This window comes from Halogranum amylolyticum (genome assembly GCF_900110465.1).
Lineage (GTDB): Archaea > Halobacteriota > Halobacteria > Halobacteriales > Haloferacaceae > Halogranum > Halogranum amylolyticum.
The window spans coordinates 1-54185 of record NZ_FODV01000009.1; the positions used below are offsets into that span (position 1 = coordinate 1).

Here is a 54185-nt window from a genome sequence, read left to right on the forward strand (position 1 = left end):
ATCATTCGTGTCGGACACCGCTAACGCGGTGCCCTTGCCCTCTTCGATTCTAGAGCAACAGCTGAACTGTATCAACAATCTCCTACAGAAGAGCGTTTCCAGTAGTTATTTCCACGTGTTATCGGTTCTATCGCGTGATTCTCCGGGGGGATACGTTCTTTCGTACTAAAATCTCGTACCGGTGGAGAACAGACCGTTCTGTAACGGTCCGTGTTCTCGGTCTGTTCTCGACGATGATTCAGATTCAGATGTGACTGAGAAGTAGGCTACTTTGAGAAACAGTCTGCGTGAAAAATCAGTACCGCTTCAGACTGGGCAGTCGCCAAGGAGGTCGCACTGGAATTCGTCGTCGTGCTTGTCGCAGTCGTAGCCTTCGCGCAGCTCGGAGGCTGTCACAAACCCATCCGTGGATTGTTCTCGCGTGACAGTAGTTCGGTCAATGTGATTCTTTTCGCACTGTCGGCATTGTCCAATGCCTGCCATTTTGTCTCCGCACACGGGGCAGAGCTGAAGCTCACACGCGGAACAGAGTCCGTCGACGGGATCGTTAGGATGCGTGTCTGCGATGTTTTCGCAGTTCGGACCTGTGCAGACGGGTTTGATTTCAAGTTCGTGCTTGTTCTCGTTTTCGTGGTTGTTTGCGTTCATCGCAACTGGTGGTCAGGGACTTTGTTATAAAGCCCATCCCCATGTCTCAGTCCCCAAGTCGAGATTTGATTTGTATCAGAGAACGCCCAAGCCTAACCCGGGTTTAGTGGCATCTGAATCACACCCCCACGTTGCTATTGTATAGCCACACCCCATCTCTCCTGACGCTATTATTGTCGTTCCAGAGAATTAAAGGGATATATAATGCATATTTTTATCACTTTAGGGTTGCCGCTACCCCAAGCTTATAAAAATCAGATGGGAAACTGCATGGACGCGCCCCATAACAACCGCAAAACCTGGATATGACCAGTGAAAGTTGCGCTAACGCCGGTATTCGAATTATCATGAATAGATGTGTCAGCCATTACGATTAACTGGTATTGTGGTGCCAACTATTCCATGCTGACTCTGGAGAAAGACGGAGGCGGAACTTGGTACGCATCTATGGATTTTGCCGGGGATGTAGCCAAAATTCTATTCATCCCATGCCCCGAGGCTGCTAAAGTGACAATTCCTGCCGTTCTCTCTGCTGTGTCCGAGAATTGGATGTGTCGGTCATCAGCACCGCGCAAAGACGATATCGTATCATGGACAGCGCGTAGCGCACTTGACGCGCTGCAAACTTCTACCGATGTTTCCAATGACTACCTCGAACATTTTGAACGCGGATGCCAAGAAATCGTCTCGGATGTTGAGCAGGACCAACTGGATTATCACGACCTCGCCGAAGTCCAATCAGTCTCGTTAGACTATCTGTCGACACTTTTCGCGGAGGCTGAAGCTCAGTCTATATCTGATCAGAGTGAGTAACCGAGAGGCGACAGAGATTTTGGTGGAACTGTACGTTAGACTCTGTCGAAGTGCGCGTACACTCGCTCAGTCGTCTGAATTGTCGCGTGTCGGAGACGGCGCGTCACCGCGTAGATGTCTTTCTCTTCTACACTAATCATCCGGTAAGCGACACTGTGACGTAGGGTATGCGGACTTACGTCACTCGCGTCTCCGCGTCCACGTTCTACACTGAATGGTTCAATGTCAGCGGCCACTGCCGCGTCTTCGACGACGTTTCTCACTGATTGTTCGGTCATTCGATCCGATTGACGGGATGGCAGTAGCGCGTCAGGGTCTTTCCAACGCGAGTTGAGATATGATGTGAGAACGCGCACCGTTTCGGGCTTCAATCCAATTCGCGTATAGGTCGGTGAATTCTCGTTGGGATAGTCCTTCTGGATGTTCGCTGGGAGTCCGAGTGTTCCTTCATCGAGGTCGAACATCGCGACGTCGAGTTGAACGAGCTCGCCGACACGCAGACCGGAGTCATAGAGGAGTGCGAGAATCGCGTCGTTTCTCGCGGAGAGGTAGGATGCGGATTCGCGCACCGTTGCGTTTCTCATTTTCTCGATCTGGTTCGGTTTGAGCCATACCTTCGCTTTCGTTTCTCGCTGAGTTTTGGAATTTGTTGAAGTGCTCATGATTGGATAGACTGAGTATCTCAGTCTACCGAATTTTGACAATAGAGATTGAAAAGGCTTGGCGAGTTTTGGAATCTATTAACAGAATCCAAAACTCGTCTGAAGCTCTGACATGCAGCTTTTTTCTCTTTCTAAACTCAGTGGAGTTCGTTTTTAACGTAATCTGAGAAGTAACGATACTCTGTGAACTGAGGGTTCCCAATAAGATCAGTTAGTCTCTCTTTCACATCTAATGTACTCTCACCCACAGCTAAGGTGACATCAATATTACTTGACACGCCATCTTCGATTATCGAACACAACTTATCATCTTGGCTCCTCACTGACGATCCAATAACTACCAGCTCTGAGGCGTGTTCTAGCATAGAGCTAGCAAAGTTCCAGGCATTTTTATAGTCACTATTCTTATTATATATCTTATATGAGGATATGGGGGGTACGAGAGCGGGTTCATACAGCTCATCCCGTGCTTTCGCTAACTCTCTGTAAGGAATCTCTTGTAACTCAGACGGAGGCTTGACCCTGAGACTTTGTCGTTCCCCATCAGAAAAGTTGTTTGTGACAATCGTCCCATGTACAGACCGTATTACATCTATGAAGTCTCCACTTTTGCCAAACGCAATATTCTTCGTGAGATAATTAAACCAATTAATGGAACCATGAACTTTCGCAATAGGAACGTTACGGCCATCATTAGTCATCCGTTTGAATCCGTAATTACATCCCAACCCTTCTGCTAACATCGAATTTTCTAGTAAGTTATCATAATTAAGCGAAATTATTGAATAGCGATTGCGTTTGAATTCTTTCGCTAATTCTTGATAGAAGTCGCGTTCTAATTCTGGATAATGGAATGAACTACAAGTTCGCAAGAGTTCGTAGATAAAATAGTACGATTGGCTTAGTGCCGCTTGTGCTTTCTTATCTCTTTTTGACTCATGTCTCTCTGCTAAATCTCCTAAGAAGTTTTCTATTTCAATTTCTAACGCTGATTCCGATAAAGACTCAATTGGTTGGTTAGTTCCGATATGTTTCTGAATTGCGTTGCAGAGATCTGGAAAGTCGTCAGATGGAAGTATCTGATATTTTCTCCCTTTTGTAAAGAACTCATAAGAACTAGGCGGACTCAAGTTGTCAGGTTTGCTTGGGTTGTTTCCAAGTGACGCACCTGCCCCCAGTAAATAGCACTTAGTCACACATCCATGCTCTGGTTCTATAACATTAAAAACGCGTGAATGTCTTGGATATAGTACGTTCTATTAACGTGTTAGGAACAGGTGTGTTTTTCCCTATTCTGAATCAGGGGATGGACGCGCCTCGAACAACCGCAAAATCAGAATTGTGACTGAACGCGGCCAAACACAGATTTAGCACCAAGCCGTGCAAAACCGATAAATCCCAATACCAAACACACAACGCCCAACCAAAACACAGCTCCCATCAACGGATGTCCTGCCGACGGGATGACATAGTCCACGATCAGTGGGATGCTAATCGATATCAGTCCAAGACCCACGCATCCGATAGCTTGCTCTTTCGGAGTTTTTGCCCGTGATTTATTAATCCGGGTCCGGTCATCATCGTCGTTAATTCTATCTTTGATATAGTTCAATTCTCTGTTCGTTAGTTGGTCCTGCAATTCATCTGTCATTTTTTGCGTCATAATCAACGGTCTGCTCGCGATACTTATAACATCTGTCCGCATGTCGATTCCCGATTCAGAATCTGATATTGACCAGGGTGGACGCGCCTCGAACACGCAAAATCAGTGATGAAAAATGACTGCTGACGTGTCACGCAACTGCACGCAGTGGTCGCCAGACAGTGATGCTTCATTTTTCGCGTCGCGTCCATGACCTTGTAGTTCAGTTGTTGATTCCGCCGGATTATCGCATACCGGACACGTCACACCCATACGACACCCAATCCCACAATCACCATCAGTGTTAGGACCCCCATTCCGAACCCAAACCCCCACAGTTTTTCCTCCCAGGTCATACTTCAGTCACCCATGTCTGACAGTTTTCCACGCCACGACCCGGTGTAATACCGCGCCATAATGCGGTCAGCGACTAATGCTCCGAGGATCACACTGATGAATGACACACCGTCTATCATCGTTCACCGTTAATCCGCATCTGTAGTTGTTCGACTTTGCGCCGCAAATCCTGATTCTCACGCTGGACTCGTTCAAGTTCGATTTCTAATTCGCGCACTAATTCTCGTGACTGATTCATGTTAGGTCACAGTTGAACGCGGACAAGTGTCGCTTATAAGGCTTCTACCGCGTCCATGTTCCAGGTGGGTGGCGCGGTGTAAGCCTTAAACCAAATCACTGTCAACATCCGAATGCCCAACGACGAATTGGGTTACGCGGCTTCACAGTGTGTGTACGGCGACGATGGCGGTTGCTGCCGATGTCGAGCATGTTTGCGTTGTGTTCATCTCGCTCGCGGTATGGCGTCATTTTGACGCTACCCGCACTGTTTTTCAGTACACTAACCGTTCAGAAACATCCAAAAAATCCGGCCACCCCCCACCCCCCACCCCACAACCCCCGTGCCAATGGCGCGCGTGCCAGCTCGCGCGACGCGCACACGCGAACCTTCGCCCTACGCTTGGTCGCGATGATACTGACAATACCCAGTATCATGTTCGGTCAGCGACCCGCAGCGAGTCCCGTCAGACTTGGTTCCGTGACACTTCACACGATCCGCATCGCCGCCGCTGTCGTCGCTGTCGGAATCGTCCTGGTCCGCGTCCATGTCGAAATCGAATGTGCCTTTGTCGTCGATAGACTCGTAGTGTAGCCGGGTTTCCGGAATATTCTTCATTTTCAGCAGTGTTCTGTCGATCTGCATATCCCCGTTCTGTTCGTCTAATCCGACACCGATCGTCGCTTTCTTCTTGCTTTCTTTCCGGCACAGGAGCACCATGCGGCGGATGTCTTTCGGGATGTCCTTACCCGTGTGCGACACGACAATTAGGTGGCACTGGTACTTTCGCAGTAGTTTGATTAGTTTTGACAGTGCTTTCCCGGCGCGCATATCCGCGAATTGTAACACCTGCGCCGCCTCGTCGAGCAAAAACGCCTTAGTTCCCTGAGTCGACTCAAGCCACTCGTTTAGCTCAGACCACGACTGAATGTCTTTAAAGTCGTCTGATGTGTTGTTCGACGCGATAGTTAGTCCCGGATAAGCACGCGTCCCCGCACTAAGCACCGAATACGCGAAATCCGTCTTACCGACGCCTGTCGGTCCTTCAGGCGGTAACGGCGCGTACAGCATCAGATTCAGCATGTCGTCGTTATCCTCCGGCGACCACAAGTCAACGAGGTCGTCAATAGCCTGCCACGACGACATATCCACGCGCTCACGCGGCGCACCTGTCGCGTGTGCCATAACCGACACATTACCGTTACTAACCGCCGTATTCATCTTTCTGCTGACTGCGTTCCCAACCAGTTCATCCCACCGATCAGTTTCCGTCGCATTCGGCACACTGCGCTTGAACGACAGTAAATATTCTAAGTCGTCACGACTAACATACCCTGCTTGCTCTAATCCCTCCAAATTCTCCGCTTTCAACGCTTCTTGAAGGTCTGCGCTAACCCACCGATTTTGTTCACTCATCTGAATTCACCGCCGTTTCCTGCGTGTTCTCATTGTTCAACGCCTCCAATATCTCGTCCTCGATCACATCCTCCATCGGCTTATTCTCGTCCAGGTCACGGAATTCAGGGACGCGATTCCCGATAGCATCCTTCACGCTATCGCCGCCGTCGAACAGCGTCATTTCCATCGACCTGTTCTGAAGCTCGTGATGATGTTGGTCTTCAACGTCCTGCGCGATTTGTTCCTTCAAGATGTACAACTTTCTACCGACAATCGACCACAAGTTATTCCGACGCCGATTAGCCCGAATATTCTCACGCTCAGACAGAATTTCGCTGTCATCCGCTTCATCGAGCCACGACCCTGTAGCGACGTATCCTTCTGCGTCGTCAGGGACGTGTTTCGCGATTTCGTCGCTTTCGCTAATATCGTCAACGTGCTCGAACTCGTCGACCAATTTAACAGTATATCCGCGCATCTGGAACTCGTAAGGTCCCCCCGAAACCATGGTTACATCCTGCCACATATCCGGAGATGCGTACCACATGTTTACGACAGATTTGATGGACGCATCCACCTTCACAACAAACGTCTTTTTCGGGTCCCACATTTGCAGCGTAATCCAAGCGCTCGCGGGGAATAGCAAGAATCCGACGCCTATCACGGACCCGATGAATACTTTTTGCGAGTCTGTGATGATGATTTTGTTCCCCATGAATGTCCACACACCCACGCCAATAAGCCCGACAATCAGCAGATTAGTCAGAGATAGTTCAAGGCTCAAATCAAGATTCTTAACGCTATCAGCCTTGTTCTGCGCTTTCCGTTTCGCGTCACGCTTCAGTCGTTTTTTAGTTGACTTGTTCATCTTAGAGTTCCTCGAATACGTTGTTCCAACCCGAATTCAGTTTCCACTTCAGAGACCGGTACACCGCGATAATCCCCACGAGAACACCGATACCACCACCCACAGCACCAATTGACACAAGATAATCCGTCCACGACCCCCGCAAATTCAGCAAATTACCGGGTTTGTCAACCGGCAAATAGTATCCGTCAGACTGCTGGTACTGTGTCGACAAAATCACGCCTGACACGCCATTAGTCTCGGTTACAGGAATTGTGATTTGGTGAGTTCCAGACGGTACTGTGACGGTTTTCTTATTCTGATTAATCGCCCCGGATGATGACGCGTCAATCCCCGACCACGCGTCAATCACCGTGATTCTGTTCGGAGACTCTGTCCGAATCTTAATCGTGATCGACCCTTGGTCAGGATGCGTCTGCATACCAATAATCTGCGTCTGTGGACCGACCTGATGCAGAATCGTCGTCGTGTTCTCGTTAGAAGATTCTGAATCAGAATTGTTCAGTGGGTTTTCCACTGTCACGTTCACATTCGAACTAACGTTCCATTGAGGCGCGTTCACCCCCGTATTCGTGGACGTATTGTTTGTTGGCGTTACTGTCGAACTCGTGGTGGTATTGTTCGAGGCGATAACCGGCGTGCTGCCAATCATCAAAACCGCTGAAACCACTGTGATTAGCACTGCTACCCGTCGTTTCTGCATACTGGTGCTTGACAAAAACCCGTTAAAAGACTTACACCGAAAGATAAGGGAGAGCTGTCGACAAAATCTGTAGACCGAACCCTACCACCAACAATCGAACACCCCATCTGGTGAACCACCGCTCAACGTAGCGATTAGCGAGATTTTCAACCGTATCCATTCGCATATTCGCACTCTCATCCATGTTCACATTCGGTTCCGTGTCAGCCCTCACGAACACGAACCGGGCTTTCCCGTGTTTCTCAGTTGGAGCTTCGATTCGATTACGCTCCCAGGTCTGTGCAGGGACTGGAGCGATTGTTGGCTCAATAGAGAGCACTTCAAATAGGTCATCGAAACCCTCGTCACCCGGTTCAGCGTCCTCGTAGGGGAAGTTACCTAGTTGGTCGATAATACTGTCAAGACGTTTGAAACGTGGTTTCAGTGTCTTACCGAATTTCAGGGTTACACGCCAGTCAATGCCAATCAGCAGAATCGCACCGAACATGTCGAAAACTAACCCAACGACGGTTAACACATCAGCCCACATTAGTAAAAATAGGCGGCGACGACAGAAAAGCAGGATGATTCCGTTAGTCGAACCGCAGGATAATCGCGCCACCAACACCCACAACCAACAGTGCCACAGTCTGTGCGATTGTCAGCGTGATAATGTCTCCGAGGATGTTCAGCGTCGCACCACTGCCGGATGCGCCGCCGACACTAACCGACACACCATCACTGGTGAACACACCACGATCCGCAATATCCGCATCACCTTCGGTGCTAATCCGGTATTCGTCGTATCCTGGCGGTACATCCACCGTCGTCAATTCGTTATCTGTTACCGACACAGACCGCGACTCGACCAGTGTTTCCGAACTGTTGTTGATGGCGGACACGGACACGTCAAACGACCCGTTAGACGCCTCGACATACGCGCTATCCGGCGTTCCGCTAAGGTTAGACGCGTTAATCGTGATACTGTTCGGACTGGTGTTTGGGAAAGTGTCCGCGTAGTCATACGTCCCGTCTTCATCCGTGTCAGTCTGCGTGACCATAATCGCGTCCACATGCCACGATTCAGACGTCGAACTACCACCGTTAGTCGACAGTTTTAGCGCGTCAGGCACATCAGACGCCGTCGACGACACAGTACTGAACGTGCCTTTATCTTCACCGTCAACAAACACCGTTGCAGTGTCGTTGTCCGGATGCGGGTCAATCGTAATGTGGTACGTCTGACCCGCTGTCAGATTCCCATTATCAATCAGACTTGGCCCTCCCTCTCGTTCACCTTCAGCGGACCAGTGAAGACCGTGTGACCCGCCAGGATTCCCGTACAATCCGTACATATCCACGCCAGAATCGTCCTGCATCACGAACTCACGAACACCCCCATCTGACGAATAATTGACTGCCACGGAAATGTTACCCTTGCCGGAATATCCTGTGCTAATGTCCTTTGTAATTTCCTTGTCAGACCCGTCAGTACTACCGACAATCGAATAGTCTGACCCGGACACAAGCCCGTCACCAATCGTGTAACTGCCGGTGTGCCCCGACCATTCCGCCAAATCTCCGTCCTCATCATCTCCGATGTCAACCGTGTTCGTTACTGTCGCTGCGACGCCGCCGGTTACGACCATAATCGCGACCAACAGCGCGGTAACTGTTCCACCACCGCTAACCAAGTTTTTAATTCTCATTTTGAAAAACCGTCAGAATGTTGCGCGTTAGGCGCGCTACTCCTTACTCAGAACAAGCAGTGCGCCGCCAGCAAGCACAATCAACACCAGTACCGTTTCCTCGGTGGTCAGATTCAGACTGATTTCGTCAGTAGACCCGCCAACAACCGTCTTATCCCCGTCAGAGTCGAATGTACCGACGTTAACGCTGGACGCGTTACCTTCGTAATGCACACTGTACGTGACATTAGAATCGGAACTCACATTGAACTCCGTCAGTTCAAGCGAGTCACCGAAAGTGTAGGTCGTCTGATTCAGCTGCGTGCCGTTTTCGTCGTCGACGACGATGTCAAGCGTCCCGTTTTCAGCCTCGACAAAAATCGAGGAGGTCTCATTCGTGACGTTAACATCGACAGTGTTGTTGACCGGATGCTCGACATTCACCGTGATGCTATCCGTCGCAACAACGTCACCAGAGCTGTTCAAGCCCTTGAGTTCGACAGTGTAGTCTCCTACGGTGTCGAATTCATGGGAGGTGTTGGTGGAATTGTCTATCTGACTGCCGTTAGCGTACCATTCGACGCTACTCACGTTTTCGTTATCGCTGGTGAAGTTGACCGATTCAAACGGAGCGACAGTCGTTCCGTTGGCCGGGTCAGTAATGGTCACGTTGTGTGTGGAACCATCTGTTGCAGCGACGTCTCCGACACCTCCAAACGCCAGTGCCGGAATCAGAATACTTGCTACAAGCGCAAGGAGCAGTGCTCCTCGCGTCGGATTTGTACTACCGCGAATCGAATCTGCGAATTTTGTAAACATTGTTGTGAAGTGAATTGACCTCTAACGTTAGGGGGTGTAGAGGTCGAGAAGTTGTTTGAGAACCAATATACCGACCAGACCGACGATAGCAAACCCAACGACGGCGGATTTGCCATACTCGTTAATCAAGTCATCAAGAAGACCACCAGATGACCCACCAGTCGTGGTATCCGGTTCACGCTCCTCGATCTCCTGACGGAGTTCCGCCATTTCGTCCAGAAGCGACGTGTATTCCGATGTATCTGCGATTTGGTAGTCGTACTGTGTCGTGTCAACAGACGCGATTTGCTCGCCGTCTGTGTTCGTCATCGACACAATCTCGAATTCTCCGTTCAGCGCCACCTCTTTACCATCAGACGATGCGACGTACACGGGACCGCTGATGTTAGACGCGTTGTAGGTTTTCCCGACGCGCCACTGATCGTCAGGCGCGTTGTGAGCCATCAGCATCCCGGTTGTCTCCTGGCCGTTATGCGACACGGTCATCATCCCAGTACCGTTGAGATTAGGCGTATCCACGCCCATCGCGGACAGTGCCGCCACGGAATCGTACATGGACGCATTCGATGCGCGTCCATCCGTCCCGTATTCCATCATCCGGGTGTTTTTCGAAAGCACGTCCTGACTTTCGATTTCACCGTTCTGATACGCGTCGTAAGTGCTTGTCGCGAATGGACCGAGTTCGTTCTTCAGGTCCGCGTTGGACTGGTTGATGCGGTCCCATGATTTTTCGTAATCCGCGAATTCGACAAACTTCAGTTTGTCATAGGATGAATCCGGCGGACTAACACGGATACCCCACACCACGTGATTCGTCGTATCTGCTGACGTGGACCACGATTCAGTCTGAACGTCCCCGTCATGGACAATCGGTCCGTTAGGACCGATAACAATATCCGACGTGGTCTGCGTGTCTGTGGTTTTAACCGCTTTAACATCCGCAGACGTGCCGTTAGCCAATGTCACAGACCGCGTGACAACCGACCAATTTTCGGCAGTGTACGTTTGCGAATCGTAAGAATACCGGATGGACACATAGTCATCCGATATGTTTTCCATGTCAGACGTGTTTTCGGCAGTGTCAGCCGCGCTAATCGTCGCGTTCCACTGCTTAATCTGATTCATTTCTTGGACGCTGTAATAGTCCTCAACAGCCGTCTTAGCATCAGATTCCGCGACGGATTCAGTCGACCCGTTATCGTAGGCTTCAGCAAGCGCGATTTCGGCTTTACTCCACGCAACTGTTTTACTCGAATTGATGTAATTGTCGGAAACAGTCGCGCCAACCTCCGACGCCGCCTTCTGACTGGATGCAGCGGCGTAGATATCGGTTTTCGTCTGCTCTTGGTCTGACTCCTTCATATCCGTGATTGCGCTGTTAACCTGATACTGCTTGGAACACGGATTGTCAGCGTCAGCGAGCCAATTCCCGTAAGTCCAAGCGTCATAGATTAACGCGTCCATGTCAGAACACTGACTGTCATAATCCGACGATGCAGCGCTCACGGGAGCGATTAAACCCTGACTGACGACAAGCAGCGCTAACACGACGCTGAACGCACTTTTCAGACTATTCCCAGACATAGTAATTACTTGTACGCAGCGTACCCTGCAAGTGCCGCCATCGGGATGATGTAGACGACTTTGCCGATGATACCGCCAGTAATCGCGCTATGGAGTTGCGGAACCCAGTGCATCAGCACCGTCAGAGAGAGCCCGAGGACGAACATCGACTGCCCAACGACGTTAACATCTCGTGGGTCAAATTCATTCGTGACTCCGATATAACCGAATGAGACGACACTAAGCAGCAGCGCGAGTGTAACGTCAAACCCAACCACCGAGATAATCGAATCGGTGAAGTTAATATTGAGATCGGGAGAGTTCATCGTGACGAGTTCCGACGTCACGAAAGTCATTAGTGTGTATACTGTACCTGCCACCGCATCCAATTCATCGAGGATTCGTTGAATATCTACCATTGTTGTTACTTTTCCTGAACCGTTTGGATGTGACTACTCGCGAAAATTTGCGAGTGAGGCGCTGAAACACATGTTTCGGCGTTCTGCGTCACTATCAAAATCGGTTCACTGGGGGTGGACAAGTGTCGTTTAAAAGACTTACATCGGGGGGTGGACGCGACCCAAACCTCACACAAAAAACGAAAGAAAAAGAAGCGAAAGAACGTTCAGTCGAGCTGCGACGCCGCCACAAAACCATCCGTCTGACCGCCAACATCCAACTCCGGCGCCGGATTAAAACCCGGGTCAGACAGACGCTGAGTCGGGGACTGGAGGTCATCAACATCGACCACGTAATTAATCCGTTTTTTCGGATACTTTCGCGCATCCTGATTAGCGACGGTTTCACGCGAACACTGCCCCACAAGGAAAACCACGCCATACCGCATGTCCACAGCCGTCGACAGGAACACGTCAGCCGGATTGTCGCGCTTGTGAATGCAATCTGTATCAACCAACATATCATCCGCGAATTTCGGTCTACACGACTTCACATCCACCGTCAAACCATTCACGCGAAGGTCGACACCGTCATCACCCGACGACATCAAATCCATATCAAGTTCAGATCCGAGATACCACGCGACAGCCATTTCAGCGACTAATCCGCGTTCATGCGCGGCTTGTGAGTCGCCGTCAACTTTCCCGGACCCGTTATGCTGACTGTTCCGCTTTCGTCCCTGACGTTTCGCCGCTTGGAACACGTTATTCGGAACATCAATCACTACCACGCGACCCGCGTCAGCAACGCCGTCGAGTCGGTCTGTGTGATGTTTCGCAGACGCCAATAGTTCGAAGTCGGAATCGTCAATATTCATGCTTCTACCTCCGAATTTTCGGTGTTCTGAGTCGCGTCCACCCCGGACTGCGCATCCAAAATCATCTGGTCGCGCTTTTCCGGGTCAGCACACGCTCCCTTACGAATCGAATCCCGATAATTAACGGGTAGATCGTCGGTTAGACACGATTTGCACGCCCATGCAATATCCGAATTATCCCCGAATACCTTTCGGAATTTTTGGCCGACATGACTGCCACAATACCGGCAGTTAGCGGGGTCTCGCGTGCTATTCTCGCGCTTTTCGTTGTCTTTTCCGAAGTGCCATGTTTGCGTCATGACTCAGCGACAGTGACAGGTCTGCATTTAAAGGACTTCCACACATCTCAGGATTCGATTCAGAAATCAACACGCGAGCGAAAGGACCATTACCAAGATATGACTGTCGGACAGTATGTGTCCCGAAACAAACGGTCAAACACCAGATTCTGACGGAGAGACCGAACCGAGCCCAGACCCGGAACCCAAACCGGGAGATGTCGTTTCAGTCGAAGAGGCACAGAGAGTCATCGACAAACAGTTCGAGGCGCATTACCGAATTCAAACGAATCTCTACCAGCTAGTTCGCGCGATGATCGCGGCAGTAGCCGCGTCAGTCGCAGTCATCTCATTTCTCTACACATCAGACCTGAACGTCTCAATTCCCGGAATCAACACCAACTTTCAAACCGCATCAAACGATATCTCATCCACCATCTCCATCGGCGATTTCACGATTCTTACCCTCTCAGAATCCTTCCCTGAATTTCTGATTGCCTTCTCATTTGTAATTTTCTTCATAACTTCTTTCTGTGCAGGTATGATTTGCGCCGCCGCGATAGTCGAAGCATTGGGCACTCTTCTGCGGAATTTCTCGGCACCTCAGTTGATGCCCTTACACAGGACTACGAACATCGAGAGAATTGCAGAAAACCAAGCGAGTCAATCAGATGTCAGCGACACATACCTTGATTGGATCGAACACAACCAAGACGATGTCATTGACGCAAGTTCGAATCTCAACCATATCTACAATCAAATGTTCAGGGCGGTGTTGCTGTTCGTAATAGCTGGTGCATTCGGAGTGTACACGTACTTTGTCATGGTACAAATAGGTCTGCTATCTCTGTTCATACTGATTCTGCTGTCCATATTCGCGTATTTTCACGAAGAAAACGAGGACAAGATTCCACGTCAGAACATGATTTTGGTAGTCGGTCTCTCTGCCGTAATCGCCTTTTTGTCACTGTTCGTGTTGCTGATTTGAGCGACCAACCTGACAAATGAATTAACTTCTGTTCCAGAGGTACATACATCCAGAGATGTCTCAACGACCTGAGCTACCTCGAGAACATCAACTATATCAACCATGACATGCAGACACCGGCGTTTCCGGTGCGAACTACACGAATCACGCCCACGCGGTAACTTCACCTAAGAACTCACGTGAGTACATCACACACCCAAGACACCTAACCCGCCTAAGGTGACTCACCCAACCCACCTCAGGAACATCAGAAAACTCAGTCAGCGTAATCAGCCGGGAGTTTGGATTCGTCGACAACTACATTCATATTCTCGGCTGACTCTGAACCGTCTTGTTCGTCGTTAACTGCATCATCAACGATAGCCTCGATCTAAGCTCGTGAGAATCAACTGGTGCTCGCCCCCAGTGTAAACGCGTATGCTTGTAATAATAAACCAACTAATAAAATAATCGATCCTATAATTCTAAACCTTCGATCGAGTTTATTCAACCCCGTCGTTGTTAATTCAGAGACCATGGTTGTAATCCGACTTACAGGAACTTCCTCTGAATTGTCCCTATCCTCATATATTATCTGAACCTCATTTTTTACCTTTATCCGATTAATTTTTATAGGTTTGCCGTGATCGTCCAGACAGGCCATAATTTCGTCACATAGAGAGTCAAACCCATCGTCACACGGTAGAACGTGACCTTCTGAAAATAGCTTATCTCTTGCTGCTTTAATAGAATCTGCATTATCTAGATGAGTCCTATACAGTTCCCCGACAATTGGAATGTCATCCCGATAGGACCCTAACTCTGGGACGGCTAAAAGAAAAACTCCACTCAAATCCAATATGAGTCCAGCTATTCCGTATACCCAGTGACTTTGAACTTCTATCCCAAAAATAGCTGGAGACATATTTCAATCAACTTCTATAGAACTGACCTCATCGGGAGATAATTCCAGCTTCTGTGGCTCGCCAAGGTCCAGTTCACTTGAAATTGTACTAAGTTCTTCATATGTTTCAACAATCGTGTTTTTTATATCCATTTCCAACTCTTCTTCCCCCAGCGTGATTGAAGGAATATCGGAGATGTGTGTCCAGCGACGATAGACAGAGCCCTCGCGTTTCTCGTCTTTCCAACTATTCCCTTCAAACGAGATGTGATCTTCCTCAGGAACAATCTCAGAGAGGATATTTTTTGATAGCCCGTTCTCATCTTTCCAAGATAACCTGGCTCCCAATAACCCAAACGGCCTCGTAACTATCAGTCCATTTTTAAGATTTCTATTTTCAATTAGCTCTTCAAATTCCCCACTAATTATAAGAAGCTCCTCGCGATAATCTGTATTTGAAGTCATATGTCTTCCCAAGCTTTGTTGTTGTAATCCCAAATACCAAAGAGCCAGATTGGTTTATCGACTACGACCTCGGTAGCGTGTCCACCAATTGATCCTTTGTTTGGTTGGACGGGATTGGGGCCATCCACGAAGGTAGGCATCATTGACGTGTGAACCGGGCCAAGTCGAAAATCAGGAACGTGGCCGAGTAGGTTATTGATATCTTTTGAGCTTCTAGACCCATACGAAATATATGTGGTTTTATTATTATTCGCAGCAGTAGTCATCAGCTTTTTCTCAGTAGTCAACTGGTTCTTTTCTTGAGGGTCGCCTGTGTATCTGAAATACCATTGTGACATCGTGCCATGACACCTTTTCCCTATGTGTTACAACAGGCTAACATATGACTTTAGTGGTGGATTTGGAACACCAACCTAACTTCGTGAGTATCAACTGGAACAACAACTCCGTCCGCGAGAACCGCGAGGTCGCGGTGGTTCTCGAGGGGGAGGACCCGGCGAGTTACTACCGCGAGGTGTTCGTGGCCGACTGGCGCGGTGGAGGTGGCGGTGGACGGCTGCCGGTGGGCGTCGTCGCCGTCGCGGCATTCGCGGTGCTCCTCGGGGTGGCTGTCGCACGGCGGAGAATCGAGTTCGCGGACGGGACGTCAGTCGGTGGCGAGGTGTTCGAGACCGATTAGTCGTTGATCGTCGGCGTGCTCGAGAGATCCTCGTCGAGGTCGGCGTCGGCCATCTTCTCGACGAGGCTGTCGATGACCTCCTCGCGCATCCCCTTGACGAACTTGATGGAGCCGACGACGAGGTGACCGCCGCCGTTGACGCCGCCGCCGACGACCTCCTCGTTCAGTTCGGCGACCATCTGTGGGATGTCGAGACGGACGCCGTCGGAACGGAGGACGGCGAAGTCCGGCCCGTAGCCGATGGTGATGACGGGTTCGCCCGTCTCGGTCACCTTCTCGTCGTGGAGTTTCCCCGTGGTCTTCCCCGGTGCAGGGTAGGTGAAGCGGTGGGCGAAACTGTCGAGGTCGATGCGGTAGAGGTGGGCACCGCTCTCGAGGCGTTCGTGGTCGACGTGGGACTCGACGGCGTCGAGCTGTCGCTGGACGTCGCGCTCGGCGCGCGTCGAGAGGAACTCGACGAGTTCGCGGTGGCGCCCCTCGTCGTCGCAACCGACGTTGAGCACGTCGTTGACGAACGACTCGCCGTCGGAGTAGCGCAGCCAGTGGGCGGCGTAGTCGAGCGCTTCGCCCATGTCGAGCAGTTTCTCGCGGTCGTACCCCTCGGCCTCGGCGAGGTCGACGAACTCGCTCATGGTCTCGGCCTTCGAGCGGTCTGAGAGACCGGCGACCGCCGGGACGTGGCGGAGTTCGTCCGTCACCGTCGGGTCGATCATGCGCGCGAGTTCGACACACATCATCCCGGTGGTGATGCGGTAGTCCTCGTCGTAGAGGTAGGGGTTGACGTGGGCGTCGAGCAGGTGACCGACTGCCTCCGGATCGGGGTGGTGGTGGTCGACGACCGCGATGGGCATGTCGTAGTGTGCGAGGTTCTGGTACGCCGGGACGTCCTCCTCGGTCGACCCGTTGTCGAGCATGAGGAGGAAGGGGAGCTTCTGTCCGTGGCGAGCCTGTCCCTCCAGTGCGAAGTTGAGGTCGCGGGTGACGTCCTCCATCTCGTAGAACGGGGCCTTCGAAGGGAGGCGCTTGAACAGGTGTCGCGGTGCGTCGGGGTCGGTGTGGACCTCGGCGATGTAGTTCTCGAGGGCCAACTGGACCGGCAGCGACGCACACATACCGTCGCCGTCGGCGTGGTGACGGACGCGGATGGGACGTCCCTCGAGGACGGTCCGTCGGAGGAGACGCGCGACCTCGCGGAGGTCGTCGCGGAGTTTGTCGAAAGCGGGCCACTCGACGAGTTTCTCGATCTCGTGAGGTTCGGCGCGTTCGGCGAGCTCGGCGTCGCGACGCTCCCGAGCCGACTCGGCCTGTTCGTCGGTCAGACGGGTCATCGTGCCGACCTCGATCTGTATCGCGCCCTCGTGTTCCTCGACGCTCCCGCCGATACGAACGAGGTCGTCGAGTTCGACGTCTGGGTGTGCGCGGACGCCGGCCTCCTCGAAGGCGGCGCAGGCGACGATGCCGCTCTCGTCGCTGACGTGGAAGATTGTCGGCCCACCGGTCTGTTTGATCTGGACGACCGCCCCCTCGACGTGGACGTCCTCGCCCGTGCGGAGGTTCTCGATGCTGGTCCGTTCGGGGTCGTGGTCGACCGTCTCCGTCTGGTAGTCGTCGAGATCGGCGGCGACGAACGCGAGGTCACCGTTCTCGCGAACGTCGGAGAGTTCGACGACGAGACGGTCACCGACGTCGTAGGAGTCGTTCAGGTTCGATTCGTGGACCAGTCCAGAGACGTTGTCGGAGACGTCGACGAAGACGCCGTAGTCGACGACGCCGTTGACGACGGCGTGATAGCGGCGTCCGACTTCGACGTCGTCGCCCGTACAATCTGGTGCGAGGTCGTAGACGACGGGTCGCGAATCTGACCCAGTGCCGGAATCCCCGGCGTTCTCGCTGCTCATAGGCGTGATAGAATGTGGGTCGGGGTTAACCTTTCTATGCTGTCCCGACCCCTTCCGCAACCCTTAGATGGCGACGAACCGGACGTTTACCCATGCGACTGTTCCGGTCGGGCGAGATCATCGGCATCGCCGCCGACACCCTCGACTTCGCGCTCGAAGCCTCCGAGGAGACCCACCCCGACGAGTACATGGGACTGCTCCGCGGCGAAGACGCCCGCAACCTCGGGCTCGACCGGGAGGGGACCGTCGTCACCGACGTGCTCATCGTCCCCGGGACGGAGTCGAACCCCGTGAGCGCGACCGTCCAGACGAGCATGATCCCCAACGACATGCGATCGGTCGGCTCGATCCACTCCCACCCGAACGGCGTGCTCGAGCCCAGCGACGCCGACCTCGCGACGTTCGGCAACGGCGACGTCCACATCATCGTCGGTTTCCCCTACCGCAAGAGCGACTGGCGGGCGTTCGACCGCGAGGGCAACGAGCGCCAGCTCGACGTGCTCACCGTCGACCTCGCGGACCCCGAATCGTTCTTCGACTTCACCCAGGAAGACATCGACAGTGAGCTCTCCGAGAAATGACGACCGTCATCGCCCAGGGGACTTTCGATCTCCTCCACCCCGGCCACGTCCACTATCTGACCGACGCCGCCGCCCGCGGCGACGAACTACACGTCATCGTCGCCCGCCGCGAGAACGTGACGCACAAGGCGAAACCCGTCCTCCCGGACCGCCAACGCCGCGACATGGTGGCCGCACTCGACGTCGTCGACGAGGCGCATCTCGGCCACCCCGAGGACATCTTCGTCCCCATCGAGCGCATCCAACCCGACGTCATCGTCCTCGGCTACGACCAGCACCACGACGACGACGGTATCCGCGCGGCGCTCTCGGACCGCGGCATCGACTGCGCCGTCGAACGTGCCTCGGCCCGCGAGCCGCGGTACGAGGGCGAACTGCTGTCGACGGGGCGTATCATCGAACGGATCGTCCACGAGCGCGTGGAGTAACGCGACAGTGCCGATCGCTCTCACGGACACCAACGCTTAGGAGCGACCGCACCGCTTCCTCAGTCGATGGACTCCGAGACGCTCACGGACCGCCTGGACGCTCCCGTCGAAGTTCACGGCAGCATCCCGAACACCACCGACGAACTCAGACGACTCGCCCACGACGGCGCCCCGCACGGGACGACGGTCGTCGCCGACGAACTCACCGCCGCCCGCGGTCGAACCGGGTCGGCGTGGAGCGCCCCCTCGGGCGGCCTCTGGACGAGCACGCTCGTCCGCCCGTCGTTCGACGCCGACCACGTCGGCCGACTCACGTTCGCCGCGGGCGTCGCCGTCGCCGACGCAGTCTCTTCGCTCGGCGTCGACGCGCGACTGAAGTGGCCGAACGACGTTCTCGTGAGTAACGCGAACGAGAGCCAGTCAGCGCGAAGCGCTGACGACGTCCTCGTCGCCGAGAAGAAACTCGCCGGGGTTCTCACCGAGTCCGTCCACGACGGCGTCCCGGTCGCGGGCAAGCCGGTCGACGAGGTGTTTCCGGACGGGGACGCACCCCTCGACTACGTGATACTCGGAATCGGCGTCAACGCTAACGTCGACCCGACGGCCGTCGAAGCAGACCGTCCGGTGACGTCGCTGCGCGCGGCGACCGGTGACGACGTCGACCGAACCGAGTTGGCAGTTCGCCTCCACGAGAACCTGCTGCGTCGCTGTCGGCAGGCCGAGTCGGACGACGGGTTCGCGGCAGTGCTCGACGACTACCGAGCGGCGAGCGAGACGCTCGGTCGGACGGTTCGAATCGAGCGCCGCGGTCGAGCGTCAGTCGAAGGAATCGCACGCGACGTCACCGAGACAGGTGCGCTCGTCGTCGAGACGGGGGAGGAAACGGTCGTCGTCACCGAGGGCGAGTGTCGGCGACTGCGGGGACAGTAGCTCCGCACGGAGCAGGCGAGAGAAGGGAAAGTCGAAGAAGGTGAGAGACGATCAGTCTCAGTTCGCGGGCGCGAGGAGGCTGGCGGAGGCGTTACCGCCCGACTCGTTGCCAGAGGCGGTCGCGTTAGATGCCGACTCGTTGCCGGAGGCGGACTCGTTACCCGACCCGTTGCCGGAGGCCTGCTGCTCTTGGACCCACTGGTCGTACTGGTCCTGCGGCAGCACCTCGACCGTGAAGTACATCTGTGAGTGAGCGACGCCACAGTACTCCGTACAGTAGCCCTGGTAGGTGCCCGGCTCGGTCGCCACCGTCTTGATGACGTTCTCCTGTCCGGGCATCGCGTCCTGCTTCAGCCCGAGTTCGGGTACGGCGAAGCCGTGTATGACGTCCTGTGAGGTGACCACGATGTAGACGTCCTGGTCCGCTGGCAGGACGATCTCGGTACCGGTGTTGATACCTTCCTCAGGGTAGCTCATGTTCCAGCCCCACTGGAACGCCTCGGCGTGGACGACGACGTCGTCGTCGTCGGGAGCGACCTCTTGGTCGGCCATGTGTGTGACGTTCGGGTTCGCGAGCACGCCGTAGGAGGCGACGCCGACGAACAGCAGAATGATGGCCGTCGCGATGGTCCACGTAATCTCGAGCCGCCGGTTCTCACGAGTCGGCTTCGGTGAGTCGTTGTTCCTGAACTTCAGAACGGTGTAGATGAGGATGACCTCGACGAGGATCGTGATGGGCACCCCGATCAACAGCAGCCGCTCGTTGAGACCGTCGATGAGATCGATGGTCGTCGACTGCGCCGCGACCGGCTCGACGGCGAAGGCGAGGAGCGCCGCCGAGAGCACCGAAACGAGCGCGAAACGCTTGCCTTTCATGCTGTTCGGGGGTTAGGACAACACGCGTAAATAGCTACTGACTCAGGGTTGTGCACGCGGGGGAGCGCCCACGTTCACGCGAGAAGCGCGTCGACTAAGTACCGCGATTCCTAACCATCGTGTAAGTGACTTAGCCGTGTCAGACACAGAGACACCCGACCGGTTCACCGGCCTGCTCGCTGCCACGGCGATGGGCGTCTATCTCCTCCTCGCCGTCGGCGCGACGACGGCCATCACCGACGCCACCGCCGCCTGTACCGCCTGGCCCGTCTGCGGCGACGGCTGGACCCTCCCCACAACCACCGACGGCTACGTTGCCGTCGGTCACCGCCTCGTCGCCTTCGTCGTCGGCGTGCTCGTCGTCGCCACCGCCGTCGTCGGCTGGCGACGCGGCGAGTCGCGACGCGTCCGCGCCGCCCTCGGCGTCTCGGTGCTGCTCTATCCCGTCCAGTCCGCACTCGGTGCCGTCGTCGCCACGACGGGCGGGACGATCGCGCTCTCGGCGCTCCACCTCGTCGTCGCGATGGTCATCTTCGCCGGCCTCGTCGCGGCGCTCGCGTGGACGCTCGAAGCACGGACCGGCGACCCGGACGACGTCCCCGACTCGACCGCGACGCTCGAACCCGACCTGCCGCCCGCAGACGACCGCCAGCCGAACGTCCCCACCGACCCCGTCGCTCGGGCGAAGGCGACCGCAGCCGCCTACTTCCGACTGACGAAGCCGCGACTGATGTGGCTGCTCTGTCTCGTCGCCTCCGCGGCGATGGCGCTCGCGGGCGGCCCCGGTCTCGACCCGCAGACCGTCCTCGCGACGCTCGGCGGCGGAGCGCTCTCTATCGGTGCCTCCGGTACGTTCAACCACGTCCTCGAACGGGACATCGACCGTCGGATGAACCGGACGAGCGACCGTCCGCTGGCGACCGACCTCGTCCCCGTCCGCAACGCAATCGCCTTCGGCGTCCTGTTGGCAGCCGTCTCGCTGGCGCTGTTCGCGACGGTCAACCTGCTGGCGGCGGCGCTCGGCCTCGCGGCCATCCTCTTCTACAGCGTCGTCTACACGCTCATCCTGAAGCCGAACACGGTCCAGAACACGGTTATCGGCGGCGCCGCGGGGGCGCTCCCGGCGCTCATCGGCTGGGCGGCCGTCACCGGCGAGATCGGCCTCGGCGGACTGGCACTCGCGACGCTCATCTTCCTGTGGACGCCCGCGCACTTCTACAACCTCGCGCTGGCGTACAAAGACGACTACGAGCGCGGCGGCTTCCCGATGATGCCCGTCGTCCGCGGCGAGACGACGACCCGGCGACACATCCTCTGGTATCTCGGTGCGACGTTCGTCGCCGCCGGCGCGCTGGCCGCCTCCGAGGCGCTCGGCTGGGTGTACGTCCTCTCGGGCGTCGCCGTCAGCGCGGTGTTCCTCTGGGCGGTCGTCCGCCTCCACTACGAACAGACCGAGTCCGCTGCGTTCCGTGCGTTCCACGCCTCGAACGCCTACCTCGGCGTCACCTTGCTTGCCATCGTCGTCGACACGCTTGCGATCTGACTCCACCCATGTCCTTCGGAACCCCCTCGACACCCAACTGGCGCCCCACGCGACAGGAACTGCTCGTCGGTGCGGCGGTGGTGAACGCGGAACTGCTCGTCGTCCTGCTTTATCTCGCGTTCATCCCCGTCCGCATCCAGTCGTGGCGGTTCATCGCCTACGGCTTCCTCTGGATCAACGTCGGCCTCTACGCCGTCGCGAAGACCGACCCCGCACCGACCGACCCGCGGACGCGGCGTATCGCACTGCTCGTCGCCGGCGGCTACTTCCTGCTTCTCGCCGTCGCCGGCGGCATCCTCGGACCGAGTCACTCGAGCCCGCTCGCCGCGCTCATCACCGACGGTCACACGCACAGTCACACCGCGAACGCGGCCGGCGCGAGCTTCGACGTCCGACTGCTGGTGCCGGGGTGGGGGCCGTCGTTCGTCTATCAGGGTGGCTGGTTCTTGGTCATCCTGATGCCGTACAAGGTGGTCGGCTACGTCGCGCTGGCGTATCTGATCTACGCGACGGTCATCGACGCCGTCACCGCCAGCCTCTCGGGGGCGCTCGGCCTGCTCTCCTGTATCAGCTGTGCGTGGCCCGTCCTCGGGTCACTCGTGACGAGCGTCTTCGGCAGCGGGTCGGCGGTCGCCGTCGCCGCGACGACGTGGCCCTACGACATCTCGACCGTCGCCTTCCTCGGGGCGGTCGGGCTGTTGATGTGGCGACCGGTCGTCGGCGACGACTGAGTCGGGACCCGGGGCCCGGACTTTTGCTCCGCCGGCACCAACGCCCACACATGACTACCGTCGACATCGAGTACTGCGTCCCCTGTGGCTTCCTGAACCGCGCCGAAGACATCCAGCACGCGCTGTTGAGCCAGTTCGGCGACGAACTCGACGCGGTCGCGCTCGTGACCGGCGACCACGGCGTCCTCCGAGTCGACGTCGACGGCGAACCCGTCTGGGACAAAAGCGAGGACGACTACGACGTCGACGAGATCACGCGGCGAGTGCGCGCCGAACTCTAGGCGACCTGTGCCAGCACGAGCGGGAACTTCGCGTCGTCGTTGCCGTCGTCGAGGTCGTCGTCGACGATCCACGCATCTTCGACGCTGAATCCGACTGCTCCGAGCAGTTCCTGCGTCTCGTCTAACCCGCGGATATCCCACTCCATGGCGACGCCGCTCTCCAACCAGTCCGGATTCTGTCCCTCCCAAGTACTGCATCCTGTGGTGAACAGGAGCCAGCCGTCCGACCGGAGCACTCGTCTGAACTCCTTCAGGACGGTCTCGTGCTCCTCGTCCGGAACGTGGATGAATGAGTTGAACGCACAGACCGCGTCGAAGCTGTCGACCTCGAAGGGAAGCGCGGTCATATCGCCCTGCGTGAGCCACCCTGTGGAGAGTCGCTCGCGCGCCAACTCCAACTGCGCCCGCGAGAAGTCGAGGCTCGCGACGTCGTCGTCGCCGAACCAGGTGGACGCCGGTCGACCGTCGCCACAACCGGCGTCGAGGACGCGAGGGTTCGCCGGCAGTCGCTCGGCGAGGTCGGCGAGCAGTTCCTCGTCGTGGGTGTCGTCACCTCGCGCTCGTTGATAGTCCTCGGCGAGCGCGTCGTAACCGCGGCGGACGGCGTTGCGGTCGGTCATCGGTTGTTTCTCCGACAGCTGACACAAATGTTTTCGGGTGGTGTGTGAACCGGTCGCTAGTCGCGGTGACCCCACCGTTTCCCATCTTCGGCGTAGCGGGCCTCCGAGATGCGCTCGAACTGGTCGGTGCTGAGGTCGATGTCGGCCGCGCCGACGTTCTCGTCCAACTGCTCTGTCGTCCGCGCGCCGACGATGGGGATGCAGGTGAACGCCTCCTGGTCCATCAGCCAGCGGAGGGCGACCTGTGCGGGCGTCGCATCGTTCTCGTCGGCGACTGCGCGGATCGCGTCGAGCACCTCCCAGCCGCGGGCCGAGAGGTAGAAGTTCGAGAACCGCTCGTCGAAGCTCCCCCGCGACCCGTCGGGGGCCTTCACCTGCTTCGGGTCGTCGGGGTCGGCACGTTCGTACTTGCCGGTGAGGAACCCGCCGGCCAGCGGCGAGTAGGGACAGACCGCGAGGTCCTGGTCGGCACACACGTCGAGGTAGTCGGCGACGTCGTCACGGTAGGCCGCGTGAAACAGCGGTTGTGTCACCTCGAACCGTTCGAGTCCCTCGACGTCGGACGTCCAGAGTGCCTTCGTCAACTGCCAGGCGGCCATCGTCGACGCGCCGAGATAGTTCACCTTCCCCTCCTCGACGAGACCGGTCAGCGTCGACAGCGTCTCCTCGATGGGCGTCTCCTCGTCCCAACGATGGATGTAGTAGACGTCGAGGTAGTCCGTCCCGAGGCGGTCTAGTGTGCCCTCTATCTGTGCGCGGATGTGTTTCCGGCCGAGCCCCGAGTCGTTGGGTCCGGGCTCACCCCAGCCGTCGAACGGGAAGTAGACCTTCGAGGCGAGCACGAACTCCTCGCGGTCACGCTGGGCCAACCAGTCGCCGACGTACTCCTCGCTCGTCCCGTTGGGGTTGCCGTAGACGTTGGCCGTATCGATGAAGTTCCCGCCGCGTTCCTCGAACGTGTCCAGGAGGTCGTGCGCCTGCTCGCGGTCGGTCTCGAGCACGCCGCCCGTCTCCCGCCCGAAGCGCCACGTGCCGAAGCAGAGTTCCGAGACCGTCGTCCCCGTCGAACCGAGTCGTCGATAGTCCATACTCGGACGTCGTCGGCAGGTCCAAAAAAACTGTGAGTCGCGGAACTCGGTGTTACGCGTCGGCCTCGGCGTCGTTGCGCGCCGCCGCGATGCGCTCGAACTGATCGACGGAGAGCGAGAGCTCCGTCGCGCCGAGGTTGTCCTCGAGTTGGTCGGTCGTCCGCGCGCCGACGATAGGAATACAGGCGAACTCGGCCTGGTCCATCAGCCAGCGGAGCGCGACCTGCGCGGGCGTCGCGTCGAGTTCGTCGGCGACGGTCTCGATGGCGTCGAGCACGCGCCAACTCGTCTCCGAGACGTAGGCGTCCTGGAAGTAGTCGACGAGGTCCGCACGCGACCCGTCGGGGCCGACCGCGCTCCCGTCGTCCGCGCGCTCGTACTTGCCGGTGAGGAAGCCACCCGCCAGCGGCGAGTACGGACAGACCGCGAGGTCCTGGTCGGCACACACGTCGAGGTAGTCGTCGACCTCCTCGTAGGCGGCGTGGTACATCGGCTGGGTCACCTCGAACCGCTCGAGTCCCTCGACGTCGGACGTCCAGAGTGCCTTCGTCAACTGCCAGGCGGCCATCGTCGACGCGCCGAGATAGTTCACTTTCCCCTCCTCGACGAGGCCGGTGAGGGTGGAGAGCGTCTCCTCGATGGGCGTCTCCTCGTCCCAACGATGGATGTAGTAGACGTCGAGGTAGTCCGTCCCGAGACGGTCAAGTGTGCCCTCTATCTGCGCACGGATGTGTTTCCGGCCGAGTCCCGAGTCGTTCGGACCGGGCTCACCCCAGCCGTCGAACGGGAAGTAGACTTTCGAGGCGAGCACGAAGTCCTCGCGGTCACGCTCTGCCAGCCAGTCACCGATGTACTCCTCGCTCGTCCCGTTGGGGTTGCCGTAGACGTTGGCCGTATCGATGAAGTTCCCACCACCGGCCTCGAACGTGTCCAGCAGGTCGTGTGCTTCGCTCCGTCCCGTCTCGACGACGTCGCCGGACTCCATCCCGAAGCGCCACGTGCCGAAACAGAGTTCCGAGACTGTCGTCCCCGTCGATCCGAGTCGTCTGTAGTTCATGCTTCCACTCTCTGCGGGCGAACACAAAAGTGCTCGCGCCGTTTGCGTTCGTCGTCGGACTCGCAGTAGGCCGTCTCCGGACCTCCAGCAGACTTTTGTCCGCACCCGACACGGATTCGACATGCTCAGAGTCGCAGGAATCGGTGTCGGTGACCTCGGTCGGCTGGAGCTCCGTCTGCTCGCGAACCTCGAGGACGTCGAACTCGTCGCCGGTGCGGACCCCTCACACGACGCCCGCGCGGCGTTCGCCCACGAACTCAGCGTCCCGACGTACGAGGACTACGAGGAGCTGCTCGACGAGGAAGACGTCGACGCCGCCTGTATCGTCACCCCGCACACGCTGCACTACGAGCAGGCGAAGGCCTGTCTCGAACGCGACGTCCACGTCCACTTGGAGAAGCCGATGGTGACGGACGTCGACCACGCCCACGAGCTAATCGATCTCGCCGACGAGCGCGGCCTCGTGCTCGCGGTCGGCTACCAACGCCACTTCGACCCGCGGTTCTCGGAGATCCGACGCCTCGTCGACTCGGGCCGCATCGGCGAGGTCCACATGGCGACCTGCCATCTCGAACAGGTGTGGATCCGCTGGACGAAAGACCAGTGGCGCGGGAATCCCGACCTCTCCGGCGGCGGCCAACTGTACGACTCCGGGTCGCATCTGCTCGACGCGCTCCTCTGGTCGACGCGGAGCACGCCCGTCTCCGTCGCCGCGACAGTGGACGACCGCGGTCACGACGTCGACGTCAACAGCGCGCTCGCGGCGACGCTCGAACGCGACGACGGCGAGGGCCAGATCACCGCGAGCATCGGCATCTCCGGCGAGGGTCAGAGCACACCATCACCCGGCGAGATGCTCACGCTCCTCGGAACCGAAGGCACCATCAGTTTCGACGGCGAGACCGTCACCGTCATCGAGGGGGGCGTGACGTACACTGCGACACCCGAAGACCCAGGATTCGACGCCGTCACGCGCCGCAAACTGGAGAACTTCGTCGACGCTATCCGCGGCGACGTCGAGTTGGAGATTCCGGCCGAGGACGCGCTGAAGGTGACCGCGCTGACCGAAGGTGCCTACGAGGCGTCGGCGACGGGTCGGACCGTCGACGTCGGCGACCGACTCGACCGACCGTAGCCGTCGGCGAATCGAGAACTCGTCTCCCGTTCTACGCTAGTCGTTAACTCGTCTCAGACCAACTAGTAGACGCCATGCAGGCAGCCACCTATCACGGCCAGCGAGACATCCGTATCGAAGACGTCGACGAGAGAGACGTCGGCCCGGAAGACGTTCGGGTCGAAGTCGACTCCTGTGGTATCTGCGGGTCGGATCTCCACGAGTACGCCGCCGGACCGATCTTCATCCCCGAGGGCGAACCGCACCCGGTCTCTGGCGAGGTCGCACCCGTCACGATGGGCCACGAGTTCAGCGGCACGGTGACCGAACTCGGGGCCGACGTGACGGCGCTCGAGGTCGGCGACCCCGTCGCCATCAACCCCATCCTCTACTGTGGCGAGTGTCGACAGTGCAGGGAGGGCAACTACCACATCTGCGACTCCATCGGCTTCACCGGCCTCTCCGGCGGCGGCGGCGGGTTCGCCGAGAACATCGTCGTGAAGGCCGAACAGGCCGTTCCGCTCGTCGAGGGAGTGCCGCTGGAGTACGGCGCGCTGGTCGAACCGCTGGCCGTCGGCCTCCACGCAGTCCGGCGGTCGGGAGTACAGGCGGGCGACAGCGTCGCCGTCTTCGGCAGCGGCCCCATCGGCCTCTCGGTCATCCAGTGTCTCCGCGCGGCGGGCGCGGGCCACATCTACGTCTCCGAGCCCCGTGCGGCGCGGAGAGACCGTGCGCTCGACTGCGGTGCGGACGAGACTATCGACCCGACGGAGACCGACGCCGTCGAGTTCGTCACCGGCGAGACGGACGGCGGCGTCGACGTCGCCTTCGAGGTCGCGGGTATCGAGGCGACCTACAACGCGGCGCTCCAGAGTACACGCCCGAGTGGGACGATGACCGTCGTGAGCATCTGGGAGGAGGAGGTCAGTTCACACCCGAACAGTATCGTGCTCGGCGAGCGGACGGTGACGGGGACGCTCGCGTACCTCGGCGGGCCGCGTTCCGGCGAGGAGTACGGGATGGTCATCGACATGCTCGCGGACGGGACGCTCGACCCGGAGCCACTCGTCACGGACCGTATCGGCCTCGACCACATCGTCGACGACGGGTTCGAGTCACTCCTCGACCCCGACAGCGACCAGGTGAAGATTCTGGTGAAGCCCTGAGGGAGGAGCCGGATCGAACTCTCCCCGACGAAAGGGAAGCCTTACCTCCGAAACGCCGTCAGCATGAGATATGGATGCGGCACTCGTCGCCGACGACGTCCGCCGGACGTACGGCGACACGGTTGCGCTCGACGGCGTCTCGCTCTCCGTCGACGAAGGCGAGGTGTTCGGACTCATCGGTCCGAACGGCGCGGGCAAGACCACGCTGGTTCGCGCACTGACGGGAACGACCGACGCCGAGGGGACGGTCCGCGTACTCGGCGAGGAGCCGACGAAAGTGGACACCCAGCGCGTCGGACTGCTCCCGCAGTCGTTCACGCCGCCCGAGCGGCTGACGGCCCGTGAACTCGTCGACTACTACGCCGGGCTCTACGAGGAGGCACGTGACTCCGACGGCGTCCTCGCCGACGTCGGTCTCGGCGACGCGGGCGACACATGGTACGAGAACCTCTCCGGCGGCCAGCAACGGCGGGTCTGCGTCGCCACGGCACTCGTCAACGACCCCGACGTGCTCTTCCTCGACGAACCGACCACCGGCATCGACCCGGCCGGTCGGCGGGCGCTGTGGGCGCTCCTCGAGGACCTCGCCGACACCGGGACCACCGTCTTCCTCACCAGCCACTCGATGGACGAGGTCGAACGGCTCGCAGACCGCGTCGGACTGCTGAACGACGGGCGACTCGTCGCCGTCGGTTCGCCGGGCGACCTGGTGGCCGAACACGGCGGCGAGACGCGACTCGTCGTCCGCACCGACGCCGGGACCGACGCCCTCGTCGACGCGGGGTTCGTCGTCGAAGCCGACGCGGAGACGCTCACCTTCCACGACGTCGACCCGAGAGACATCGGCCGCGCGGTCGAGGCGCTGGAACGGGCCGGCGTCGACTACGACTCGCTCACGTGGAAACAGCCCGGACTCGAGGAGGTATATCTCCGACTGACGGGCGAGACGTTCGAGGGGATGCGACCGGCTGAGACGCCTGCCGCGACGCCGGAGGCGAGCAGATGAGTCGGCTGAAGCGGGTCACGGCCGCCACCCGCGCGGGCTGGCACTCCTTCCTCCGCCGCCGGACGGCGGTCTTCTTCACGTTCTTCTTCCCCGTCATCATCGTCGCCATCTTCGCGGGTCTCGTCCAGACTCAACCCACCGGCGGCGGCATCTTTGCCGAACCGCCGGCGTACTACATTCCGGGCTATCTCGCCGTCGTCGTCCTCTTCACGCCGCTCTCGCGGGTCGGCAGCGAGATCGCCCGCCACCGCGACGGCAACCAGTTCGAGAAACTGGCGACCACGCCTCTCGAACGCTGGGAGTGGCTGCTCGCGCAGACGCTCGTCAACGTCGTCGTCATCGGTCTGGCGGGGCTACTGCTACTGGGGCTGACCGTCCTCGTCACCGGCGTGTCGATTCCGGTCACGCCCGCGACGCTCCTCTTGATCCCGTTCGTCGCCGTCGGCGTCGCGCTCTTCTGCGGTATCGGCGCGCTGCTCGGCAACTTCTCGGACTCACAGGACGGCGTCGTCGCCGCCAGCAACGCCATCGCGCTGCCGCTACTCTTCCTCTCGGAGACGTTCGTCACGCCGGATCTCCTCCCCGCGTGGTTCCGACCGGCGGTGGGGCTGTCGCCGTTGACGTACTTCTCGCGGGGCGTGCGCGCGCTGACGTACAGCGGCGAGACGCTGTCGGCCGTGACGACGAACCTCGCCGTCCTCTGCGTGCTCGCGCTTTTCTTCTTCGCGGCGGGGGCGGTGACGATCCCGCGGACGGACTAACCGTCGAGACCCAGCGTCTTCTTCCCGACGCCGACGACGAGCAACAGCCCGAACAGAACGAACGCAGGCGCGCCGAAGCGCAAGAGGTCGACGTACTGCGGCGACGTCAGGAATCGAAGCACCCCGACCACCGTGAACTCGGGCGCGAGGAGTAACGCACCGACGAGCGGGAGGAGTACGAGTGCCAGCAGTCCGCCGGCGACGTGTCTTCCGAAGCGAACGACGAACACCGTCAGGACAGAATCGGGGAGGTGGGTTCGAGCGAACAACGCCGTCGCTTCGATTCCAGCGACGACGACCAGTGAGACGACGGCGACGACGACAGCCGTGGCGACTGCTCTGAGCTGAATGCCGGTGAGCATAGCTCGGGGTGGTCGCGTTCTCCGCGAAAAACGTTCGGCCGTCGTTCGCTCAGTTGATGGGGATGCGTCCACCACCGTCGTCTCGGTCGCGTCGTCCGCGTCGGCCACGACGACCCCGTCGGGGACCGTCGCGTCGCGTCGGCTGCGGACGCTCTCCGAGGACCAGCCGCAGCGTCGTCGGGTCACCGTCCCGGAGTACGTCGATGTCGACCGGTTCGCCGGGACTCGTCTCAGTGATGAGGATACGCATCAGCTCCTCGTGGGTGTGGACCTCGTTGCCGTCGATACCAACGATGATATCACCACCGACGGGGATCTCTCTGCCCCGAACCGTCCGTGTGTAGCGCGATCCACGCAGATCGTCGCCCTCGATACCGTCGCCGACGTCGACGACGAGCACCCCACGCGGCCGGTCGAGTTCGTTCGCCTCGGCGACAGTGGGAGTCACGTCGAGCGTCCGCGTCCGGAGGTAGGAGTGGCGGTACTCGCCGTCTTCGACGAGCGCCGGAACGACCCGATTGACGATCGCGGGCGAGACGGCGAAGCCGATACCGTCGCCCTGCCGGGCACGGTTGACGCCGACGACTTCGTACCTCGTCTCGCCGCTCTCGTTTTCGCCCCCAGTTCCGGTCACGACGCCCACCAACGGCCCCCCACTGTTGCCGGGGTTGATGGCGGCGTCGGTCTGAACCACGTCGGGGATCGCAAAGCCGTTGGAGGTCGCCATCGAGCGACTCGCACCCGAGACGATACCCGTAGTGATAGAGCCGTCGAGGCCGAGTGGGTTGCCGAGGGCCGCGACCGGCCGACCCGGTTGGGGGTTCTCTGTGGCGATGGTGAGTGCTGCCGCGGACTCCGGGAGGTTCGAGACGTGAATCACCGCGAGGTCGGTGTAGACGTCGGTGCCGACGACGCGGCCGGTTCGCCAACTGCCGTCACTGAAGCGAAGCTCCACGTCGTCGATAGCGCCGACGACGTGCTGGTTCGTGACGACGTAGCTTCCCTCGGTGACGAAGCCCGAACCGGCACCCATCCCGGGGCCGTTGCGACTCACGTAGATGGAGACGACGGAGGGGATCACGTCGCGATACAGTCGTTCGAGATCGATGTGTGCTGTCATAGCGTCGGTGGCACGGAGGACACTGCTCCGGCCACGCTCACCCGAGGTAAGCGCCGTGCAGTATATTACCCTGTCGAGTGCTGTCACGGGAGCGAATCGCACGGGAGTCGAGGGAATCCACAGCGAACGCTGGTGACGTCGCCGGTGTTTATGTGCGTCCACCGACGACGCTCACCCGAATGACGACACTCGACAAACACACGGACATGCAGCGACTCGTAGACAGCGGCGTCGTCGCCGTCATGCGCGGCGCGGACGCGGACACCGTCATCGAAGTCGCCGACGCGCTCTACGAGGGCGGCGTCACGGCCATCGAACTGACTGCCGACACGCCCGGCGTGATGGAGATGATCTCGGAGGTCTCGGCCTCCTTCGACGACTCCGAGACGATCATCGGCGCGGGGACCGTCCTCGACGCCGAGACGGCCCGCTCGGCGCTTCTGGCGGGTGCGGAGTTCGTCGTCTCCCCGACGCTGGAGGAGGACGTCATCGACGTCGCCAACCGCTACGGCAAACTCGTCGCTCCCGGCGTCATGACGCCGACCGAGGCGCTCCGCGGCTACGAGCGCGGCGCGGACTTCGTGAAGGTGTTCCCGGCCTCCTCGCTCGGTCCCGGTCACGTCAGCAGCATCAAGGGACCGCTCGGGCAGATCCCCATCATGCCGACCGGCGGCGTCGACGTCGACAACGCCACCGACTTCATCGAGGCGGGCGCAGTCGTCGTCGGTGCGGGGAGTGCCCTCGTCGACGATGAGGCCGTCGAGGCCGGCGACTTCGAGGCCATCACCGAGCAGGCCCGGAAATTCTCCGAGGTCATCGACGACGCCCGCGACGAGTAACGGTCGTCGGTCGCCGCAGTTCTTCTTCGGTCTTTTCGTACCCACTGCACCCTCTCCACGTCGGAAGCCAGAGCGAGACGGTGCTCCAGTGCGGTGTCCCGTCCCCACGAAACGGTCGACTCGTCCGGCGACGGCTCCTATCGGATGACGAACCGGATGCTCTCTCGGACGCCGTTTCTGACCGTCTTCGTCGGCGAGCATCTCGTGCGGTGATGTCACAACACCTATATATCGAAGGAGTGCCGGTCCTCCTCGGAACCGGTCTCTTCGCCGTAGTCGTCTCGTCTCTCCTCGTGGGCGTCACGCACCGACGTCTCCGCCGCGCATTCGCCGAACCGATTAACTGGCCGGCGTGCGACCGTCGGTTCGTGTCCGGTATCGTCTTCTTCGCGACGGAGCGCCACGATGCGGTCGTCGACTTCTACACGTCGATCGTCGACGCCGAGATCTGGCTGGAACAACCCGACTGTACGATCCTCCAGTACGACGACTTCCGGTTCGGGTTCTGCGCCCGCGACCGAACCGACAACTGCGGGACGCTGACGTTCGTCTACGACTCGCGGGAGGCGGTCGACGCGATGCACGACCGCGTCGGCGACGCGGCCCGCGAAGAGCCACACGCCAACCCGACGTACGATATCTACCAGTTCTTCGCCGACGACCCCGACAGTCGGAACGTCGAGTTCCAGACGTTCGAACACGAATAGTCGTCTAGAGGCGTCGCCGTCCGGCGTTCACGCACCGCTCGGGTTCGAGTCCTCGCGCGCGTCGCTCCGTTCGTCGGGCGTGGTGTCGTCGGTCGGGTCCGACCCCTCGTTCGGGGGCGAGTCGTCGCCACCCGGTTCGACCGGACCGACGAGCGGTCGTCGGGAGCGTCGTCGCCGCGACCGTCGGTCGGCGACCGCGGAGACGAGTCGGTCCTCCAACTCCGCGCGGACACGTTCGGCGTCGGCGGCTTCGATGTCGACGGCGGCGGCGTCCTGTGCGGCCAAGGAAAGCGAGCCGGCGGTGTCGACGGTGACCGTGGCGACGCGCCAGCGACGCTGGAAGATCGTCCGCGAGTCGATGACCGTCTGGATGCGGTAGTAGGGGACGACCTTCGTCTGGCGCTTCCAGAAGCCGTTTCGGGTGACGACGTGGTTCTCCCCGAGCCAGTAGCCGCGGTGTTTCCACTTGTAGTGAGCGGCGACCGGGATGACGGGGAGGACTGCGAGCGTCCCGTACCAGGGGACGGTGGCGTCGAGCGCCGTCACGACGGCGAACAGCGCGCCCGTGACGACGCCGAGGATGATGAGGTAACGCGCGGTGTATCGGCGGCGGATGCGCTTCGGTGGCCGAGTGAACGTTGGCGTCCCGAACGCCTCGATGTCGTTGGCGAGCGAGACGACGCGCTGTCGGGTGGCGAGCGGGACCGCCGCTTCCGACCCGCGTTCGCTGCCCTGTCCCGGCGCGTAGCCGGCCGTCTCGATCGCCAGCGTCGCGTAACCGAACCGTCGTTTCAAGGGGTTGTCCTCGATGGTGAGCGTCTGGATCTTGTCGAAGGGGATCGACCCGTCGTACCGCTGGAGCAGCCCGCGCTCGTACAGCAGTTCGTCGTCGGTCCGCGAGAGCCGAAAGCCGTAGTAGTTGACGACGGCGATGACGAACCCGGCGAGCCACGAGACGAAGAGGATGGCGACGAGGACGACGAGGCCGCCGAGCGCCAACACGAGCGTCTCGCCCCCGAACGAGAAGAACGACGAGACGACCGGGATCGACCCCGAGAGGAGGAAAAACAGGATGCCCAGGCCGCGCGGGTCGAACGAGAGCGCGCCGACGATGGCGAGTTCGCGGTCCGAGAGCGCGAACAGTTCGTCGGACTCGACTTCGGGTGCGTCCGCGGCGTCGCCGCGCTTCAGCCGCGCGATCTCGTTCTGCAGGCGCTTGGCCTCCTCGAAGGTGACGTAGCGGATGGCCGCTTCGGTCCCGCTGCCGCCGGCCGTCTCGAAGTTGAGCGCCGCGATGCCGAGCACCCGCTGGACGACGTTGCGGCTGATGTCGACGTTCTGGATGCGACGGAGCGGAATCTCGCGGTTGCGTCGGGAGACGACGCCCGACCGGATGTCGAACGTGTCGGCGGTCAGTTCGTACTCGTAGCGCCGGTAGTAGAGCACCTCGTAGGCGACGAGCAGGACGACGATCCCGCCGAGGAGGCCGACGGTGACGAGCGGTCCGCCGAGACCGCCGAGCACGGCCGAGGCCCCCGAGAAGAGGACGAACGCGAGCGTGAAGACGATGCTCGCGCCCTTCTGGACCGCCTTGTACGGCACCGAGAGCGGCGAGAGCTTCATACCGCGTCGTCACCCTCGGCCCGGATGGCCAGTCCCTTCAGACGGTCCTGTAGCTCGTCGGACCCCTCGGGCGTGAGCCCCGGAATCTGTACGTCGGCCCCGCGCGACCCGGCGGTGTAGACCACCGTACTCGCGAGTCCGAGCAGTCGCTCGACCGGGCCGCGGGCGGAGTCGACGTGTTGGATGCGGACGAACGGGACGACCGTCCGGACGCGCGTGAGGACGCCGCGTTCGAGGTACAGCGAGTCCTCGCGGACCTCGTACCCCCATAGCCGATAGCGGAGTATCGCGAAGCCGACGCCGACGACGAGAAAGACCACGAAGACCCCGACGGGGACGTACACGGGGAGTTCGAGCGTCACTCGGTTGAGAACGTAGGCGACGGCGCCGACGACGCCCGCGACGACAACGGCACGGAGCATCCACACCAACCGGACACGGGGATGCAGTCGGTTCATGCCCGGTCGTTCTGTCGGCGGCGGTATAAGTACCCCGTACGTCGGTCCGTGGTCCGGGTCGGTCCGCGGTCTCCGGTCACGGCCGCGGCCGACGCGTCGGTGCCGACCGAGAGTCGATCCGGATCGCCGTCGACGCCGTCACTGGTCGACGCCGCTGCCGTCATTGGTCGCCGCCGCCGTCACCGGTCGACGTGTTCCGTGACGGAGCCCAGCGCAGTCTCTCGGTGGATGCGGATCTCTCCGGTCTCCGAGTCGAGCTCGATCCGTATCGGGGCGGTCGGTTCCCGCAGGCTCTCGAAGTGAGTGGTCTCGTCCATCAGTGGGACGAACGGGCGGCGACGGGATAATAATGATGGAAATATTATATATCCTGTTCCGGAGCGATCTGTCGTCTCCTGTGAGTGACGGACACACGGACGCGACCGACGGCGCTCTCAGCGCACTCGCCGAATCCGGTCGGCAGTCACGTGCAGTTCGTCGGCGTAGTGGACGAGCGGTTCGCCGTCCGGACGGTCGAACCCGTTCGCCTCGAACAACGTGTTCGCGCGGACGTCGACGGTCGCCTCCTGCAGGGGCCACGGGTCGTGGCGGATGTCGCCGTGGTAGAGTCGTCGCCCCCGCGTGTAGAAGCGGTAGTTCTCGACGAGGAACTCCTCCAGCGACCCGGTCTCGGCCCGGAAGACGTCGCCCGCCGGTCGGTAGACGGCGTCGAAGTGGGCGGGCGTCGCTCCGGGGTGTCGTCGCTGGTGGGTGAACTGTACCTCCTCGCCGTGTCGTGAGACGTGCATCTCGGCGCGGTAGTAGGGGAGTGCGAAGAACAGGCGGGCGATAGAGACCCCGATCGGGTCGCGTGCGTCGAGGTTGAAGAAGTAGACGCCGCGCCGACCGCCGCCTTCGGGTTCGACGTAGGTGCGGAGGTTGAGCTCCGGGAAGCCGAGACCGACGGGGAACCCGCGGGGACGGATGTCGGTCATCTCGAAGGCGACGATGCCCAGCCACGCCTCGCCGTCGTACGTCGCCACCTCGAGTCCGGCGGGCAGTCGCTCGTCGACGACAGCGGGGTCGACCGGCCAGTGGACGAACAGGCCGTCGACCCACGTCATCGCCACCAGATCTCGCTTCATACGTCCAGTTGGCAGGGAGGACACTTGCGCTTGACGGGCCGACCGGCCGACTGGGTGGCGGTCTTCGGTGAACACGACGGGCCGCCGGGCCACCGCCTCGTCGAACGCCGCTGCCGGCACACACGGTTGGTGAAACGGCTCTTTGACTCTTGGCAACGATTAACGACCGACGTCTCGTCTCTCTGACCATGCGACGACGACCACGACTCTTCGTGACCGTGCTTCTGGCCCTCCTCGTCGTCTTGGCGGGGTGTTCGGGTGCCGGAGACAGCGCGGCGGGCGGGAACGACGCCGGCGGCGAGGCGACGAACCTCGACCAGTCGACCCCTGCCGCGTCGAGCGGTGGCGACGGCGGGAGCGCCGACGAAGCGGCACAGTCCGGCGACGCCGAGAGCGCCAGTTCCACGCAGTTCGCCGCCCGACGGGAACTGATCAGGACGGGTGAGGTCCGACTGCTGGTCGACGACTTCGCGTCCGCCGAGCGGAACCTGACGGCGGCCGTCGAGGCGCGCGGCGGCTACGTCAGCGACACGTCACAGCAGGTCCGCGGTCGGGAGAACGAGACGTGGACGACCGGGACGGTCGTCCTCCGCGTGCCGAAGGAGAACTTCAGCGCCCTCCTCGACGACGTGAGAGCCGAGGGCGAGGTCCAGCAGTCGAAGACGGCGACCGAGGACGTGACCGAACAGGTGGTCGACCTCGAGGCGCGCCTGGAGAACCTGAGAGCCGAACGCGACCGCCTCCGGACGCTCTACGAGAGCGCCAACGAGACCGAGGACGTGCTCCGGGTCGGCCAGGAACTCTCGGAAACCCAAGAGGAGATCGAACGGACCGAGGCGCGACTGCGTGCGCTCGAAGGCCGCATCGCCTACTCGACGCTCACGGTCGAACTCTCGGAGCCGCGACCCGAGTACGAGCAGATCCGTCGCGCGGCGTGGTACGACACGAGCGCCGTCACGGCCTTCCTCGACTCCGTCGACGGCGTGATCGTCGTCCTCCGAGCGGCGTTCGTCGGGGCCGCCTACGCCGCGCCCTACGTCCTCGTCTTCGGGCTACCGCTCGTGGGAGCGGCGCTGTTCGTCCGTCGCCGGCGGTGGCTCCGACGGCTGCGCTAGCTCAGACGCCGTCGACGACGGCGAGCAGTTCGTCGCGGGTCTCGGCGTCGCCGGCGCCGACGTACAGTCCCTCGCGGGAGGCCGAGACGACGCCCGCCTCCCGTGCGAGCAGTTCGCCGGCGTGCTGTTCGTACACGTCGGGGTGGAAACAGACGATACCCTCCAGCGAGCCGCGGGCGACGAGTCCCCAGTCGACACACGGCGACCACGTGTTCAGCACGCGCTTGCACCGTCCGTCGAGGGCGGTCTCGATGGTGTCCGCTCGTGCGGCCAGCGCCTCGTCGCGGACGGCGGGGAGGCCGACGACGAACGAGACGGTGCCGTTGCCGAGAGCGACGTCGCTTCCGGTCGCCAACGGTCGGCCGTCGACCGTCGCGCCCGCCCCGTCGCGGGCGACGTAGAGCGTGTCCGGGAGCGGTTCGTAGATGGCCGAGACGACGGGGTCGCCGTCGCGGAGGACGGCGACGGCGGTGGCGAAGGAGGGGAGACCGCTGGCGAAGTTGTTGGTACCGTCGAGTGGGTCGACAACCCACTCGTAGCGACTCTCTCCCACTCGTCCCGACTCCTCGCCGTGGAGGGCGTGCTCGGGATACGCCTCGCGGATCACGGCCAGCACCCGCGACTCGGCTTCGTGGTCGGCGACCGCCTTCACGTCGTCGCTGCCGTACTCGCCGTCGACGCGGCCGTTCCGGAACTCGCCGGCGAGATAGTCGCCGCCGGCCCGCACCGCTCGCGTCGCGACGTCCGCGAGCGCGTCCCGACTCGCGCGCTCGTGGGGTTCGTTCATACGACTTGCAGTCGGTCGTCCGGCAAGAGACGTTCGGTCGCCCAGTGTCGTGTGAGGACGAGACACACGCCTCCCGCAACCTTTTGTATCCCCCCTCGCTCCGAGAAGTCATGTCGTCTGACTCACCGGAACTGCCGCTCGACGCCCTCTACGATCTGACGCGGCCGACGTCGATCGCGCTCTCGCCCGACGGCGACCGCGTCGCGTTCACCACGACCGAGTACGCACCCGACGAGGACGAACAGGTCGCCGCGCTGTTCGTCGCGCCGACGGACGGCAGTCGCGACCCGCACCGACTGACCCGAACTGCTGGCGCGTCGGCGCCGGCGTGGAGTCCCGACGGGGAGCGACTCGCCTTCCTCGCCGCCCGCGAGGAGGACCCGGAACGGCGGGTGGGGCGGCAAGAATCGGACGAGGACGACGAGGAGACGTCGTCCGACGAGGGTGACGAGGACGACGGCGACGACGCGGAGAGTCCCGACGGGGGGAACGGCGCGAACGGCGACGAACCGAAGTCGCAGGTGTGGCTGTTCAATCTCGCACTCGGCGGCGACGCCCGGCAGGTGACGGACCGCGAGCAGGGCGTCTCGGAGTTCGACTGGGCACCCGACGGCGAGCGGTTGGTCGTCGCCGCCCGCGATCCGACCGAGGAGGAGCAAGAGTATCTCGACGAACGCGAGGACGGCGGCCCCATCGTCACCGAGCGCCTCCAGCACAAGGTGAACGGGAAGGGCTGGCTCGACAGCGTGACGACCTACCTGTTCGTCGTCGACGCCGAGACCGGCGAGGAGACGCGACTGGACGACGCACACAGTAGTGGTACTTCGAACGCCTTCTCGGGGCTCCAGCCACGCTGGGGACCCGACGACCGCATCGCGTTCGTGTCGACACGGACCGAGAATCCCGACGACACCTTCGTCGCGGACCTCTACACGATCAGACCCGACGGCGACGACCTGCGGAAACTCACGGACTCGGACCTGATGCTCTACACGCCGCGATGGAGTCCGAAGGGAGACCGACTCGCGTTCGTCGGACAGGACCCCGAGAACTGGTATCTCCCGTCACAGGTGTTCGTCTACGAGGACGGCGAGTACGAGTCGTTGACGGCCGACGTCGACCGGACGCTCGCCTGGGGTGGAACGCCGCAGTGGGTTGACGACGAGACGCTCTGTACTGTCGTTGCCGACGAGGCCCGCTCGCGACTCCTGCGTATCCCGCTCGACGGCGAGACGGAGCGCACGTTCGAGGCACAGGGGACCGACCGGGCGATTCAGGCGTTCGAGGTCGCCGGCGACACGGCCGCGTTCGTCTTCTCGCACCCCGAGGAGGGCGTCGATCTGTTCGCCGTCGACGTGGCGGACCTCGACGCCGGCGCGGACGACGACCCCGAGTCGCTCCGCCGACTCTCGACGCTGAACGCCGACCTCCTCGACGAGTACGAGTTCCCGGCGTGCAGGCGGTTCAGCTACGAGAGTGACGACTGGGAGATCGACGGACTGCTCTATCACCCCGCAGACTTCGACCCGGACGACCCGGACGAACAGCGGCCGCTCGTCGTGGCCATCCACGGCGGCCCCATCTCCTACGACGAACCGGAGTTCTACTTCGCTCACGCTGCACTCGCCTCGCGCGGCTATCTCGTCTTCCGGCCGAACTACCGCGGCGGTTCTTCGTATGGCCGAGCGTTCACCGAGGAACTCTACGGTCAGTGGGGAACCGTCGAAGTCGACGATATCGTGGCCGGCGTCGAGAACGTCGTCGACCGCGGGTGGGCCGACCCCGAGCGCGTCTTCGGCTACGGCTTCTCTTACGGTGGTATCGCGCAGGGCTACCTCGTCACACAGACAGACGTCCTGACGGCTGCGGTGCCCGAACACGGCCTCTACGACATCCGGTCGGCGTTCGGGACGGACGACACGCACGTCGGGATGGAACACGAGTTCGGTCTCCCGTGGGAAGACGGCGAGACGTTCGAGGCGGCGTCGAGCATCACTGACGTCGGCAACCTCGACACGCCACTGTTGGTCATGGCGGGTGGTCAGGACTGGCGCTGTCCGTCCAGCCAGTCCGAGCAGCTCTACGTGAGCGCGAAGAAGCAAGGCGTGGACGCCAAGTTGGTGGTGTATCCCGACGAGCACCACAACATCGGCGACCCGGACCGAGCGATTCACCGCTTGGAGGAGATATTAGGGTGGTACGAGAGGTACGACCCTACCGTAGAGTCCGACGACTGAGGCGTGCGAACTACTGGTGAACTCGCTTTCCGAGGGGTGGTTCGGGTTTCCTGACAAAGCCCTCGTACTCTCGGAGTTCCGGGAGTCGCTGTGCTCCTCGGTCACTTCGATCGCTGTCTCGAAAATCGGAGATTTTCGGCATGACGAGAGAGCTTTGCTCTCTCGAACCACGGTGCTTGCGTCCTCCGGGGACCGCCGAGAGCACTCGCCCTTTGCAGTCCGCCAGGACAGCACCGCACCGCGCCTACCCTCCGCATGTCGGCCGCGCCGTCGCGCGGCCAGCACCCGTAGATCGACCAACCGTGGCGCGTGGCTTTCCGGCGTCTCGTCGCCGAAAGCCACTCGTGCGAGGGAGTCCGGCGCGTTCATGCGCCGGACGAGGCTGGGGAGGTCTGAGGCCGTGATCGGTGGGACTAGTCGAGAACGTGTGGAGCTTTCGAGTAGTTCTCTTTAGTGTTCACACATCTACGACGATCTCTCGACCACTCACAACACAGAGGGATCAAACACTCGCCGCCAACGAATACCTCTTTTACCGGCCCAGCGAACCGCACTCTCATGGTTACACTCGGACTCGTGGTGGCGCAGTTCAACGAGAGCGTCACCGGCCCGATGGAGGAGGCCGCCCGCGAGGCGGCCGCCGACGCGGGTGCCGACATCGCCGAAACGTACGAAGTACCGGGCGTCTACGACGCGCCGCTCGCCGCCGACCGACTCGCCCGCCGCGACGACGTCGACGCCGTCGCCGTCGTCGGTGCAATCGTCACCGGCGACACGAACCACGACGAGGTCATCGCCGACGCGGCAGCGCAGGGGTTGACGGACGTCAGTCTCGATCGCGACGCACCCGTGACGTTCGGCGTCGCCGGGCCGGGGATGAGCGGTGCCGAAGCGCGAGAGCGCGTCGACAAAGGAGCGGAAGCGGTTAGTGCCGCCATCGAGATGGTGGAGGTACTAGCATGAGCATGGAGTTTGCGGACCGGGTTAGCCGTGTCGAACCGAGCGCGACGCTGGCGATCAGTGACCTCGCGAGCAAGTTGGAGAACGAGGGGAAGGACGTCGTCGACCTCTCCGTGGGCGAACCGGACTTCCCGACGCCCGAGAACGTCGTCGACGCCGCCAAAGACGCGATGGACGCGGGCCACACGGGCTACGCCCCCTCGAACGGCGTCCCCGAACTGAAAGACGCCATCGTCGAGAAGCTAGAGGCCGACGGCATCGACTGCGGCCCGGAGAACCTCATCGTCACGCCCGGCGCGAAGCAGGCGCTCTACGAGACCGTCCAGTCGCTCGTCGACGACGGCGACGAGGTCGTACTGCTCGACCCCGCGTGGGTCTCCTACGAGGCGATGGTGAAGATGGCCGGCGGCGACCTGACGCGCGTCGGCCTCTCGGAGTACGACTTCCAGCTCGAACCCGCGCTCGACGACCTCGAAGCGGCCGTCTCCGACGATACCGAACTCCTCGTCGTCAACTCCCCGTCGAACCCGACCGGCGCGGTCTACACCGAAGAAGCCCTCGAAGGCGTCCGCGACCTCGCCGTCGAACACGACGTCACGGTCATCGCCGACGAGATCTACGACGAGATCACTTACGGCGTCGAGCAGACCAGCCTCGCCTCCCTCGACGGCATGAGTGAGCGGACGGTCACCATCAACGGCTTCTCGAAGGCCTACTCGATGACCGGGTGGCGTCTCGGCTACCTCTGTGCCCCCGAGGGACTCGTCTCGCAGGCGGGCAAACTCCACTCGCACTCTGTCTCCTCAGCCGTGAACTTCGTCCAGCACGCCGGGATCGAGGCGCTGCAGAACACCGACGAGTCGGTCGAGGAGATGCGCGCCGCCTTCGAGGAGCGCCGCGACATGCTCGTCGACCTGCTGGCCGAACACGACGTCGACGTCGCCGTCCCCGACGGCGCGTTCTACATGATGCTCCCCGTCGACGACGACGACCAGTCGTGGGCCGAGGCCGCACTCGAAGACGCCCACGTCGCGACAGTGCCGGGGAGCGCCTTCGGTGCGCCGGGCTACGTCCGCATCTCCTACGCCGCCAGCGAGGAGCGCCTCCGCGAGGCTGTGGAACGTCTCGCCCAGCACGGCTACTTCTAAGCTGCCGGCCACGGTTTCTTTCTGAAGCTATTTGTCGGAGTAGATAGAAGCGTCGCAAATGTTCGCCCTCCCGTTTCCCGTCGACTTCCTCCCGATACTGGCCGTCTGGCTGACGCTCCTCCTCGTGATCGCTTTCGCCGTCTCGGCCGACGCCCGCGCCCGCGACGTCCGATTCGCTGCCGTACTCGGCGCTGTCACCGCCGTGTTCGGTCCTGTCGCGCTGGTCTACTACCTCACGCGAGGCAGCTACGGGCCGCGCGAGTATCCACCGTCGCGCTGGGAACGAACCGCGTGGACGCTCCTCCTCGCGGTGACGGGTTCGTTCGTCCTCGCGGCGACACTCGCACCCCCGGACCCGTTCACTCAGTCGCTCTACGCCGGTGGCTCGCTACTCCTCTCCCTCCCGCTGGCGTACCTCGTCGTGTTCCGCGATCTCTGGGGCAGAGTCCGAGCGGAACTGCGCTGAGTCCACTCCTGAACTCGGCTCCTCGAATCCTCGTCGCCTACTCCCCTTGCACGCGCCCGTCGACCAGTCGCACCGTCCGGTCGGCGTAGGTGCTCACCTGCGGGTCGTGCGTCACCGCGACGACGGCCACGTCGCGCTCGACGCGGAGTTCCGTGAAGAGATCCAGCACGCTCTCGCCGGTCGCGCGGTCGAGGTTCCCGGTCGGCTCGTCGGCGAGGAGGATCCGAGGGTCGTTCACCAACGAGCGGGCGATGGCGACGCGCTGTTTCTGTCCTCCCGACAACTCCGTCGGCCGGTGGTCCAGTCGGTCTCCGAGTCCGACACGTCGCAGGAGTTCTTCGGCGCGCTCGCGACCTCCCCCGTCGCCGGCGAACAGCGTCGGCAGTTCGACGTTCTCTATCGCCGAGAGCGTGGGGACGAGCGCGAAGTTCTGGAAGACGAAGCCGATGGAGCGTCGTCGCTCCTCGGTCTGCTCTTCGTCCGTCAAGTCGGTCACGTCGCGACCGTCCAGCAGTACCGTCCCCTCGGTGGGGACGTCCAGTAGGCCGAGCACGTTCAGCATCGTCGACTTCCCGCTCCCGCTCGGTCCCATCACGGCGACGAACTCGCCGGGTTCGACGGCGAAGTCGACGCCCTTCAACGCCTCGACGACCTCGCCGCCGGTGTCGTAGCGCTTGACGACGTTCCGGAGTTCGATGACGCTCACGACCGGAGAGAGGCGACCGGCGGAGAAAGCTTGCCCGGCGCCGTGGGTTTTTATGCGGTCGGGCCACCAGAAGGGAGTAATGCACGTCCGGGATCTTCCACTTCCTGCCCCGGTCCTCGACCACTACGAGTCGCTGGGGATCGAGGAACTCTATCCGCCGCAGGCCGAGGCGGTCGAGGCCGGCGTCGTCGACGGCGACCGGGTCGTCGCCGCCATCCCAACCGCGTCGGGGAAGACACTCGTCGCCGAACTCGCGATGCTCACGGCCGACGGCCCCGGACTCTACATCTGTCCGCTTCGCGCGCTCGCCCGCGAGAAGTACGAGTCGTTCTCGGCGCTCCCCGGCGTGAGCGTCGGCATCTCGACGGGTGACTACGACTCGCCGGCCGACGAACTGGCCGACCACGACATCGTCGTCGCCACCTCCGAGAAGGTCGACTCGGCCATCCGGAACGGCGCAGACTGGGTGTCCGACCTGGCCTGTGTCGTCGTCGACGAAGTCCACCTCCTCGGTGCGGAGGGTCGCGGACCGACGCTCGAGGTGACGCTCGCGAACCTCCAGCGACGCGCGCCCGGCGTCCAGATCGTCGCGCTCTCGGCGACCGTCGACAACCCCGAAGACATCGCCGACTGGCTCGACGCCGACCTCGTCGAGTCGACGTGGCGGCCGGTCGACCTCCGGACCGGCGTCTACGCCGACGGTTCGGTCGAGTTCAACGACGGCACCGACCTCAGCGTGGGCGTCGGCGAGGGCGAAGACGGCGAGATACCCGACGGCGAGGACGACGAGACCGAAGCGACGGTGGCGCTCGTCGACGACGCCGTCAACGGAGTCGGCGGACAGTGTCTCGCGTTCGTCCGCTCGCGCCGCGAGGCCGAGGCACTCGCCCAACGGCTCGCGCACGAACGACTCGGCTCCGAGGAGGCCGACGCCGTCGCCGACGACCTGACGGCCGTCGACGACACCACGACCGGCCAGCGACTCGCCGACTGCGTCCGCGACGGCGTCGCCTTCCACCACGCCGGCCTCCGGAGCACGCACCGTGCGGTCGTCGAGACCGCTTTCCGGAACCGGAAGTTGGCGGTCATCTGTGCGACGCCGACGCTCGCCGCGGGGGTGAACGTCCCCGCCCGTCGGGTGGTCGTCCGCGATCAACAGCGCTACACGGGGTCGCAGATGGAGTATCTCCCCGTCCTCGAAGTCCACCAGATGTGCGGGCGGGCGGGACGTCCCCATCTCGACCCCTACGGCGAGGCGGTGCTCGTCGGCGACGAGTCCTCCAAGGCGGAGCTCGACGAGCGCTACGTCGACGCCGACCCCGAGGCCGTCGAGTCGAAACTCCGCGACCGCAACGCTCTCCGGACGCACGTCCTCTCCATCGTCGCCACCGGGTTCGCCGACTCCCGAGAGACCGTTCTCGACGTACTCGGAGCGACGTTCTACGCCCACCGGACGCCCGTCGCAGAACTGTCGGGCATCGTCGACACGGTCATCACCGAGCTGGTCGGGATGGAGATGCTGACCGACAGCGGGTCGGGGACGCTCGCCGCGACCGACCTCGGCGCGCAGGTGTCGAAACAGTACGTCGCCCCCGAGACCGGCGCGCGCATCGTCGCGGGCCTCCGACGGGCCGTCGAGATGAGAGACGAGAGCGTGACGGGGCTGACCGTCCTCCAACTCGTCGCCGACACGCCCGACATGCAGGACACCTACCTCGGCAACCGCGAACGGGCGGCGATGTACCAGTTCGCCCGCGCCCACGACGCGGAGTTCACCGTCGGCATGAACGACGCCGAGGAGTTCGAGCGGTGGCTGGAGACGGTCAAGACCGCCCGCATCCTCCACGAGTGGACCGAGGGCGAGAGCATGGAGACTATCGTCGAGAACTACCGCATCGGCCCGGGCGACCTCGAGTCCCGCGTCGAGCGTACCGAGTGGCTGCTCGGTGCGGCCGACGCGCTCGCGACGCTTCTGGACCTCGACGTCCCCGAGGTCGGTCGTGTGCGGAGTCGTCTCTGAGCCTCACCGATGGTCTCCGGCTCCGTCTCCGTCGAACTCGCGCTGTTTCTCGTCGGCCTCGTCGCGCTGGTCGTCGGCGCGGAGCGTGCCGTGTCGGCCGCGGCCGACATCGCCCGCTTCTACGGCGTCTCGGCGTTCTTCGTCGGCGTCACCGTCATCTCGGTCGGGACGTCGGTGCCGGAGATGACCACCTCCGTCTACGCCGCGCTCTACGGTGCGGGCGACATCGTCGTCGGCAACATCGTCGGCTCCGAGACGGCACAGATCACCCTCGCCGTCGGCGTCGTCGCACTCGTCTCGCCTATCGTCGCCGAGCGACGGAACGTGCTCGTCTACGGCGGCGCGATGACGCTCGCGATGATCGTCATGCTTCTCACGCTCGACGACGGCCGCATCCAGCGCTCCGAGGGGTTCTTGATGATGCTCGCGTACGTCAACTTCATCTACACGCTCTACACGAACGAGGGTGGTGCCGAGATCACCGAGGAGGTCGTCGACGAGGAACTCGAACGGCCGGGACGGGAACTCCCCTGGGTCGTCGGTGGGCTCGCACTCGTCGTCGTCGGTGGCCATCTTCTCGTGACGAACGGGACCGCGCTAGCGCGCGTCGCCGGCATCTCGGAGTACACCATCGGACTTCTGACCGGACTCGGGACGACCGCACCGGAGATCGTCGTCGCCAGCGTCGCCGCTCGCCGTGGTCACGGCGGCATCTCCGTCGGATCGCTACTCGGCAGCAACATCACCGACCCGGTGTTCTCGCTCGGCATCGGTGCGCTCGTCGCGGACGTCGTCGTCACCGACGTCGCCTCGATGACGCGGACGACGACGTACATGCTCGGTGTCTCGCTCGTCGTCGTCGGGTTACTCTACTGGCGACGTGGCATCTCGCGTCGACTCGCGGTGGTCTGTCTCTTGTTGTACGTCCCGAGTGTCGTTCTCCTCTGAGAGTCGTGTCAACGCGATTGTTCGAACCGCCGATTTATCATCCTCGACAACGTATGGCACGGCATGTCCGGAATCAGCTACGAGGACTTCTTGGACCTGTCGTACACCCCGACCGAGACGGACCTCGTCTGTACGTTCCGCATCGACCCCGCCGAGGAGATGAGCATGGAGGCCGCCGCCAGCCGTGTTGCCTCCGAGAGTTCTAACGGGACGTGGGCCCCGCTCCATATCGACGACACCTTCACCGACATGGGGGCGACGACGTTCGCGATCGACGGCGACACCATCCAAGTAGCCTACCCTTCCGGTCTGTTCGAACCGGGCAACATGCCGCAGGTGCTCTCCTGCATCGCCGGCAACATCATGGGGATGAAAGCCGTCGACACGATCCGCCTCGAAGACTGCGAGTGGCCCGAGGCGATCGTCGAGGGCTACCCCGGACCGCAGTTCGGGTCGGGCGTCCGCCGGGAGATCTTCGGCGTCGACGACCGCCCCATCCTCGCGACCGTCCCCAAGCCCAAAGTCGGCCTCTCCACCGAACGTCACGCCGAGGTCGGCTACGAGGCGTGGATCGGCGGCGTCGACCTCCTGAAGGACGACGAGAACCTCACGGACCAGTCGTTCAACCCCTACTCGGATCGCCTGACAGAGAGTCTCGCTATGCGCGACGAGGCCGAGGACGAGACGGGCGAGAAGAAGAGCTACCTCGTCAACGTCACCGCCGAGACGAACGAGATGCTCGAACGCGTCGACGAGGCTGCCTCACTGGGCAACGAGTACGTCATGGTCGACGTCGTCACCTGCGGGTGGGCGGCCGTCCAGACCGTCCGCGAACGCTGTGAGGAACTGGGGCTGGCCATCCACGCCCATCGTGCGATGCACGCCGCCTTCGACCGACTGCCGGACCACGGCGTCTCGATGCGCGTCATCGCACAGGTCGCGCGACTCTGCGGCGTCGACCAACTCCACACCGGGACGGTCGGACTCGGCAAACTCGCCAACGAGGACACGGTCGGTATCAACGAGTGGCTGCGCTCGGAGCTCTACGGGCTGAACGACGTGCTCCCGACGGCTTCCGGTGGACTGCACCCGGGACTCGTCCCGCAGCTGATGGACGCCGCGGGCGACAACCTCTGCATCCAGGCCGGCGGCGGCATCCACGGCCACCCCGACGGGACGCGAGCTGGTGCTGCAGCGCTTCGGCAGGCGGTCGACTCCGTGACCGAGGACGTGCCGATCGAGGTGTACGCCCAGGGGCACTCCGAACTGGCGACCGCGCTGGAGAAGTGGGGAACGGAGACGCCACGGTGAGGATCAAAGAGCGTCTTCGACCGCGTCTCGCGTCTCCGTAACGAGTTCGTCGAAGTCGGGGTTGTCGCCTTTGCGGACCCACCGGTAGGTGACGACGCCGTCGGTGTCGACGACGAAGACGCTGCGCTCGGCGACCTCGATCATCCCGTACATGTCGTCGAGAACGACGTCGTACTTCCGGATGACCTCGTGGTCCCAGTCCGACAGCATCGGGAAGTTCAGGTTCTCCTCTCGTATCCAGACGTTCTGCGAGAACGGGAGATCGACGCTGACGCCGTACACCTGTGCGTCGAGGTCGTCGAACAGCCCCATCGAGTCCCGAAGCGCGCACATCTCTGCCGTACAGCCGCTGGTGAACGCGGCGGGGTAGAATGCGAGGACGGTCGGTCCGTCGCCGACGACGTCGCCGAACGTGAACTCCTCGACGTCGTTGTACGCGTCGCCGCCTGCTTTCGGTACTGTGAAGTCGGGTGCCGCCTCGCCGATGTCGACCATACGACCCAGTCGTGGGGCCGATATTTCACGGTTGCCCCGCACTCGGTCGGCGTGGACGGTCGCAGACGCCGACTACGTCACCGACTGGAGCCACGGTTCGGTCGTGTTCTCGCCGAACAGCTCGCGCATCAGCATCACGATGCTCTCCGGCGGGAACTGCCCGCGTTCGGTGACGATGGCGTCGACGTACCGCGGCGGCGTCACGTCGAAGGCGGGGTTCTCGACGGTCGGGTCGCCGATGGCGGCCCGCTCCTCGGCGGAGACGATTTCCGACTCCTCGCGCATCTCGATGTCGACGCTGTGGCCCGTGAGCGTCCCCGGATGCAGCTTGAACGTCTGGGCGGCGACGACGACGGGCGTTCCTCGGTCGCGGGCGTTGACCGCGAGACCGCTCGTCCCGATCTTGTTGATGACGCTGCCGTCGGCGGCGATGCTGTCGGCACCGACCATCACGTGGTCGACGCCGTTGAGATACCGCCGGGCGGCGCTGTCGACGACGAGCGTCACCGGGACGCCGAGTTCGTGCAGGCGCTCGGCGGTGATGTGGCCCTGGTTCCGCGGGCGCGTCTCTTTGACGACGGCAGTCAGCTCCTTTCCCTGGGCGACGGCGGCCTCGACGCAGGCGAGGACGGCCGTCGAGTGGCAGTGCGTCATGATACGGTCGCCGTCCTTGAGGCGGTTGGCCCCGACGGCACCCAGATCCGCCTGCGACCGTTCGAGTCGTTCCCGGAAGCGCTCGACGGCCGCGACGGTGCTCTCACGCAGTTGCTCGACGGTCGTCCCCTCCATTCCGTGGAGGACGTATCGGAGGGCGTTCGGGAGGCTCACCGCCGTCGGTCGGGTGTCGTGGAGGGTTCGGGCGGCCACCCGTATCTCCGAGCGGAACGCCTCCGGCGTCGACGCGTCGCTCTCTTTCGCCTGTGTCGCGAGCGCCGCCGCCGCCGCGTCGGCGATCTTGGCCGCACCGCGGATCTCCATCGAACCGATGTCGTCGGCGACGCGACGAACCTCGGGGTTGACGTGCGGTTCCATACCACACATAAGGCAACCGAACAGTAAAAGGGTCGCCCGGGAGGCGCGCGACTCAGACCAGCTCGACCAGCGCCTCGTCCCGACTCCGGACCCGGATCGTCTCGCTGCGTTCGACCAGTCGTTCGGCGTCCGCGAGTTTCTCCTTGCTCTCGGCGTGGACAGTGAAAAGCGAGTCGCCGACGCCGATCTTGTCGCCGACGCGACAGTGGAGCACCATCCCCGCGCCCTTGTCCTTCGGCGCGCCGGCACGGCGGGCGACGTCGCTCACGAGTCGGTTGTCGACGTGGGTGACGATGCCCTCGCGATCGGCAGCGACCGGGAGTTCGTGGCGACCGGGGACGAGGTCGTCGACCGTGACGTCGGAGTCGCCGCCCTGTGCGGCGAGGATGTCGCGGAACGCCGCCATCGCTCGCCCGGAGTCGAGGATCTCCGTGGCGTCCTCCGCACAGCCGCAGGACCCAAGCAGGATGTCGGCGAGTCTGACGCTCTTCAGCCGGAGTTCCTCGGGACCGCCTCCGGCGAGCGTCTCGAGGACGTCCCGCGCTTCGAGCACCGGGCCGATCCCCCGACCGATGGGCTGTGACCCGCGGGTGATGGTACACTCGATGGCCATCCCGAGGTGGTCGCCGACACGTTTGAAGTCCTCCGCCAACTCTCGGGCCTGGGCGAGGCTCTCGACTTTCGCCCCCTCGCCGTAGGGGACGTCGACGACGATGTGGTTCGACCCGGCGCTCTTCTTCTTCGAGAGCACCGAGGCGATGATCTGCCCCGGCGGGTCGATAGAGAGCGGCGTCTCCGCGCGGATGATCTTGTCGTCGACGGGCGAGAGGTTGACCGACCCGCCCCAGACGAGACAGCCGTTGGTCTCGGTGACGATCTCCTTGATCTCTGCAAGCGAGAACTCGACGTCGCAGAGCACCTCCATCGTGTCGGCGGTGCCGGCGGGGGAGGTGACCGCCCGCGAGGACGTCTTGGGGATCTTCACCCCCGCCGCGGCGACGATGGGGACGATGATGGGGGTGACGCGGTTGCCGGCGACGCCGCCGATAGAGTGTTTGTCGGCGACGACGGCGGTGTCCTCCCACTCGATGGCGTCGCCGACCTCCGCCATGCACTCGGCGAGATGCATCGTCTCCTCCAGCGACAGCCCGTTCGTGTACGTCGCCGCCACGTATGCACCGAGTTCGACGTCCGACAGGCGGTCCTCCTTGATGTCGAGGACGATGCGGTGCAGTTCGGGTTTGTCGAGTTCGATGTCGTCGAGCTTCTTCTTGATGTAGTGGACCGCCCGCGGCTGCGGTGCGGGGATGACCTCGACGGGGCCGGAGAGATGGCCGAGGCGGCGCGTGACGGCGAGCGTTCCCGGGTCGACGAGTTCGTCGGTGAACTCGACGATGCCGATGCTGATGCGACCGTCGTGTTCGATCTGGACGCGATCGAGTTGGTGGACGCCGAGTTCGGCGGCGTCGGCGGTGTTGAGGAGGACGGTCGGCGACCGAGAGCCGATATCGATCTCCTGAGCGGTCAGTTGCATGCGTGACATAGTGTGCCAAGATAGATAAACTTCCTCGGGCGGAACGACCTCTGACACTGCGACGCAGTCTCTCGTTCTCGGCGGGTGAGAACCACCCTTCCTTTATAACCACTCTCCGGGCATCTGACTATCTGTACAAGGTAAATAACGATGAGCACTAACACATTCCAGAGCAAGGTCGGCGGTCTGACTGTCACCGGAGAAGCCCACAGCCTCAGCGCGTGGTTCGTTCTCGCCCTCCGTCTCATGCTGGGCTACGCGTTCGCGTACGCCGGCGTCGAGAAGATCATCGGTCCCGAAGCGTTCAACGCGAGCGGTTACCTCATGTTCGCGGTTCCGGAGAACGGCGGCCCGGCGGTGGGGTTCCTCCAGCTGTTCGCGACCAACGACCTGCTCCTACAGTTCGTCAACTTCGCGGTCCCGTGGGGTGAACTGGCCATCGGTCTGGCCCTCATCTTCGGCGTCCTGACCCGCTTTGCGGCGTTCTGGGGTGCTGTCATGATGCTCATGTTCTACCTCGGAAACTGGGACGTGGCACACGGTGTCATCAACGGTGATTTCACCTACATGCTGCTGTTCCTCGCACTCGCCGCGTTCGGCGCGGGCCGCATCCTCGGCCTCGACGCCTACATCGAGCAGTACGAGGTCGGCGGCGTCCCCCTCATCGAGAAGTACCCGGCGCTCGACTACGTCCTCGGCTGAGCGCTTCGACTCGGTCCTCGCTTTCGACCGATCTCTCTCCTTTTCGTACCTTTCCGACAGCGAGCGGTCGCTCGGTTCTGTGTTTCGCCTCGCCCCGAACCGTCTGCGCTCCGTCGCGACTCGACTCACGCCGACCGACGCGGGCTGTTCGCTCAAATTCGAGACGAAGACCTACGGGACTATTCGGCGTACAGCGAGTAGAAGATGACGACGAACCCGACGAGCGTCAGAAGCGAGTCGATGAGGACGCTCGTCGCGAGTTCGATCCCCACGATCTGGTCGAGCACGCCGCCGAGCAGCGACCCGAAGGTGACGATGCCGAATCCGACTGCCAGCAGTCGCAACGGCCGTGCGCCGGTTCGCTGGTACGCTCTGTAGCTGAAGTAGGTGATGAGTCCCCCGAGTACGAGAATCCCCGTCTTGGCGATGACGATGGCCGTCGCCACCGCCGCCGACGTCGTCATCAGCTCTCCCTCCGTACCTCTGCCCACATCGCCGCCAGGCGGTCTTCGGGTGTCGCTGCCCGCTGTTCGAGCGTCACCTCGAACTGCCGGTCCTCGGCGAGCGCGATGGTGACGGAGTCGAACGCGACGTCGTAGCGGGCCGTATGGTGACCGTCGGTCCGGACGTCCGTCGACTCCACCAGGAGTCCCGCCTCGGTCAGCCGTTCGAGCTTGCGATACGTCGTCGACAGCGGGATGTCACAGACCTCCGAGAGTTCGCTCGCAGTCATCGGTTCCGAGAGTCGCCTGATGATCGTCCGCGAGGCAGGGTCGTCGAGCACGGTGAGCACGGACTGGAGGTCCGTCTCGTCGCGTGTAGACCGCTCACGTAACATTGTCGATAAGTTGATACTGGGCTGGGCTAACGTTTGCGGTTCGTTCAGTCGCGGTCGTACGCGTGCTGCCGCCGCAACTCGCCGGCACGTTTCAAGACGGCTGGCGTTCGGCAGATGCCCGGCGCACCGGTCGCCTGCGGGACGGTACAGTTGTTGCAGTTCTCACAGACGACGCGCGTCTGTGGCGCGACGCTCTCGTCGTTCTCGTCGGCGAGCAATCGTGCCGGTAGTTCCGGTTCGGCGTAGAACGGACGAGCCATCCCGACCATGTCGCAGTCGCGCCCGAGCAGGCGGTCGATCTGTCCGCGCTGGCGGATGCCGCCCTCCGCGAGCACCGGCACGTCGACGGCGTCGCGGACGTCCCGACAGAGCTCCGCGTTCCACGCCGGTTCGAAGTCGTACCAGCGGGACTCGATCCAGTTGCCGAGCGCGACGAGCAACGCCCGCGTCCGCCCGCCGAACGTCTCGACGTAGCCGTCGCGGAACTGTCCGTCCCGCCAGGCGCGGGCGGGGAACGCGCCGCGGATGATGCTCATATCCCAGACGACCGAGCCGTTGACCGGGGCGAGCGCGTCGTAGCCGATCTCGGCGAGTCGCCGACAGACGCCGACGGTCTCCCCGCGTGTGAGTCGCGGGCGGACGAACGACGGAGCCTCCGTCTCCGTGGGGACTTTGGTCGCGAGCGGGACGTCGCCTACCCGGTCGCGGATCTCGTCGTGGACGACTTCGAGGAACCGGACGCCGTCGCCGAACTCGTCGTTCCGGCGGTTGTAGAACGGCGAGAGGAACTGGTGGACGATACCCATGTTCGCCCCCGCGAGGTGGACGAGGTCGTAGCCCGCGTCGACGGCGTTGGCGGCGGCGCGGCCGAAGTCGGCCGCGAGGTCGTACACCTCCGCCGTCGACAGCACCTTGGCGTCGTAGGAGAGCAGGCCGGCCCGGTCGAGCAGCCGGAGGGGGAACGGCGGACGCGAGACGGCGAGTTGCTGGAGGGTCGGATGCTCCCGGCGGTAGGCGGCGTGCCACGTCTCCATGCTCCGGAGCCCGCCGTGTTCCAGTTGGATGGCGATCTTGCTCCCGTGGGCGTGCACAGCGTCGGTGAGCCGTTCGAGGTCGGCGACGAACGACGGGTCCGCGACCGACGTCATGTTCGGCGCGGCACACCCGCCCTCCTCGCGGACGATGGCCGCCCCCTGGCAGACGAGCCCCGCACCGGCCCGCGCGGCGGGCTCGAGGTCGGCGACGAGCGTATCGACCGCGTCGGGACCGTTGCCGGCACACTCCAACAGCGGCGCTCGATAGAGCCGGTTCGGAACACGCACGCCGCCGACGTCGAGCGGATCTTCCAACCGCGTCATAGTCGTCTGTCTCTCTGAAATATCAAAACAGTAATCATTGTTCGAATTTCCGAAACGTCGGTCACGGTGACGCCGGACCCGCTCGCCGGGCTAGTCGTCGACACCGACCTGCTCGTGAGTGTGGTGGTAGAACCGGACCCGCGGTTCGTCGTCGCGGGCCGTCGGTTCGAAACAGACGCGGCGGTACCGGGCGTTGTCGACGAGGTTCACCATGACGCCGGCGTGGTGGTCCGACACCGAGTCGTAGGCGACGTCACAGACGGGACAGCGTCCGGGTGCGTCCGCGGGG

62 protein-coding genes (1 of these 62 running past the window's edge) are annotated in these 54185 nt (G+C 62.0%); 24 read left to right on the plus strand and 38 right to left on the minus strand.

Going from position 1 to position 54185, the window contains the following annotated elements:
• Positions 1–306: 306 nt before the first annotated feature.
• Positions 307–648, minus strand: a complete 342-nt coding sequence (locus BSG17_RS27525) for a hypothetical protein (RefSeq protein WP_139246625.1) — start codon at positions 646–648, stop codon at positions 307–309.
• 402 nt (positions 649–1050) lie between these two features.
• Between BSG17_RS27525 and BSG17_RS26060 the strand changes: the two genes are divergently transcribed.
• Complete coding sequence (locus BSG17_RS26060) at positions 1051–1461, plus strand: hypothetical protein (RefSeq protein ID WP_139246627.1); 411 nt, start codon at positions 1051–1053, stop codon at positions 1459–1461.
• A 35-nt stretch (positions 1462–1496) separates the two neighbouring features.
• Here the strand turns inward: BSG17_RS26060 and BSG17_RS15315 are convergent, their stop codons facing one another.
• From BSG17_RS15315 to BSG17_RS28940, 13 genes are all read right to left on the minus strand, one after another.
• Entirely contained in the window at positions 1497–2123 is a 627-nt protein-coding gene (locus BSG17_RS15315) for a tyrosine-type recombinase/integrase (protein ID WP_089825638.1), read from the minus strand.
• A 137-nt stretch (positions 2124–2260) separates the two neighbouring features.
• On the minus strand, positions 2261–3319 hold the full coding sequence (locus BSG17_RS26065; protein ID WP_139246629.1) for a hypothetical protein: 1059 nt from the start codon (positions 3317–3319) through the stop codon (positions 2261–2263).
• A 137-nt stretch (positions 3320–3456) separates the two neighbouring features.
• The gene (locus BSG17_RS26070; protein ID WP_139246631.1) at positions 3457–3786 is read right to left on the minus strand and encodes a hypothetical protein; all 330 of its coding nucleotides are present in this window, start codon (positions 3784–3786) and stop codon (positions 3457–3459) included.
• Positions 3787–4735: 949 nt separating this feature from the next.
• A complete protein-coding gene (locus tag BSG17_RS15320; RefSeq protein ID WP_089825640.1) occupies positions 4736–5755 on the minus strand; it encodes a hypothetical protein in 1020 nt (339 codons plus the stop codon).
• The gene (locus BSG17_RS15325; RefSeq protein WP_089825642.1) at positions 5748–6605 is read right to left on the minus strand and encodes a hypothetical protein; all 858 of its coding nucleotides are present in this window, start codon (positions 6603–6605) and stop codon (positions 5748–5750) included. Before BSG17_RS15325 ends, BSG17_RS15320 begins: the two co-directional genes overlap by 8 nt.
• A gap of 1 nt (position 6606) precedes the next feature.
• Positions 6607–7308 (minus strand): DUF8063 family protein, encoded by a 702-nt coding sequence (locus BSG17_RS26075; protein WP_139246633.1) that lies wholly within the window; start codon positions 7306–7308, stop codon positions 6607–6609.
• Positions 7309–7339: 31 nt separating this feature from the next.
• Positions 7340–7837, minus strand: a complete 498-nt coding sequence (locus BSG17_RS15335; protein ID WP_089825646.1) for a hypothetical protein — start codon at positions 7835–7837, stop codon at positions 7340–7342.
• 43 nt (positions 7838–7880) lie between these two features.
• A complete protein-coding gene (locus BSG17_RS15340; protein ID WP_089825648.1) occupies positions 7881–8996 on the minus strand; it encodes a hypothetical protein in 1116 nt (371 codons plus the stop codon).
• A 36-nt stretch (positions 8997–9032) separates the two neighbouring features.
• Positions 9033–9794, minus strand: coding sequence for an Ig-like domain-containing protein (locus tag BSG17_RS15345; RefSeq protein WP_139246635.1), 762 nt, complete (start codon positions 9792–9794; stop codon positions 9033–9035).
• A 27-nt stretch (positions 9795–9821) separates the two neighbouring features.
• Entirely contained in the window at positions 9822–11156 is a 1335-nt protein-coding gene (locus BSG17_RS15350) for an Env/VP5 family phage fusion protein (RefSeq protein ID WP_139246637.1), read from the minus strand.
• Between the two features lie 227 nt (positions 11157–11383).
• Positions 11384–11776, minus strand: coding sequence for a DUF8023 family protein (locus tag BSG17_RS15355; RefSeq protein WP_089825654.1), 393 nt, complete (start codon positions 11774–11776; stop codon positions 11384–11386).
• A gap of 206 nt (positions 11777–11982) precedes the next feature.
• Positions 11983–12633, minus strand: a complete 651-nt coding sequence (locus BSG17_RS15360; protein ID WP_089825656.1) for a hypothetical protein — start codon at positions 12631–12633, stop codon at positions 11983–11985.
• Complete coding sequence (locus tag BSG17_RS28940) at positions 12630–12932, minus strand: DUF7563 family protein (RefSeq protein WP_449271718.1); 303 nt, start codon at positions 12930–12932, stop codon at positions 12630–12632. Before BSG17_RS28940 ends, BSG17_RS15360 begins: the two co-directional genes overlap by 4 nt.
• A 115-nt stretch (positions 12933–13047) precedes the next feature.
• Here BSG17_RS28940 and BSG17_RS15365 point away from each other — a divergent pair, with 115 nt between their 5' ends.
• Positions 13048–13899, plus strand: a complete 852-nt coding sequence (locus BSG17_RS15365; protein ID WP_139246639.1) for a hypothetical protein — start codon at positions 13048–13050, stop codon at positions 13897–13899.
• Positions 13900–14284: 385 nt separating this feature from the next.
• Here the strand turns inward: BSG17_RS15365 and BSG17_RS26080 are convergent, their stop codons facing one another.
• The 3 genes from BSG17_RS26080 to BSG17_RS26090 are packed head-to-tail and all read right to left on the minus strand — an operon-like array spanning position 14285 to position 15585.
• Positions 14285–14803, minus strand: coding sequence for a hypothetical protein (locus BSG17_RS26080; RefSeq protein WP_139246641.1), 519 nt, complete (start codon positions 14801–14803; stop codon positions 14285–14287).
• Between the two features lie 3 nt (positions 14804–14806).
• Positions 14807–15247 (minus strand): hypothetical protein, encoded by a 441-nt coding sequence (locus tag BSG17_RS26085; protein WP_139246643.1) that lies wholly within the window; start codon positions 15245–15247, stop codon positions 14807–14809.
• A complete protein-coding gene (locus BSG17_RS26090; RefSeq protein ID WP_139246645.1) occupies positions 15244–15585 on the minus strand; it encodes a hypothetical protein in 342 nt (113 codons plus the stop codon). The genes BSG17_RS26085 and BSG17_RS26090 overlap by 4 nt, the downstream gene beginning before the upstream one ends.
• Positions 15586–15668: 83 nt before the next feature.
• On the opposite strand from BSG17_RS26090, the gene BSG17_RS15370 reads away from it, so the two are divergent.
• Complete coding sequence (locus BSG17_RS15370) at positions 15669–15926, plus strand: phospholipase D-like domain-containing protein (RefSeq protein WP_089825660.1); 258 nt, start codon at positions 15669–15671, stop codon at positions 15924–15926.
• On the opposite strand, the gene BSG17_RS15375 is transcribed toward BSG17_RS15370, so the two are convergent.
• Positions 15923–17824: a Hef-associated nuclease gene (locus BSG17_RS15375; RefSeq protein WP_089825662.1), complete on the minus strand. Its 1902-nt coding sequence runs from the start codon at positions 17822–17824 to the stop codon at positions 15923–15925. The two genes, BSG17_RS15370 and BSG17_RS15375, sit on opposite strands and share 4 nt — an antisense overlap.
• A 92-nt stretch (positions 17825–17916) precedes the next feature.
• On the opposite strand from BSG17_RS15375, the gene BSG17_RS15380 reads away from it, so the two are divergent.
• The 3 genes from BSG17_RS15380 (at position 17917) to BSG17_RS15390 (ending at position 19763) form a co-directional block, all read left to right on the plus strand.
• Entirely contained in the window at positions 17917–18405 is a 489-nt protein-coding gene (locus BSG17_RS15380) for a Mov34/MPN/PAD-1 family protein (protein WP_089825664.1), read from the plus strand.
• Positions 18402–18833 (plus strand): FAD synthase family protein, encoded by a 432-nt coding sequence (locus BSG17_RS15385; protein WP_089825665.1) that lies wholly within the window; start codon positions 18402–18404, stop codon positions 18831–18833. The genes BSG17_RS15380 and BSG17_RS15385 overlap by 4 nt, the downstream gene beginning before the upstream one ends.
• A gap of 66 nt (positions 18834–18899) precedes the next feature.
• On the plus strand, positions 18900–19763 hold the full coding sequence (locus BSG17_RS15390; protein ID WP_089825667.1) for a biotin--[acetyl-CoA-carboxylase] ligase: 864 nt from the start codon (positions 18900–18902) through the stop codon (positions 19761–19763).
• Positions 19764–19820: 57 nt separating this feature from the next.
• On the opposite strand, the gene coxB is transcribed toward BSG17_RS15390, so the two are convergent.
• Complete coding sequence (gene coxB / locus BSG17_RS15395; RefSeq protein ID WP_089825670.1) at positions 19821–20639, minus strand: cytochrome c oxidase subunit II; 819 nt, start codon at positions 20637–20639, stop codon at positions 19821–19823.
• 190 nt (positions 20640–20829) lie between these two features.
• Here coxB and BSG17_RS15400 point away from each other — a divergent pair, with 190 nt between their 5' ends.
• Genes BSG17_RS15400 through BSG17_RS15410 form a run of 3 tightly spaced genes read left to right on the plus strand, consistent with a single transcriptional unit; the run spans position 20830 to position 23194 of the window.
• Positions 20830–22182, plus strand: coding sequence for a heme o synthase (locus BSG17_RS15400; RefSeq protein WP_244531557.1), 1353 nt, complete (start codon positions 20830–20832; stop codon positions 22180–22182).
• Between the two features lie 8 nt (positions 22183–22190).
• Positions 22191–22913, plus strand: coding sequence for a DUF7546 family protein (locus BSG17_RS15405; protein ID WP_089825674.1), 723 nt, complete (start codon positions 22191–22193; stop codon positions 22911–22913).
• Positions 22914–22963: 50 nt separating this feature from the next.
• Complete coding sequence (locus BSG17_RS15410) at positions 22964–23194, plus strand: Rdx family protein (RefSeq protein WP_089825676.1); 231 nt, start codon at positions 22964–22966, stop codon at positions 23192–23194.
• Here the strand turns inward: BSG17_RS15410 and BSG17_RS15415 are convergent.
• Genes BSG17_RS15415 through BSG17_RS15425 form a run of 3 tightly spaced genes read right to left on the minus strand, consistent with a single transcriptional unit; the run spans position 23191 to position 25959 of the window.
• Complete coding sequence (locus BSG17_RS15415) at positions 23191–23814, minus strand: class I SAM-dependent methyltransferase (RefSeq protein WP_089825678.1); 624 nt, start codon at positions 23812–23814, stop codon at positions 23191–23193. The two genes, BSG17_RS15410 and BSG17_RS15415, sit on opposite strands and share 4 nt — an antisense overlap.
• Before the next feature lie 56 nt (positions 23815–23870).
• Entirely contained in the window at positions 23871–24902 is a 1032-nt protein-coding gene (locus BSG17_RS15420; RefSeq protein WP_089825679.1) for an aldo/keto reductase, read from the minus strand.
• 52 nt (positions 24903–24954) lie between these two features.
• On the minus strand, positions 24955–25959 hold the full coding sequence (locus tag BSG17_RS15425) for an aldo/keto reductase (RefSeq protein ID WP_089825681.1): 1005 nt from the start codon (positions 25957–25959) through the stop codon (positions 24955–24957).
• 121 nt (positions 25960–26080) lie between these two features.
• Here BSG17_RS15425 and BSG17_RS15430 point away from each other — a divergent pair, with 121 nt between their 5' ends.
• The 4 genes from BSG17_RS15430 (at position 26081) to BSG17_RS15445 (ending at position 30006) form a co-directional block, all read left to right on the plus strand.
• Positions 26081–27094, plus strand: a complete 1014-nt coding sequence (locus BSG17_RS15430; RefSeq protein ID WP_089825683.1) for a Gfo/Idh/MocA family protein — start codon at positions 26081–26083, stop codon at positions 27092–27094.
• Between the two features lie 74 nt (positions 27095–27168).
• Positions 27169–28239 carry a 2,3-butanediol dehydrogenase gene (locus BSG17_RS15435; protein WP_089825685.1) on the plus strand — a complete coding sequence of 357 codons (1071 nt, stop codon included), beginning with the start codon at positions 27169–27171 and terminating at the stop codon, positions 28237–28239.
• Between the two features lie 70 nt (positions 28240–28309).
• The gene (locus BSG17_RS15440; RefSeq protein ID WP_089825686.1) at positions 28310–29245 is read left to right on the plus strand and encodes an ABC transporter ATP-binding protein; all 936 of its coding nucleotides are present in this window, start codon (positions 28310–28312) and stop codon (positions 29243–29245) included.
• A complete protein-coding gene (locus tag BSG17_RS15445) occupies positions 29242–30006 on the plus strand; it encodes an ABC transporter permease (RefSeq protein ID WP_089825688.1) in 765 nt (254 codons plus the stop codon). The genes BSG17_RS15440 and BSG17_RS15445 overlap by 4 nt, the downstream gene beginning before the upstream one ends.
• On the opposite strand, the gene BSG17_RS15450 is transcribed toward BSG17_RS15445, so the two are convergent.
• A complete protein-coding gene (locus BSG17_RS15450; RefSeq protein ID WP_089825690.1) occupies positions 30003–30368 on the minus strand; it encodes a hypothetical protein in 366 nt (121 codons plus the stop codon). The genes BSG17_RS15445 and BSG17_RS15450 overlap by 4 nt on opposite strands.
• A gap of 49 nt (positions 30369–30417) precedes the next feature.
• Complete coding sequence (locus tag BSG17_RS15455; RefSeq protein ID WP_089825692.1) at positions 30418–31488, minus strand: S1C family serine protease; 1071 nt, start codon at positions 31486–31488, stop codon at positions 30418–30420.
• Between the two features lie 179 nt (positions 31489–31667).
• Between BSG17_RS15455 and BSG17_RS15460 the strand changes: the two genes are divergently transcribed.
• Both BSG17_RS15460 and BSG17_RS15465 read left to right on the plus strand, forming a co-directional pair.
• Complete coding sequence (locus tag BSG17_RS15460; RefSeq protein WP_089825694.1) at positions 31668–32327, plus strand: bifunctional 4-hydroxy-2-oxoglutarate aldolase/2-dehydro-3-deoxy-phosphogluconate aldolase; 660 nt, start codon at positions 31668–31670, stop codon at positions 32325–32327.
• Positions 32328–32695: 368 nt separating this feature from the next.
• The gene (locus BSG17_RS15465; RefSeq protein ID WP_089825906.1) at positions 32696–33034 is read left to right on the plus strand and encodes a glyoxalase; all 339 of its coding nucleotides are present in this window, start codon (positions 32696–32698) and stop codon (positions 33032–33034) included.
• A gap of 27 nt (positions 33035–33061) precedes the next feature.
• Here the strand turns inward: BSG17_RS15465 and BSG17_RS15470 are convergent, their stop codons facing one another.
• The 5 genes from BSG17_RS15470 to BSG17_RS15480 form a co-directional block, all read right to left on the minus strand.
• Positions 33062–34657: a PH domain-containing protein gene (locus tag BSG17_RS15470; RefSeq protein ID WP_089825696.1), complete on the minus strand. Its 1596-nt coding sequence runs from the start codon at positions 34655–34657 to the stop codon at positions 33062–33064.
• Entirely contained in the window at positions 34654–35115 is a 462-nt protein-coding gene (locus BSG17_RS15475; protein ID WP_089825698.1) for a PH domain-containing protein, read from the minus strand. The genes BSG17_RS15470 and BSG17_RS15475 overlap by 4 nt, the downstream gene beginning before the upstream one ends.
• Positions 35112–35279, minus strand: a complete 168-nt coding sequence (locus BSG17_RS27090; protein ID WP_170864823.1) for a hypothetical protein — start codon at positions 35277–35279, stop codon at positions 35112–35114. The genes BSG17_RS15475 and BSG17_RS27090 overlap by 4 nt, the downstream gene beginning before the upstream one ends.
• 15 nt (positions 35280–35294) lie before the next feature.
• Positions 35295–35432 (minus strand): hypothetical protein, encoded by a 138-nt coding sequence (locus tag BSG17_RS27095; RefSeq protein WP_170864824.1) that lies wholly within the window; start codon positions 35430–35432, stop codon positions 35295–35297.
• Between the two features lie 117 nt (positions 35433–35549).
• Entirely contained in the window at positions 35550–36239 is a 690-nt protein-coding gene (locus tag BSG17_RS15480; RefSeq protein WP_089825700.1) for a YqjF family protein, read from the minus strand.
• Between the two features lie 188 nt (positions 36240–36427).
• On the opposite strand from BSG17_RS15480, the gene BSG17_RS15485 reads away from it, so the two are divergent.
• Positions 36428–37354 carry a DUF4349 domain-containing protein gene (locus tag BSG17_RS15485; RefSeq protein ID WP_089825702.1) on the plus strand — a complete coding sequence of 309 codons (927 nt, stop codon included), beginning with the start codon at positions 36428–36430 and terminating at the stop codon, positions 37352–37354.
• 1 nt (position 37355) lies between these two features.
• Here BSG17_RS15485 and BSG17_RS15490 read toward each other — a convergent pair whose 3' ends face one another.
• On the minus strand, positions 37356–38141 hold the full coding sequence (locus BSG17_RS15490) for an inositol monophosphatase family protein (RefSeq protein WP_089825704.1): 786 nt from the start codon (positions 38139–38141) through the stop codon (positions 37356–37358).
• A gap of 110 nt (positions 38142–38251) precedes the next feature.
• Here BSG17_RS15490 and BSG17_RS15495 point away from each other — a divergent pair, with 110 nt between their 5' ends.
• The 4 genes from BSG17_RS15495 (at position 38252) to BSG17_RS15510 (ending at position 42952) form a co-directional block, all read left to right on the plus strand.
• Positions 38252–40378, plus strand: coding sequence for a S9 family peptidase (locus BSG17_RS15495; protein WP_089825908.1), 2127 nt, complete (start codon positions 38252–38254; stop codon positions 40376–40378).
• Positions 40379–40936: 558 nt separating this feature from the next.
• Complete coding sequence (gene ribH / locus BSG17_RS15500) at positions 40937–41341, plus strand: 6,7-dimethyl-8-ribityllumazine synthase (RefSeq protein ID WP_089825706.1); 405 nt, start codon at positions 40937–40939, stop codon at positions 41339–41341.
• A complete protein-coding gene (locus BSG17_RS15505; protein WP_089825708.1) occupies positions 41338–42486 on the plus strand; it encodes a pyridoxal phosphate-dependent aminotransferase in 1149 nt (382 codons plus the stop codon). Before ribH ends, BSG17_RS15505 begins: the two co-directional genes overlap by 4 nt.
• Before the next feature lie 58 nt (positions 42487–42544).
• Positions 42545–42952, plus strand: a complete 408-nt coding sequence (locus tag BSG17_RS15510) for a DUF7534 family protein (protein ID WP_089825709.1) — start codon at positions 42545–42547, stop codon at positions 42950–42952.
• A 37-nt stretch (positions 42953–42989) separates the two neighbouring features.
• On the opposite strand, the gene BSG17_RS15515 is transcribed toward BSG17_RS15510, so the two are convergent.
• Positions 42990–43658, minus strand: coding sequence for an ABC transporter ATP-binding protein (locus tag BSG17_RS15515; RefSeq protein ID WP_089825711.1), 669 nt, complete (start codon positions 43656–43658; stop codon positions 42990–42992).
• Positions 43659–43737: 79 nt separating this feature from the next.
• Here BSG17_RS15515 and BSG17_RS15520 point away from each other — a divergent pair, with 79 nt between their 5' ends.
• The 3 genes from BSG17_RS15520 (at position 43738) to rbcL (ending at position 47937) form a co-directional block, all read left to right on the plus strand.
• Complete coding sequence (locus BSG17_RS15520) at positions 43738–45678, plus strand: DEAD/DEAH box helicase (protein ID WP_089825712.1); 1941 nt, start codon at positions 43738–43740, stop codon at positions 45676–45678.
• A 9-nt stretch (positions 45679–45687) separates the two neighbouring features.
• Positions 45688–46626, plus strand: coding sequence for a calcium/sodium antiporter (locus BSG17_RS15525; protein ID WP_089825714.1), 939 nt, complete (start codon positions 45688–45690; stop codon positions 46624–46626).
• Between the two features lie 63 nt (positions 46627–46689).
• Positions 46690–47937 (plus strand): type III ribulose-bisphosphate carboxylase, encoded by a 1248-nt coding sequence (rbcL, locus tag BSG17_RS15530; RefSeq protein ID WP_089825716.1) that lies wholly within the window; start codon positions 46690–46692, stop codon positions 47935–47937.
• A 3-nt stretch (positions 47938–47940) separates the two neighbouring features.
• Here the strand turns inward: rbcL and BSG17_RS15535 are convergent, their stop codons facing one another.
• The 3 genes from BSG17_RS15535 to BSG17_RS15545 form a co-directional block, all read right to left on the minus strand.
• A complete protein-coding gene (locus tag BSG17_RS15535) occupies positions 47941–48432 on the minus strand; it encodes a redoxin domain-containing protein (protein ID WP_089825718.1) in 492 nt (163 codons plus the stop codon).
• 72 nt (positions 48433–48504) lie between these two features.
• Positions 48505–49464, minus strand: a complete 960-nt coding sequence (locus BSG17_RS15540; RefSeq protein ID WP_089825720.1) for a ribose 1,5-bisphosphate isomerase — start codon at positions 49462–49464, stop codon at positions 48505–48507.
• A gap of 52 nt (positions 49465–49516) precedes the next feature.
• Positions 49517–50998: an AMP phosphorylase gene (locus tag BSG17_RS15545; RefSeq protein ID WP_089825722.1), complete on the minus strand. Its 1482-nt coding sequence runs from the start codon at positions 50996–50998 to the stop codon at positions 49517–49519.
• A 150-nt stretch (positions 50999–51148) separates the two neighbouring features.
• Between BSG17_RS15545 and BSG17_RS15550 the strand changes: the two genes are divergently transcribed.
• On the plus strand, positions 51149–51700 hold the full coding sequence (locus BSG17_RS15550; RefSeq protein WP_089825723.1) for a DoxX family protein: 552 nt from the start codon (positions 51149–51151) through the stop codon (positions 51698–51700).
• Between the two features lie 179 nt (positions 51701–51879).
• Here BSG17_RS15550 and BSG17_RS15555 read toward each other — a convergent pair whose 3' ends face one another.
• The 4 genes from BSG17_RS15555 to BSG17_RS15570 form a co-directional block, all read right to left on the minus strand.
• Positions 51880–52164: a DUF7521 family protein gene (locus BSG17_RS15555; RefSeq protein WP_089825725.1), complete on the minus strand. Its 285-nt coding sequence runs from the start codon at positions 52162–52164 to the stop codon at positions 51880–51882.
• Entirely contained in the window at positions 52164–52538 is a 375-nt protein-coding gene (locus BSG17_RS15560) for a winged helix-turn-helix domain-containing protein (protein WP_089825727.1), read from the minus strand. The genes BSG17_RS15555 and BSG17_RS15560 overlap by 1 nt, the downstream gene beginning before the upstream one ends.
• A 44-nt stretch (positions 52539–52582) precedes the next feature.
• A complete protein-coding gene (locus tag BSG17_RS15565) occupies positions 52583–53896 on the minus strand; it encodes an oxidoreductase (RefSeq protein WP_089825729.1) in 1314 nt (437 codons plus the stop codon).
• 90 nt (positions 53897–53986) lie between these two features.
• Positions 53987–54185, minus strand: the 3' portion of a protein-coding gene (locus tag BSG17_RS15570) for a DUF8145 family protein (protein WP_089825731.1). 8 nt of this gene lie beyond the right edge of the window; 199 of the gene's 207 nt are visible here — the last part of the coding sequence; the start codon falls outside the window, past its right edge; the stop codon is at positions 53987–53989.

What these genes read in the sequence shown, in the direction of transcription:
- BSG17_RS27525 (WP_139246625.1), bottom strand. Translation starts at nt 648, where the DNA reads ATGAACGCAAACAACCACGAAAACGAGAACAAGCACGAACTTGAAATC.
- BSG17_RS26060 (WP_139246627.1), top strand. Translation starts at nt 1,051, where the DNA reads ATGCTGACTCTGGAGAAAGACGGAGGCGGAACTTGGTACGCATCTATG.
- BSG17_RS15315 (WP_089825638.1), bottom strand. Translation starts at nt 2,123, where the DNA reads ATGAGCACTTCAACAAATTCCAAAACTCAGCGAGAAACGAAAGCGAAG.
- BSG17_RS26070 (WP_139246631.1), bottom strand. Translation starts at nt 3,786, where the DNA reads ATGACGCAAAAAATGACAGATGAATTGCAGGACCAACTAACGAACAGA.
- BSG17_RS15320 (WP_089825640.1), bottom strand. Translation starts at nt 5,755, where the DNA reads ATGAGTGAACAAAATCGGTGGGTTAGCGCAGACCTTCAAGAAGCGTTG.
- BSG17_RS15325 (WP_089825642.1), bottom strand. Translation starts at nt 6,605, where the DNA reads ATGAACAAGTCAACTAAAAAACGACTGAAGCGTGACGCGAAACGGAAA.
- BSG17_RS26075 (WP_139246633.1), bottom strand. Translation starts at nt 7,308, where the DNA reads ATGCAGAAACGACGGGTAGCAGTGCTAATCACAGTGGTTTCAGCGGTT.
- BSG17_RS15335 (WP_089825646.1), bottom strand. Translation starts at nt 7,837, where the DNA reads ATGTGGGCTGATGTGTTAACCGTCGTTGGGTTAGTTTTCGACATGTTC.
- BSG17_RS15340 (WP_089825648.1), bottom strand. Translation starts at nt 8,996, where the DNA reads ATGAGAATTAAAAACTTGGTTAGCGGTGGTGGAACAGTTACCGCGCTG.
- BSG17_RS15345 (WP_139246635.1), bottom strand. Translation starts at nt 9,794, where the DNA reads ATGTTTACAAAATTCGCAGATTCGATTCGCGGTAGTACAAATCCGACG.
- BSG17_RS15350 (WP_139246637.1), bottom strand. Translation starts at nt 11,156, where the DNA reads ATGAAGGAGTCAGACCAAGAGCAGACGAAAACCGATATCTACGCCGCT.
- BSG17_RS15355 (WP_089825654.1), bottom strand. Translation starts at nt 11,776, where the DNA reads ATGGTAGATATTCAACGAATCCTCGATGAATTGGATGCGGTGGCAGGT.
- BSG17_RS15360 (WP_089825656.1), bottom strand. Translation starts at nt 12,633, where the DNA reads ATGAATATTGACGATTCCGACTTCGAACTATTGGCGTCTGCGAAACAT.
- BSG17_RS28940 (WP_449271718.1), bottom strand. Translation starts at nt 12,932, where the DNA reads ATGACGCAAACATGGCACTTCGGAAAAGACAACGAAAAGCGCGAGAAT.
- BSG17_RS15365 (WP_139246639.1), top strand. Translation starts at nt 13,048, where the DNA reads ATGTGTCCCGAAACAAACGGTCAAACACCAGATTCTGACGGAGAGACC.
- BSG17_RS26080 (WP_139246641.1), bottom strand. Translation starts at nt 14,803, where the DNA reads ATGTCTCCAGCTATTTTTGGGATAGAAGTTCAAAGTCACTGGGTATAC.
- BSG17_RS26085 (WP_139246643.1), bottom strand. Translation starts at nt 15,247, where the DNA reads ATGACTTCAAATACAGATTATCGCGAGGAGCTTCTTATAATTAGTGGG.
- BSG17_RS26090 (WP_139246645.1), bottom strand. Translation starts at nt 15,585, where the DNA reads ATGTCACAATGGTATTTCAGATACACAGGCGACCCTCAAGAAAAGAAC.
- BSG17_RS15375 (WP_089825662.1), bottom strand. Translation starts at nt 17,824, where the DNA reads ATGAGCAGCGAGAACGCCGGGGATTCCGGCACTGGGTCAGATTCGCGA.
- BSG17_RS15380 (WP_089825664.1), top strand. Translation starts at nt 17,917, where the DNA reads ATGCGACTGTTCCGGTCGGGCGAGATCATCGGCATCGCCGCCGACACC.
- BSG17_RS15385 (WP_089825665.1), top strand. Translation starts at nt 18,402, where the DNA reads ATGACGACCGTCATCGCCCAGGGGACTTTCGATCTCCTCCACCCCGGC.
- BSG17_RS15390 (WP_089825667.1), top strand. Translation starts at nt 18,900, where the DNA reads ATGGACTCCGAGACGCTCACGGACCGCCTGGACGCTCCCGTCGAAGTT.
- coxB (WP_089825670.1), bottom strand. Translation starts at nt 20,639, where the DNA reads ATGAAAGGCAAGCGTTTCGCGCTCGTTTCGGTGCTCTCGGCGGCGCTC.
- BSG17_RS15400 (WP_244531557.1), top strand. Translation starts at nt 20,830, where the DNA reads ATGGGCGTCTATCTCCTCCTCGCCGTCGGCGCGACGACGGCCATCACC.
- BSG17_RS15405 (WP_089825674.1), top strand. Translation starts at nt 22,191, where the DNA reads ATGTCCTTCGGAACCCCCTCGACACCCAACTGGCGCCCCACGCGACAG.
- BSG17_RS15410 (WP_089825676.1), top strand. Translation starts at nt 22,964, where the DNA reads ATGACTACCGTCGACATCGAGTACTGCGTCCCCTGTGGCTTCCTGAAC.
- BSG17_RS15415 (WP_089825678.1), bottom strand. Translation starts at nt 23,814, where the DNA reads ATGACCGACCGCAACGCCGTCCGCCGCGGTTACGACGCGCTCGCCGAG.
- BSG17_RS15420 (WP_089825679.1), bottom strand. Translation starts at nt 24,902, where the DNA reads ATGGACTATCGACGACTCGGTTCGACGGGGACGACGGTCTCGGAACTC.
- BSG17_RS15425 (WP_089825681.1), bottom strand. Translation starts at nt 25,959, where the DNA reads ATGAACTACAGACGACTCGGATCGACGGGGACGACAGTCTCGGAACTC.
- BSG17_RS15430 (WP_089825683.1), top strand. Translation starts at nt 26,081, where the DNA reads ATGCTCAGAGTCGCAGGAATCGGTGTCGGTGACCTCGGTCGGCTGGAG.
- BSG17_RS15435 (WP_089825685.1), top strand. Translation starts at nt 27,169, where the DNA reads ATGCAGGCAGCCACCTATCACGGCCAGCGAGACATCCGTATCGAAGAC.
- BSG17_RS15440 (WP_089825686.1), top strand. Translation starts at nt 28,310, where the DNA reads ATGGATGCGGCACTCGTCGCCGACGACGTCCGCCGGACGTACGGCGAC.
- BSG17_RS15445 (WP_089825688.1), top strand. Translation starts at nt 29,242, where the DNA reads ATGAGTCGGCTGAAGCGGGTCACGGCCGCCACCCGCGCGGGCTGGCAC.
- BSG17_RS15450 (WP_089825690.1), bottom strand. Translation starts at nt 30,368, where the DNA reads ATGCTCACCGGCATTCAGCTCAGAGCAGTCGCCACGGCTGTCGTCGTC.
- BSG17_RS15455 (WP_089825692.1), bottom strand. Translation starts at nt 31,488, where the DNA reads ATGACAGCACACATCGATCTCGAACGACTGTATCGCGACGTGATCCCC.
- BSG17_RS15460 (WP_089825694.1), top strand. Translation starts at nt 31,668, where the DNA reads ATGACGACACTCGACAAACACACGGACATGCAGCGACTCGTAGACAGC.
- BSG17_RS15470 (WP_089825696.1), bottom strand. Translation starts at nt 34,657, where the DNA reads ATGAAGCTCTCGCCGCTCTCGGTGCCGTACAAGGCGGTCCAGAAGGGC.
- BSG17_RS15475 (WP_089825698.1), bottom strand. Translation starts at nt 35,115, where the DNA reads ATGAACCGACTGCATCCCCGTGTCCGGTTGGTGTGGATGCTCCGTGCC.
- BSG17_RS27090 (WP_170864823.1), bottom strand. Translation starts at nt 35,279, where the DNA reads ATGACGGCAGCGGCGTCGACCAGTGACGGCGTCGACGGCGATCCGGAT.
- BSG17_RS27095 (WP_170864824.1), bottom strand. Translation starts at nt 35,432, where the DNA reads ATGGACGAGACCACTCACTTCGAGAGCCTGCGGGAACCGACCGCCCCG.
- BSG17_RS15480 (WP_089825700.1), bottom strand. Translation starts at nt 36,239, where the DNA reads ATGAAGCGAGATCTGGTGGCGATGACGTGGGTCGACGGCCTGTTCGTC.
- BSG17_RS15485 (WP_089825702.1), top strand. Translation starts at nt 36,428, where the DNA reads ATGCGACGACGACCACGACTCTTCGTGACCGTGCTTCTGGCCCTCCTC.
- BSG17_RS15490 (WP_089825704.1), bottom strand. Translation starts at nt 38,141, where the DNA reads ATGAACGAACCCCACGAGCGCGCGAGTCGGGACGCGCTCGCGGACGTC.
- BSG17_RS15495 (WP_089825908.1), top strand. Translation starts at nt 38,252, where the DNA reads ATGTCGTCTGACTCACCGGAACTGCCGCTCGACGCCCTCTACGATCTG.
- ribH (WP_089825706.1), top strand. Translation starts at nt 40,937, where the DNA reads ATGGTTACACTCGGACTCGTGGTGGCGCAGTTCAACGAGAGCGTCACC.
- BSG17_RS15505 (WP_089825708.1), top strand. Translation starts at nt 41,338, where the DNA reads ATGAGCATGGAGTTTGCGGACCGGGTTAGCCGTGTCGAACCGAGCGCG.
- BSG17_RS15510 (WP_089825709.1), top strand. Translation starts at nt 42,545, where the DNA reads ATGTTCGCCCTCCCGTTTCCCGTCGACTTCCTCCCGATACTGGCCGTC.
- BSG17_RS15520 (WP_089825712.1), top strand. Translation starts at nt 43,738, where the DNA reads ATGCACGTCCGGGATCTTCCACTTCCTGCCCCGGTCCTCGACCACTAC.
- BSG17_RS15525 (WP_089825714.1), top strand. Translation starts at nt 45,688, where the DNA reads ATGGTCTCCGGCTCCGTCTCCGTCGAACTCGCGCTGTTTCTCGTCGGC.
- rbcL (WP_089825716.1), top strand. Translation starts at nt 46,690, where the DNA reads ATGTCCGGAATCAGCTACGAGGACTTCTTGGACCTGTCGTACACCCCG.
- BSG17_RS15535 (WP_089825718.1), bottom strand. Translation starts at nt 48,432, where the DNA reads ATGGTCGACATCGGCGAGGCGGCACCCGACTTCACAGTACCGAAAGCA.
- BSG17_RS15540 (WP_089825720.1), bottom strand. Translation starts at nt 49,464, where the DNA reads ATGGAACCGCACGTCAACCCCGAGGTTCGTCGCGTCGCCGACGACATC.
- BSG17_RS15545 (WP_089825722.1), bottom strand. Translation starts at nt 50,998, where the DNA reads ATGCAACTGACCGCTCAGGAGATCGATATCGGCTCTCGGTCGCCGACC.
- BSG17_RS15550 (WP_089825723.1), top strand. Translation starts at nt 51,149, where the DNA reads ATGAGCACTAACACATTCCAGAGCAAGGTCGGCGGTCTGACTGTCACC.
- BSG17_RS15555 (WP_089825725.1), bottom strand. Translation starts at nt 52,164, where the DNA reads ATGACGACGTCGGCGGCGGTGGCGACGGCCATCGTCATCGCCAAGACG.
- BSG17_RS15560 (WP_089825727.1), bottom strand. Translation starts at nt 52,538, where the DNA reads ATGTTACGTGAGCGGTCTACACGCGACGAGACGGACCTCCAGTCCGTG.
- BSG17_RS15565 (WP_089825729.1), bottom strand. Translation starts at nt 53,896, where the DNA reads ATGACGCGGTTGGAAGATCCGCTCGACGTCGGCGGCGTGCGTGTTCCG.